Annotated in this window: 52 protein-coding genes and 2 tRNA genes; 29 read left to right on the plus strand and 25 right to left on the minus strand. The window is 71.5% G+C overall.

Annotated elements, in window-relative coordinates:
* Positions 1-85 precede the first annotated feature (85 nt).
* Together AB0I29_RS20555 and AB0I29_RS20560 are read right to left on the minus strand one after the other, a co-directional pair.
* Positions 86-2,320 carry a YhgE/Pip family protein gene (locus AB0I29_RS20555; protein ID WP_357485056.1) on the minus strand — a complete coding sequence of 745 codons (2,235 nt, stop codon included), beginning with the start codon at positions 2,318-2,320 and terminating at the stop codon, positions 86-88.
* Positions 2,320-5,055 (minus strand): MMPL family transporter, encoded by a 2,736-nt coding sequence (locus tag AB0I29_RS20560; RefSeq protein ID WP_357485059.1) that lies wholly within the window; start codon positions 5,053-5,055, stop codon positions 2,320-2,322. The genes AB0I29_RS20555 and AB0I29_RS20560 overlap by 1 nt, the downstream gene beginning before the upstream one ends.
* Before the next feature lie 105 nt (positions 5,056-5,160).
* Here AB0I29_RS20560 and AB0I29_RS20565 point away from each other — a divergent pair, with 105 nt between their 5' ends.
* Positions 5,161-5,763 carry a response regulator transcription factor gene (locus AB0I29_RS20565; protein ID WP_285100666.1) on the plus strand — a complete coding sequence of 201 codons (603 nt, stop codon included), beginning with the start codon at positions 5,161-5,163 and terminating at the stop codon, positions 5,761-5,763.
* 28 nt (positions 5,764-5,791) lie between these two features.
* Here AB0I29_RS20565 and AB0I29_RS20570 read toward each other — a convergent pair whose 3' ends face one another.
* The gene (locus AB0I29_RS20570) at positions 5,792-6,664 is read right to left on the minus strand and encodes a hypothetical protein (RefSeq protein WP_357485064.1); all 873 of its coding nucleotides are present in this window, start codon (positions 6,662-6,664) and stop codon (positions 5,792-5,794) included.
* Positions 6,665-6,855: 191 nt separating this feature from the next.
* On the opposite strand from AB0I29_RS20570, the gene AB0I29_RS20575 reads away from it, so the two are divergent.
* Together AB0I29_RS20575 and AB0I29_RS20580 are read left to right on the plus strand one after the other, a co-directional pair.
* Positions 6,856-7,365, plus strand: coding sequence for a MarR family transcriptional regulator (locus AB0I29_RS20575; RefSeq protein ID WP_357485067.1), 510 nt, complete (start codon positions 6,856-6,858; stop codon positions 7,363-7,365).
* Between the two features lie 36 nt (positions 7,366-7,401).
* A complete protein-coding gene (locus AB0I29_RS20580; RefSeq protein WP_357485072.1) occupies positions 7,402-8,424 on the plus strand; it encodes a nitronate monooxygenase in 1,023 nt (340 codons plus the stop codon).
* A gap of 118 nt (positions 8,425-8,542) precedes the next feature.
* Here AB0I29_RS20580 and AB0I29_RS20585 read toward each other — a convergent pair whose 3' ends face one another.
* A complete protein-coding gene (locus tag AB0I29_RS20585) occupies positions 8,543-8,830 on the minus strand; it encodes a hypothetical protein (RefSeq protein ID WP_357485077.1) in 288 nt (95 codons plus the stop codon).
* 120 nt (positions 8,831-8,950) lie between these two features.
* Positions 8,951-9,027: transfer RNA gene (locus tag AB0I29_RS20590), tRNA-Pro, on the minus strand.
* Between the two features lie 192 nt (positions 9,028-9,219).
* Here AB0I29_RS20590 and AB0I29_RS20595 point away from each other — a divergent pair.
* Positions 9,220-9,699 (plus strand): hypothetical protein, encoded by a 480-nt coding sequence (locus AB0I29_RS20595; RefSeq protein WP_357485081.1) that lies wholly within the window; start codon positions 9,220-9,222, stop codon positions 9,697-9,699.
* A gap of 475 nt (positions 9,700-10,174) precedes the next feature.
* On the opposite strand, the gene AB0I29_RS20600 is transcribed toward AB0I29_RS20595, so the two are convergent.
* Positions 10,175-11,191: a LacI family DNA-binding transcriptional regulator gene (locus AB0I29_RS20600; RefSeq protein WP_357485086.1), complete on the minus strand. Its 1,017-nt coding sequence runs from the start codon at positions 11,189-11,191 to the stop codon at positions 10,175-10,177.
* Between the two features lie 205 nt (positions 11,192-11,396).
* On the opposite strand from AB0I29_RS20600, the gene AB0I29_RS20605 reads away from it, so the two are divergent.
* The 4 genes from AB0I29_RS20605 (at position 11,397) to AB0I29_RS20620 (ending at position 16,563) form a co-directional block, all read left to right on the plus strand.
* On the plus strand, positions 11,397-13,328 hold the full coding sequence (locus AB0I29_RS20605; protein WP_357485092.1) for a beta-L-arabinofuranosidase domain-containing protein: 1,932 nt from the start codon (positions 11,397-11,399) through the stop codon (positions 13,326-13,328).
* 97 nt (positions 13,329-13,425) lie between these two features.
* Complete coding sequence (locus tag AB0I29_RS20610) at positions 13,426-14,739, plus strand: extracellular solute-binding protein (protein ID WP_357485097.1); 1,314 nt, start codon at positions 13,426-13,428, stop codon at positions 14,737-14,739.
* Complete coding sequence (locus AB0I29_RS20615; RefSeq protein WP_357485102.1) at positions 14,736-15,623, plus strand: sugar ABC transporter permease; 888 nt, start codon at positions 14,736-14,738, stop codon at positions 15,621-15,623. Before AB0I29_RS20610 ends, AB0I29_RS20615 begins: the two co-directional genes overlap by 4 nt.
* Before the next feature lies 1 nt (position 15,624).
* Positions 15,625-16,563, plus strand: a complete 939-nt coding sequence (locus AB0I29_RS20620) for a carbohydrate ABC transporter permease (protein ID WP_357485107.1) — start codon at positions 15,625-15,627, stop codon at positions 16,561-16,563.
* Here the strand turns inward: AB0I29_RS20620 and AB0I29_RS20625 are convergent.
* Positions 16,496-17,461 (minus strand): EamA family transporter, encoded by a 966-nt coding sequence (locus tag AB0I29_RS20625; protein ID WP_357485111.1) that lies wholly within the window; start codon positions 17,459-17,461, stop codon positions 16,496-16,498. The genes AB0I29_RS20620 and AB0I29_RS20625 overlap by 68 nt on opposite strands.
* Before the next feature lie 70 nt (positions 17,462-17,531).
* Here AB0I29_RS20625 and AB0I29_RS20630 point away from each other — a divergent pair, with 70 nt between their 5' ends.
* From AB0I29_RS20630 to AB0I29_RS20640, 3 genes are all read left to right on the plus strand, one after another.
* Positions 17,532-18,449: a LysR family transcriptional regulator gene (locus AB0I29_RS20630; RefSeq protein WP_357485116.1), complete on the plus strand. Its 918-nt coding sequence runs from the start codon at positions 17,532-17,534 to the stop codon at positions 18,447-18,449.
* A gap of 29 nt (positions 18,450-18,478) precedes the next feature.
* A complete protein-coding gene (locus AB0I29_RS20635) occupies positions 18,479-18,847 on the plus strand; it encodes a nuclear transport factor 2 family protein (RefSeq protein ID WP_357485121.1) in 369 nt (122 codons plus the stop codon).
* 120 nt (positions 18,848-18,967) lie between these two features.
* Positions 18,968-19,038 (plus strand) — tRNA-Gly (locus AB0I29_RS20640).
* Between the two features lie 970 nt (positions 19,039-20,008).
* Here AB0I29_RS20640 and AB0I29_RS20645 read toward each other — a convergent pair.
* The gene (locus tag AB0I29_RS20645) at positions 20,009-23,680 is read right to left on the minus strand and encodes a hypothetical protein (protein WP_357485125.1); all 3,672 of its coding nucleotides are present in this window, start codon (positions 23,678-23,680) and stop codon (positions 20,009-20,011) included.
* Between the two features lie 300 nt (positions 23,681-23,980).
* On the minus strand, positions 23,981-24,457 hold the full coding sequence (locus AB0I29_RS20650; protein WP_357485128.1) for a DUF6348 family protein: 477 nt from the start codon (positions 24,455-24,457) through the stop codon (positions 23,981-23,983).
* 189 nt (positions 24,458-24,646) lie between these two features.
* Between AB0I29_RS20650 and AB0I29_RS20655 the strand changes: the two genes are divergently transcribed.
* Positions 24,647-25,960 carry a glycoside hydrolase family 6 protein gene (locus AB0I29_RS20655; RefSeq protein ID WP_357485131.1) on the plus strand — a complete coding sequence of 438 codons (1,314 nt, stop codon included), beginning with the start codon at positions 24,647-24,649 and terminating at the stop codon, positions 25,958-25,960.
* A 91-nt stretch (positions 25,961-26,051) separates the two neighbouring features.
* On the plus strand, positions 26,052-26,849 hold the full coding sequence (locus tag AB0I29_RS20660) for a glycoside hydrolase family 16 protein (protein ID WP_357485134.1): 798 nt from the start codon (positions 26,052-26,054) through the stop codon (positions 26,847-26,849).
* 17 nt (positions 26,850-26,866) lie between these two features.
* Here AB0I29_RS20660 and AB0I29_RS20665 read toward each other — a convergent pair whose 3' ends face one another.
* Positions 26,867-27,889 (minus strand): LacI family DNA-binding transcriptional regulator, encoded by a 1,023-nt coding sequence (locus AB0I29_RS20665; protein WP_357485138.1) that lies wholly within the window; start codon positions 27,887-27,889, stop codon positions 26,867-26,869.
* Between the two features lie 149 nt (positions 27,890-28,038).
* Between AB0I29_RS20665 and AB0I29_RS20670 the strand changes: the two genes are divergently transcribed.
* Complete coding sequence (locus tag AB0I29_RS20670) at positions 28,039-28,290, plus strand: hypothetical protein (protein ID WP_357485142.1); 252 nt, start codon at positions 28,039-28,041, stop codon at positions 28,288-28,290.
* Positions 28,291-28,342: 52 nt separating this feature from the next.
* Here the strand turns inward: AB0I29_RS20670 and AB0I29_RS20675 are convergent, their stop codons facing one another.
* Positions 28,343-30,460, minus strand: coding sequence for a SigE family RNA polymerase sigma factor (locus AB0I29_RS20675; RefSeq protein ID WP_357485145.1), 2,118 nt, complete (start codon positions 30,458-30,460; stop codon positions 28,343-28,345).
* A gap of 67 nt (positions 30,461-30,527) precedes the next feature.
* On the minus strand, positions 30,528-31,472 hold the full coding sequence (locus tag AB0I29_RS20680; RefSeq protein ID WP_357485149.1) for a phosphotransferase: 945 nt from the start codon (positions 31,470-31,472) through the stop codon (positions 30,528-30,530).
* A gap of 136 nt (positions 31,473-31,608) precedes the next feature.
* Here AB0I29_RS20680 and AB0I29_RS20685 point away from each other — a divergent pair, with 136 nt between their 5' ends.
* The 3 genes from AB0I29_RS20685 to AB0I29_RS20695 all read left to right on the plus strand — a co-directional run bounded on the left by AB0I29_RS20685 (position 31,609) and on the right by AB0I29_RS20695 (position 34,117).
* Positions 31,609-32,598 carry a DUF1990 domain-containing protein gene (locus AB0I29_RS20685; protein WP_357485152.1) on the plus strand — a complete coding sequence of 330 codons (990 nt, stop codon included), beginning with the start codon at positions 31,609-31,611 and terminating at the stop codon, positions 32,596-32,598.
* 170 nt (positions 32,599-32,768) lie between these two features.
* Entirely contained in the window at positions 32,769-33,410 is a 642-nt protein-coding gene (locus AB0I29_RS20690; RefSeq protein ID WP_357485157.1) for a phosphatase PAP2 family protein, read from the plus strand.
* Positions 33,410-34,117, plus strand: a complete 708-nt coding sequence (locus tag AB0I29_RS20695) for a phosphatase PAP2 family protein (protein ID WP_357485161.1) — start codon at positions 33,410-33,412, stop codon at positions 34,115-34,117. Before AB0I29_RS20690 ends, AB0I29_RS20695 begins: the two co-directional genes overlap by 1 nt.
* Positions 34,118-34,124: 7 nt before the next feature.
* Here AB0I29_RS20695 and AB0I29_RS20700 read toward each other — a convergent pair whose 3' ends face one another.
* From AB0I29_RS20700 to AB0I29_RS20710, 3 genes are all read right to left on the minus strand, one after another.
* On the minus strand, positions 34,125-34,763 hold the full coding sequence (locus AB0I29_RS20700; RefSeq protein WP_357485165.1) for an Atu4866 domain-containing protein: 639 nt from the start codon (positions 34,761-34,763) through the stop codon (positions 34,125-34,127).
* A gap of 67 nt (positions 34,764-34,830) precedes the next feature.
* The gene (locus AB0I29_RS20705) at positions 34,831-36,372 is read right to left on the minus strand and encodes a Na+/H+ antiporter (protein WP_357485169.1); all 1,542 of its coding nucleotides are present in this window, start codon (positions 36,370-36,372) and stop codon (positions 34,831-34,833) included.
* A gap of 21 nt (positions 36,373-36,393) precedes the next feature.
* Positions 36,394-37,827: an amidohydrolase family protein gene (locus AB0I29_RS20710; RefSeq protein ID WP_357485173.1), complete on the minus strand. Its 1,434-nt coding sequence runs from the start codon at positions 37,825-37,827 to the stop codon at positions 36,394-36,396.
* A 273-nt stretch (positions 37,828-38,100) separates the two neighbouring features.
* Here AB0I29_RS20710 and AB0I29_RS20715 point away from each other — a divergent pair, with 273 nt between their 5' ends.
* The 5 genes from AB0I29_RS20715 (at position 38,101) to AB0I29_RS20735 (ending at position 41,368) form a co-directional block, all read left to right on the plus strand.
* Positions 38,101-38,937 carry a helix-turn-helix transcriptional regulator gene (locus AB0I29_RS20715; RefSeq protein WP_357485178.1) on the plus strand — a complete coding sequence of 279 codons (837 nt, stop codon included), beginning with the start codon at positions 38,101-38,103 and terminating at the stop codon, positions 38,935-38,937.
* A gap of 97 nt (positions 38,938-39,034) precedes the next feature.
* The gene (locus tag AB0I29_RS20720; RefSeq protein ID WP_357485182.1) at positions 39,035-39,529 is read left to right on the plus strand and encodes a hypothetical protein; all 495 of its coding nucleotides are present in this window, start codon (positions 39,035-39,037) and stop codon (positions 39,527-39,529) included.
* A gap of 153 nt (positions 39,530-39,682) precedes the next feature.
* Positions 39,683-40,459, plus strand: a complete 777-nt coding sequence (locus tag AB0I29_RS20725; protein WP_357485187.1) for an SDR family oxidoreductase — start codon at positions 39,683-39,685, stop codon at positions 40,457-40,459.
* A 9-nt stretch (positions 40,460-40,468) separates the two neighbouring features.
* Positions 40,469-41,032, plus strand: a complete 564-nt coding sequence (locus AB0I29_RS20730) for a flavin reductase family protein (protein ID WP_357485192.1) — start codon at positions 40,469-40,471, stop codon at positions 41,030-41,032.
* A gap of 93 nt (positions 41,033-41,125) precedes the next feature.
* A complete protein-coding gene (locus AB0I29_RS20735) occupies positions 41,126-41,368 on the plus strand; it encodes a hypothetical protein (RefSeq protein WP_357485197.1) in 243 nt (80 codons plus the stop codon).
* Between the two features lie 39 nt (positions 41,369-41,407).
* Here the strand turns inward: AB0I29_RS20735 and AB0I29_RS20740 are convergent, their stop codons facing one another.
* The 4 genes from AB0I29_RS20740 to AB0I29_RS20755 form a co-directional block, all read right to left on the minus strand.
* Positions 41,408-42,004 carry a histidine phosphatase family protein gene (locus AB0I29_RS20740; protein WP_357485202.1) on the minus strand — a complete coding sequence of 199 codons (597 nt, stop codon included), beginning with the start codon at positions 42,002-42,004 and terminating at the stop codon, positions 41,408-41,410.
* A gap of 10 nt (positions 42,005-42,014) precedes the next feature.
* Complete coding sequence (locus AB0I29_RS20745) at positions 42,015-42,551, minus strand: flavoprotein (RefSeq protein WP_357485207.1); 537 nt, start codon at positions 42,549-42,551, stop codon at positions 42,015-42,017.
* Positions 42,552-42,604: 53 nt separating this feature from the next.
* Positions 42,605-42,922 carry a hypothetical protein gene (locus AB0I29_RS20750; RefSeq protein ID WP_357485212.1) on the minus strand — a complete coding sequence of 106 codons (318 nt, stop codon included), beginning with the start codon at positions 42,920-42,922 and terminating at the stop codon, positions 42,605-42,607.
* Positions 42,923-43,100: 178 nt separating this feature from the next.
* The gene (locus tag AB0I29_RS20755) at positions 43,101-43,826 is read right to left on the minus strand and encodes a DUF2625 family protein (protein ID WP_285100733.1); all 726 of its coding nucleotides are present in this window, start codon (positions 43,824-43,826) and stop codon (positions 43,101-43,103) included.
* 102 nt (positions 43,827-43,928) lie between these two features.
* Here AB0I29_RS20755 and AB0I29_RS20760 point away from each other — a divergent pair, with 102 nt between their 5' ends.
* The 4 genes from AB0I29_RS20760 (at position 43,929) to AB0I29_RS20775 (ending at position 47,315) form a co-directional block, all read left to right on the plus strand.
* On the plus strand, positions 43,929-45,119 hold the full coding sequence (locus AB0I29_RS20760; RefSeq protein ID WP_357485220.1) for an MFS transporter: 1,191 nt from the start codon (positions 43,929-43,931) through the stop codon (positions 45,117-45,119).
* Between the two features lie 27 nt (positions 45,120-45,146).
* On the plus strand, positions 45,147-46,187 hold the full coding sequence (locus AB0I29_RS20765) for a MerR family transcriptional regulator (protein WP_357485224.1): 1,041 nt from the start codon (positions 45,147-45,149) through the stop codon (positions 46,185-46,187).
* A 47-nt stretch (positions 46,188-46,234) separates the two neighbouring features.
* Entirely contained in the window at positions 46,235-46,780 is a 546-nt protein-coding gene (locus tag AB0I29_RS20770; protein WP_357485228.1) for a GNAT family N-acetyltransferase, read from the plus strand.
* 88 nt (positions 46,781-46,868) lie between these two features.
* Positions 46,869-47,315 carry a hypothetical protein gene (locus AB0I29_RS20775; RefSeq protein ID WP_285100737.1) on the plus strand — a complete coding sequence of 149 codons (447 nt, stop codon included), beginning with the start codon at positions 46,869-46,871 and terminating at the stop codon, positions 47,313-47,315.
* On the opposite strand, the gene AB0I29_RS20780 is transcribed toward AB0I29_RS20775, so the two are convergent.
* The 3 genes from AB0I29_RS20780 to AB0I29_RS20790 form a co-directional block, all read right to left on the minus strand.
* The gene (locus AB0I29_RS20780) at positions 47,275-48,555 is read right to left on the minus strand and encodes an MFS transporter (protein WP_357485236.1); all 1,281 of its coding nucleotides are present in this window, start codon (positions 48,553-48,555) and stop codon (positions 47,275-47,277) included. The genes AB0I29_RS20775 and AB0I29_RS20780 overlap by 41 nt on opposite strands.
* Entirely contained in the window at positions 48,552-49,214 is a 663-nt protein-coding gene (locus AB0I29_RS20785; protein WP_357485241.1) for a helix-turn-helix domain-containing protein, read from the minus strand. Before AB0I29_RS20785 ends, AB0I29_RS20780 begins: the two co-directional genes overlap by 4 nt.
* Before the next feature lie 70 nt (positions 49,215-49,284).
* The gene (locus AB0I29_RS20790) at positions 49,285-50,160 is read right to left on the minus strand and encodes an alpha/beta hydrolase (RefSeq protein ID WP_357485246.1); all 876 of its coding nucleotides are present in this window, start codon (positions 50,158-50,160) and stop codon (positions 49,285-49,287) included.
* A 103-nt stretch (positions 50,161-50,263) separates the two neighbouring features.
* Between AB0I29_RS20790 and AB0I29_RS20795 the strand changes: the two genes are divergently transcribed.
* The 3 genes from AB0I29_RS20795 to AB0I29_RS20805 all read left to right on the plus strand — a co-directional run bounded on the left by AB0I29_RS20795 (position 50,264) and on the right by AB0I29_RS20805 (position 54,605).
* Complete coding sequence (locus tag AB0I29_RS20795) at positions 50,264-50,896, plus strand: dihydrofolate reductase family protein (RefSeq protein ID WP_357485251.1); 633 nt, start codon at positions 50,264-50,266, stop codon at positions 50,894-50,896.
* 215 nt (positions 50,897-51,111) lie between these two features.
* Positions 51,112-51,267, plus strand: coding sequence for a hypothetical protein (locus tag AB0I29_RS20800; protein ID WP_357485256.1), 156 nt, complete (start codon positions 51,112-51,114; stop codon positions 51,265-51,267).
* A gap of 92 nt (positions 51,268-51,359) precedes the next feature.
* The gene (locus AB0I29_RS20805; RefSeq protein ID WP_357485261.1) at positions 51,360-54,605 is read left to right on the plus strand and encodes a discoidin domain-containing protein; all 3,246 of its coding nucleotides are present in this window, start codon (positions 51,360-51,362) and stop codon (positions 54,603-54,605) included.
* Positions 54,606-54,699: 94 nt separating this feature from the next.
* Here the strand turns inward: AB0I29_RS20805 and AB0I29_RS20810 are convergent, their stop codons facing one another.
* The 3 genes from AB0I29_RS20810 to AB0I29_RS20820 all read right to left on the minus strand — a co-directional run bounded on the left by AB0I29_RS20810 (position 54,700) and on the right by AB0I29_RS20820 (position 56,322).
* A complete protein-coding gene (locus tag AB0I29_RS20810) occupies positions 54,700-54,891 on the minus strand; it encodes a hypothetical protein (protein WP_357485266.1) in 192 nt (63 codons plus the stop codon).
* A gap of 42 nt (positions 54,892-54,933) precedes the next feature.
* The gene (locus AB0I29_RS20815; protein WP_285100744.1) at positions 54,934-55,224 is read right to left on the minus strand and encodes a UBP-type zinc finger domain-containing protein; all 291 of its coding nucleotides are present in this window, start codon (positions 55,222-55,224) and stop codon (positions 54,934-54,936) included.
* Positions 55,225-55,296: 72 nt separating this feature from the next.
* Positions 55,297-56,322, minus strand: a complete 1,026-nt coding sequence (locus AB0I29_RS20820; RefSeq protein ID WP_357485275.1) for a LacI family DNA-binding transcriptional regulator — start codon at positions 56,320-56,322, stop codon at positions 55,297-55,299.
* Between the last annotated feature and the right edge of the window lie 87 nt (positions 56,323-56,409).

Raw genomic sequence — 56,409 nt, forward strand, 5'->3', positions numbered from 1 at the left:
GGGTTTCTTCGCTTTGAGGCGCCTCAAAGCGAAGAAACCCGGGCCTCGAAGGAGATGGCGAGACGGGCGACGGCGCCCACGCCCGTTATGCGGCGGCCGCGGCCGCCTGCTGCTCCGGGGCGTCCAGCCGCAGCCGGCGCGGCGACACGTACCGGCGGCGGTCGGTCACCACGATCGTGGCCAGCAGCCCCACGACCAACCACGCGACCAGCTCCGCGACGCCGCCGGCGAGGCCCGCGCTGTCGGTCGTCACTGCCCGCAGCGCGATGATCGCGCCGTGCGTCGGCAGCACGTCGGCGAGCGCGTACAACGGGCCGGGCAGCGTGGTCACCACGCCCGTCGCCACGGTCAGGACGGCGACCGCGAGCGACGCCAGCCGCCCCGCCGGCCCGAAGATCGCGGCCAGCGCCTGGTTGAGCGCCACGAACGTGGCCGCCGAGAGCAGCGCGACCAGCACGAAGCCCACCGCCGCCGACAGGTGCAGCCGCAGCACCGGGATCGCGACGGCCGAGATGACCAGCGCGGCGCTCGCCGCCGCGATCGACCCCGGCACCGCGGCCCGCAGCGTGAGCCTCCACGTCGGCTCCCGCGACGTCAGGATCCCGGCCGGCAGCGGGCGCGTCGCCAGGTACGTCACCAGCGCGAGGGCCCACAGCGCCAGCGCGGAGAACAGCGCGATCGACAGCACGCCGAACGGCGCGGAGGTGGTGGTCGACGTCGTCGGGTCGGACGCCACGGCCGACAGGTGGTCCTGCTCGTCGTCCGTGTACGTGGGCACCTGCCCGACGGCGTCCGACAGCCCCGAGGCGAGCTGGTGCGCGCCGTCGTCCGCGTCGTGGGCGCCGCTCGCGACCTGGTCCGCGCCCGGCACCAGGTCGTCCGCGCCCGCGGCCAGCCCGCTCGCGCCGACGGCGACCTGCTGCGCCGCCGCGTTCGTCTGCGCCACCCCGGAGTCGAGGTCCGCCGCCCCCACGGCGAGCTGCCCCGCGGCGGAGTCGACCTGCCCGGCGCCCGACGCGACGCCCTGCGCCCCCGCGTTCAGGTCGTCCGCGGCGCTCGCCGCCGAGGCGATCCCGGCCGCCAGCTCGGCGGACCGCGTGGCCAGCTCCGCGTTGCCCCGGGCCACCTGCCGCGAGCCGGTGCGCAGCGCCTGCACCGCGTCGCGCGCGGACACGACGTCGGCGCGCACCCGGGCCCTGCCGTCCTCGATCCGCTGTGCGGCGGAGTCGGCCCGGCCGGCCGCGCGCTCAAGCGCCTGGCAGAAGTCGCGGTCGGCCACCACGCTCGTGCCGCACCGCTCCGCGAGCCGGTCCAGCTCGGCGACGACGTCCCGCGTGTCGGGGAGCCGGTCCAGGCCGTCGATCGCCCGGTCGGCCACCGGGACCACCCGGTCCGCGAGCCGCTTGGTGCCGTCGGCGACCCGGTCGGCGCCGTCGGCCAGCTCCTGGGCGGCCGCGGGGAGCCGTGCCGCACGCTGCGCGGCGTCGTCCAGGCCGGAGGACAGCGCGGCCGTGCCGTCGGCGACCTGCCCGGCCCCGGCGGCGAGGTCGCCGGTGGCGCCGGCCAGCACGGACGCACCCGAGGCGAGCCCCGCCGACCCGGCCGCGAGCTGGCCTGTACCGGCGGCGAGCGTCCCGGCGCCCCCGGACAGCTCGTCGGCGCCGTCGGCGACCTGGTCCACGCCGCCGGACAGCTCGTCGGCGCCGTCGCTGAGCTGGGCGGTGCCGTCGGCGAGCTGCCCGGCACTGTCCGAGGCGTCGCCGAGCTGCTGGTGCAGCGTCGTGAAGCTGCCGTAGATGGTGCCGAGGTACGACTCCACGATCGTCTGGTTCAGAGCGTCCTGGGTGTCGTCGGCCACGCCGCCGGCCAGGTACGGGTCCGCCACCCCGGCGGCCGTGGTGGTCTGCACGTCCAGGCCGGCCTGGACGGCGTCCATCGGGTCGTCCGCGGTCGCGGCCGACATGCCCTGGGCGGAGAAGTCCTTCGGGATGGTGACGACGGCGGCGTAGGTGCCGCTGTCGAGCCCGTCGCGCGCGTCGGAGGCGTCGGTGAGCACCCAGGCGTACGCGGAGTCGTCGTCGTGGGTCAGGTTCCCGGCGAGCGTGCGGCCGAGCGGGATCTGCTGCCCGTTCACCTCGACGGGCTCGTCGTTGTTCACGACGGCGGCCCGGGCGGTCTGGTGGTCGGTGCCCGGGGACCAGAAGGCCCAGGTGAGCAGGCCCATGACGAGCAGCGGCACGGCCACGAGGGCGGTCCAGGTGCGCCAGGTCAGGGGCCGGGTCGTCAGGGAGCGGGCGGAGGCGGCGAACGACATGGTCATCACAGGACCTCTGCGGGTCGGCGGGTCATCGCGTAGAGCTGGGTGGCCTCCAGCGGGAGCAGGTCGACCACCCGGTCGGGGTCCTGGCAGGCCAGGACGAACGTGGCGGGCGATCCGCCGGAGGTCACGCGGAAGCCGAGCTGGTCACGCAGGCGGGCGCGGGCCTCGGAGCGGAGCACCAGGTCGGCGTCGTCGACCAGGATCAGCTCGATGTCGCGCGCCAGCGCCTCCGTGACCCGGCCCGCGGGGTCCCGGTCGCCGCGGCCGTCGACGACGGCGACCTTCGGCCGCAGGGCGTGCACGTGCTGCGGCAGCACCTGTCCCAGCACCTTCAGGTCGCCGCGATGCCTGGTCACCCGCCCCGCGAGCGAGAGCAGCAGCGCCGACTTGCCCACCGCGCCGGACCCGTGCAGCACCAGCACCTCGCCCCGGGGCACGTGCAGCTCGACGTCGCGGTAGACCGGGCGGCCACGGTCGTCGTCCAGGCTGAGGGCCCGCGCGCTGATCACCTCATCGCTGTCCGGCGCGGGCCAGTCTGCCAGCCGCAGCTCGTGCAGCAGCCCGTCGCCCTCAGCGTCGAACACCGGCAGCCGGCGGTCGAGCGCGGGCGGCAGGCCCCAGGCCCGGTCGCCGAGCAGCGCGAGCACGGCGGGCACGAACATCATCCGGACCACGAACGCGTCGATGAAGACGCCCACGGCCAGGGCGAACGCGATCGGCTTGATGGTCGCGCTGCCGTCCGGCACGAACGCCGCGAAGACGCCGAACATGATGAGCGCCGCCGCGACGACCACCCGGGAGGCCGAGACGAAGCCCTCCTCGATCGCCTCCTGCGCGCCGCCGTGGTGGGCGTAGTGCTCACGGATCCGCGAGACCAGGAAGACCTCGTAGTCCATCGCGAGCCCGAACAGCACGCCCATCAGGATGATCGGCAGAAAGCTGATGACGCTCCCGACGTGCGCGACGTCGAGCAGGGCGGCGCCGTGCCCCTCCTGGAACACGAGCGACGTGAGGCCGAACGCCGCCCCGATCGAGAGCAGGTAGCCCACGGTCGCCTTGACCGGCACCCAGACCGAGCGGAACACCATGGCCAGCAGCACGAGCGAGAGCCCGGCCACGAGCAGGCCGAACGGGACCAGCGCCGCACCCAGCCGGGCGGACACGTCGATGCCGACGGCGGTCAGGCCCGTGACGGCCGTCTGGGTGTCGTGCTCGGCGAGCCAGTGCGGCTCCTGGTCCCGGATCCGCTCCACCAGCGCGTCGGTGCGGGCGTCGTCCGGCGCCGTGGTGGGGACCACCGAGATGATGCCCGTGTCGCCCTTCTCGTTGGGCGTGGCCAGGGGCACCGCCGCGACGCCGGGGATGTCGCGGATCTCGTCCGCGAGGTCGTCGACCAGTCCCGACGGGTCGGTGGACTGGATGACGTCCGCCGTCACCAGCAGCGGCCCGTTGTAGCCGGCGCCGAAGTGCTCCGCCACCACGTCGTAGGTCTCGCGCGCCGGCGACCCGGGCTCCTGGCTGCCGTTGTCCGGCAGCGCGAGGCGCAGGTTCGCCGCGGGCACGGCCAGGGCGCCGAGCCCGAGCACCACGACGGCGATGGTGACGATCGGCCTGCGCGTGACGAAGCGGACCCACGGCCGGGCGACCCGAGGCTTGCGGAACCGGGGGCGGCGACGGCGTCCGGAGCGCTCTCCTCCTGCCTGGGCCCGGACCTTCGGCACCAGCCGGCGTCCGGCGAACGCCAGCAGCGCCGGCACGAGCGTCACCGCCACGCAGACCGCGACGGCCACGCCGAGCGCCGCCGCGACGCCCATGGTCGTCAGGAACGGGATGCGCGCCACCGACAGGCCGAGCAGCGCGATCAGCACCGTCAGCCCCGCGAAGAGCACCGCGGAGCCCGCCGTCGCGGTCGCACGGGCGATCGACTCCTCGACCGACAGGCCCTCGGCGAGCTGGTCGCGGTGCCGGGACAGCAGGAAGAGCGCGTAGTCGATGCCCACCGCCAGGCCGATCATCACCGCGAGCATGGGCGCGGTCGAGGAGACCGGCACGAAGAGGGTCCCCAGGTAGACCAGGGCCACGGACACACCCACGCCCACCACCGCCGTCACGAGCGGCATCACCGCCGCGACGATCGTCCGGAACATCAGCAGCAGCACCACGAGCGCGATGAGCAGACCCACGGCCTCCGTGGAGCTCAGCCCCGGCACCCGGTCCGCGAACGCGTCCCCGCCCGTGTAGACCCGGGCGCCGCTCCCGACCTCACCCGCGAGATCATCCGCGATCCCGCTCAGGTCCGTCAGCGTGCTGTCGTGGACATCGGTCGAGACGACGCTGAGCTGCACCCCGATGTTCGCCGCCAGGCCGTCGTCGGACACCGCGTCGTTGACGTCCGGGTCGAACGGGTCGGAGGCCAGCTCCACCTGCGCCACGTCCCCGATCCGGTCCACGGCGTCCGACACCGCCTGCCGCGTCGCGGCGGTATCGACCTGCTGCCCCTCCGGAACCAGCAGCACGAGCTGCGCAGAGGTGCCGCTGACCTGCGGAAAGACATGGTCGAGGTGGTCCATCGCGTCCTGCGACTCCGACCCCGGGATCGCGAAGGTGTCGTCCGTACCCTTGTTCAGGAGGGCGCTCGCGGTGCCGCACACGATGAACACCAGGAGCCACGCGAGGACGACCAGGCCGCGGTACCGGGCCACCGCACGCCCGAGCCGATAGAGGAATGACGACACGACGCACCTCCCGTGCGCCGAGACGGCGCCCTTCCATACTGGCTGCGCCGGGCACGGTCGACATGTCGAACGCCCGGGCGACGACCTGCCCCGTACCCTGACCCGATGATCCGAGTGCTGCTCGCCGACGACGAGGGGATGATCCGGTCCGCCCTGGCCGCGCTGCTCCGGCTGGAGGCGGACATCGAGGTCGTGGCCGAGTGCGCCGACGGCGCGGAGGCGGTCGCCGAGGCGGAGCGGCTGCGGCCCGACGTCTGCCTGCTGGACCTCGAGATGCCGCACCTGGACGGCGTGGAGGTGGCCCAGCGGCTGAACCGCACGCTGCCCACGCGCTGCGTGATCGTCACCCGCCATGCCCGGCCCGGCGTCCTGCGGCGCGCGCTGGCCTCGGGCGCCGTCGGCTTCCTGCCCAAGTCGCGCCCCGCCGACGAGGTCGCGGCCGTCATCCGCCGCGTCGCGGCGGGCGGCCGGTACGTGGACCCGGAGGTCGCGGCCGACGCGCTGCGCGACGAGCGGTCGCCGCTGACCGACCGCGAGCTGGACGTGCTGCGCGCCGGCCGGCACGGCGAGACCACGCGGCAGATCGCGCGCACCCTGTCGCTCGCCCCGGGCACGGTCCGCAACCACGTCTCCGCCGTGCTGGGCAAGCTCGCCGTCGACACCCGTCAGCAGGCGGTGCTGGTGGCGGAGGAGCGCGGCTGGATCTGACCCGCCTTCGCGCTCCGGCGAGGCGGGCTCACTCGTACGGCTCGCCGAGCGGCACGGTGCCCGCAGACTCCGCGACCTCGGCCGGCACGGTCCCGACCTCGACGAGCTCCTCGCGGCCGCCCCCGCCCGAGACCCCGAGCACGAGGACCGGCCCGACGCCGGGGGCGTAGAGCTTGTACTCGAGCACGTCGGGCTCGATGGTGATCGTGTCCTTGGTCAGCAGCGCGCGGTCGTAGTGCCCCGCCGGGACCTCGGCCTGCTCGTCCAGGCTGAGCACCTCGCCGTTGTCCTCGGCCTCGCCCCGGTAGAACTCCTGCCGGTACGCCATCCCGACGGCGGGATCGGCCGGCACGATCACGCCGGGAAGGGCGCCGTCGAGCCCCGCCTCGAACGAGCCCTCCGTGGTGGCGACCCGGCCGTCCTCGAACTCGGCCGTGTCCTCGCCGAGGTACCAGATCGTGCCGTCGGGGTCCTGCGCGTACCAGTCGAAGGTGTCCTCGACCACCTCGCCGCGCCGCGTCACGGTGTCCCGCACGACGCGCGCCGTGGCGCCGTCGGCGATCTCCTTGGTCTCGCTGGTGACCGTCACCACCACGCGCAGCTCCTGGCCCTCCTCGTCGGTCTCGCGGTAGACCCACTGCGTGCCGGGCACCATGGGCCAGTACTCGTTGTCGATCTCGGTGGTCAGGTCCGCCGGGTCCAGGTCGGCCGGCTCGTCCGACTGCGGCAGCCCCGCGCCCGCCGGGGCGGACCGGGACCCCATCCCGCCGTGCGGCGGGCCGCCGTCGTGCCCGCGGTCGAACATGCCGCAGCCCGCCACCAGGACGACGACGCCGGCCGCCACCGACACCGTCAGGAGCCGGCGCGCGACGCCCGCCCCTCGGTCTCCTTCCCTACGCACCCGTACCCGCATGGCGCTCCCGCCCCCTCGCGACGTACCTGCCCGCTTCCCCCCTCGACCATAGTCACACCGAGGCGCCAGCCGTGGTACTTTTTCGCTAGCCAGGCTACCTTCAAGAGTGGCGAGTGATAGCAGGAAGGGGATCCTCCGTGGTTCCTGAACCCGAGCCGACCCAGCCACCCGCTCCGTCCATGCTGGATCCCCGGGTGCTCGACCCGCAGGAGGAGATCGTGCAGCGTGCGGGCCTCGACGACCGCGACGTCGACCAGGTGGTCCGCGTGCTGGAGGGACTGCGTGACTGGCGGGAGACGGAGCGCCGGATGAGCGAGGCGTCGCGCCGCTACATGAAGCTCGGCGAGACCGACATGCGCACCCTGCGGTTCGTCATCGCGGCCCACCACCGCGGCGAGACCGCGACCCCGGGTGCGATCGCCGCGCACCTGGGCATCACGTCGGCGTCGACCACCAAGATGCTCGACCGGCTGGCCGACGCCGGCCACGTGCGCCGGCTCCCCCACCCGACGGACCGCCGCAGCCTCGCGGTCGAGGTCACCGAGGAGACCCGGCGGATCGCCCTGCGCAGCGTCGGCCGCAGCCACGCCCACCGGTTCGAGGCGGTCGCCCGGCTCAAGCCGGAGGAGCGGGAGGTGGTCCTGCGGTTCCTCGACGACCTCGCGGGCACCGGGGAGCCCGCCGAGTAGGGTGCCTCTCGCGGAACCGCCGAACGGAGCACGACTGTGACGACCCCGAACCTGCTGGGCAGCGACCTGCCGATCGTGGCGGCCCCGATGGCCGGCGGCGCGACGACGACCGCGCTGGCCGCGGCGGCCACGCGAGCCGGTGCGTTCGCCTTCCTGCCGGGCGGGTACCTCACGCCCGAACGGCTCGCGGCCGACATCGCTGCCGCACGCGCGTGGGACAGCCCGTTCGGGGTCAACCTCTTCGTCCCCGGGACGGAGAGCCTGGACCGGGCGGCGTTCGCGGCCTACGCCCGGCGGCTGGCCCCGGAGGCGGACGCCCTGGGCGTCGAGCTCTCCGCCGATCCCGTGGACGACGACGACCGGTGGCCGGACAAGCTCGCCCTGCTGCTCGACGACCCGGTGCCGGTCGTGTCGTTCACGTTCGGCCTGCCCGGTCCGGCGGACATCCGTGCCCTGCGCCGGGCGGGCACCGTGGTGCTCGCCTCGGTGACCACCGCCGACGAGGCCGCGGCCGCTCGCGACGGCGGCGTGGACGGGCTCGTGGTCCAGGGCCCGGCCGCCGGCGGGCACAGCGCCACGTGGGACCCGGCCCGGCGGGTGGCCGACGCGCCGACGGCGTCGGTGGTCCGCGCCGTCGCGGCCGCCGTCGACCTGCCGCTGGTGGCGGCGGGCGGCGTGGGCGGGCCCGAGGCCGTGCGGGAGCTGCTGACGGCCGGGGCGCAGGCCGTCGCCGTCGGCACGCTGCTGCTGCGCACCGACGAGTCCGGCGCGTCGGCGACCTACCGGGACGCGCTGGCGGCGTCCGACCGCGGAACCGTGGTGACCAGGTCGTTCACCGGCCGGCCGGCGCGCGCGGTGCGCAACGGGTTCGTCGACCGGCACGACGCCGTCGCGCCCGTGGGCTACCCGGCGATCCACCACCTCACGCGCGACCTGCGCCGCCGGGCGGCGGCCGCCGGGGACGCCGAACGGCTCCACCTGTGGGCGGGCACGGGCTACCGGCACGCGACGACGGGCCCGGCCGCCGAGGTCGTCCGGGGGCTGGCCGCAGGTCTCTGATCGCGCGGCGTTGTACAGCGGCCCGGGCTTGGCGAACGAAGAACGGCCGGACCCACCCATGCGTAGGTCCGGCCGTTTGTGGTGGGGGTGACACGTGGCGCTGCGGCCATCGAAACCGTCAGCCCGCCCGGTCCGTGGGCTCCTGACCGGAATGGCGCGCGGCCTTGAGGTCTCTCGCGGCTAGTGCAAGGCCGAGCCCGGTACCTGCAATCAGGCACACCGCCCAGACGACGAGCATTCCCTCGTCCAGAACTCGCTCGAAAGCAACGGCTATCGTGCTCGCGTGGAATAGGATCCCGAGCCACCTGCCCGCAGGCTTGCCCCAACCCCAGAAGCGCCCGCTCAAGGCGCTCCCGATGATGCCAAAGGCGCCGAAGAACGCAACCATGCAGAGCACGATCTGCACTGCCACTCCGTGCCACCGCCTCACCAGTAGTAATTGACGCAGGCTGACCAAGAGCGGGCGCGAATCGGACCTGGTGGGGAACACGGTGGGGAGCGAACTACTCCCCCACCGTGTTCTCGCTGGTCGGGGTGACAGGATTTGAACCTGCGACCCTCTGCTCCCAAAGCAGATGCGCTACCAAGCTGCGCTACACCCCGTGGGTCCGCGACGGCCCGAAGTCTCCCGGGCCGGACCGGGAGACTCCCGGTAGGACGTGCCCGAGTGTATCCGATCGGCGCCTCCGACGGCCGGGTGTTTCGGGGCCGCAAGCAGCGAAGTAATCCTTTGAAGTTCCCCCGGCGCGCCTGCCATCGTCGATACGACACCACACGTATCGGGAGGGACCGAGCATGCTCCGGCAGCGGACGACGTCGCTCACCCTCCCACGGGTGCTCGGGCTCGCGCTCCTGGTCGCCGCCGCACTCCCGGTCGGCCTCGCGGCCTGCGCCGGGAACGGCGCCGTCCCGCCGCCGGAGGTCACGCCGCGCTCGCTCGTCGTCGAGAGTTTTCCCGCCGAAGCGGCCGAGGAGTCGCCACCGGGGCCGCCGATCGAGGGCATGACCAACGCGATCGTCGACGCCACGGTCCGGCCCGCGCGCCTCACGGTGACGATGTGGGGCACCCCCGGCTGCATGCCGTACCCGGTGTCGGTCACCTGGTACGACCCCTGGACGGTGCACGTCACCACCGCGCCCAGCGACGAGACCAGGTGCGCGCCGGACCACCTGGCGGTGAGCCAGGTCGTGGTGCTGCCGGTCGACCACCCCGCCGACGAGGTGCGGACCGTCCGGGTCGACGACGCGTCGGTCGCCTTCGCCTTCCGGCAGTAGCCGCTCCCACCGACTGCGCGAGACCTACCCCTCGCGCAGCGCGGGGCGCCCCTCCGTCCAGACGATCTCGGCGCCCGCCAGCAGGTTGGTACGCCCTCCGGTGTCGTTGCCCTGGAAGGTCGCGCCAGGCGTCGCCGCCGATTCCGCTGTCGAGCGCCGCCTCCGCCACCCCCACGAGCTGCCTTGGCTCTCCTGAGGCCCGGCATCCCGGACCATCCCGGGTCCGAGCGGGATCTACAGCACTGGAATCCGGAGACAAGGCCGTCGAGACGCGGCCTGCCCCAACTCAGCCCTGGGGGCACCTCCTCTTTGAGACCCGACTTTCTCCGCTTTGCGGGCCTCGAAAAGTGAGAAACCCCGGGCCTCGAAGAAGAGGAGACGGCCGCAGCGACGCCGGCGGGCCCACAAACTGGGGTGCGGCAGGCCGCGCGACGCCGGCAGCGGCGGCGACAGCGACGACCGTCGAGACGCCGCCCTACCCGTCACCCAGCGTCGACGCCCGCGCCACCAGCCGCGGCGTCAGCCGCTCCACGCCGCATGCCGGCTCGCCCTCGATCGCCGCGATCAGCAGCTCCGCCGCGCGCTGGCCCAGGCGTTCGAGCTGCATGTCCACGGTGGTCAGCGGCGGGCGGCTGGCCAGCGACATGACCTCCCAGTCGTCGTACCCGGTCACCGCGACATCGGCGGGCACCCGCACGCCGAGCTCCCGCAGCCGGTCGCACCCACCCCGGGCGAGCTGGTCGGAGGCGAACACGATCCCGTCCACGGGCAGCCCGGAACCCACGGCACCACCCAGGACCAGGTCGACGGCGCGCCGTCCCCACTGCTCCGACCAGTCGCCGTACAGCGGCGTGCCCACCAGCTCCAGGCCGCGCGCCGCCAGCTCCGTCGCGAGCGTCTCGTACCGCACCAGGGACGCCGCCTGCTCGGCGCGCCCGCCCACGTAGGCGATCCGACGGCGCCCGAGCCCGGCCAGGTGCTCGACGAGGAGCCGCATCCCGGCGGCGTCGTCGGGCACCACCGAGGCGTCGTCGGGGTCGGACGACGGCGCGAACGCGTAGACCACCGGCATCGGCACCCGGATGGGCTCGCGGGGCTCGGTGGTGCGGCCGGTCACGATGATCCCGTCGACCCGCCGGGCCACGAGCGCGCGCACGTGGTGCTGCTCGCGTACCGGGTCGTGGCGGGCCGTCGCCAGCAGCGCCGACAGCTCCCCGCCCACCAGCGCGTTCTCCGCGCCGAGCACCACCGGCAGCGAGAACCGGCCCGCGGAGTCGGTGCTCAGCAGACCCACGGTGAAGCTGCGCCGGGCCGAGAGCGAGCGTGCGGTCGCGTCGGGCACGAAGCCGAGCCGCTCGGCCGCCTCCCGCACGCGCGCGCGGGTGCTCTCCCGCAGCGAGCCGGTGTCGTTCAGCGCCTTCGACACCGTGCTCGGCGAGACGCCCGCGAGCGCGGCCACGTCCGTGATCCGTACGACCGCTCCCCGGTCCATCCGCACCGCCCCTTCTCCGACAGGTTTCCTTCCGGGTTTTCCGCCACATCGGCGGGGCAAACGCGGAACGCAGCGCCATCGTACCTCCCACCCCAGTTCAGAGCCCAGTTTGCAGCAAGTTTCGCCCAGACCTTTGACGCTGGTGGTGCGGGTCCCTACGATCAGGAAATCGGATTCCTAGTTTCCGTCCCGGAGGAGAGCATCGATGACGACACCGACGCCCAGCGGTACGACGAGCGGCCCGGCCGCCCCCACGAGCGACGCCCGGGTGCTGCTCCGCCCCCTCGCCCCCGGACACGTCACCGTGGACGGCGGGCTGTGGCGCCGCACCGCCGACGTCAACCGTGCCGCCGCCATCCCCGGCGGGCTCGAACAGCTCGCCAAGGCCGGCAACCTGCGCAACCTGGAGATCGCCGCGGGCGTGGCGGACGGCGAGGCGATCGGCCCGATCTTCGCCGACTCCGACGTGCACAAGTGGCTCGAGGCCGCCGCCTGGGAGTACGCCCGCGAACCCGACGAGCAGCTCCTGGCCGACCAGCTCCACGTCACGAGCCTGCTCGCGGCCGCCCAGGCCGACGACGGCTACCTCGACTCCGTGCCCGCCCTGCGGAACGTGCCGCGCTACAGCGACCTGCCGTGGAGCCACGAGCTGTACTGCGCGGGGCACCTGTTCCAGGCCGCCGTCGCCCAGGTGCGCGGCACCGGCCACCGGGAGCTGCTCGACGTCGCCATCAGGCTCGCCGACCACCTCGTGGCCACGTTCGGCGACGGGCCGGGCCAGCTCCGCGAGGTCGACGGCCACCCCGTGATCGAGATGGCCCTGGTCGAGCTCTACCGCGAGACCGGCACGCGCGCCTACCTGGACCTGGCGAGCTGGTTCGTCGAGGCCCGCGGCACCGGCATCATCGAGGCGCACGGCAAGCGGCCCACCTACTTCTCCGACCGGGTGAAGGTCCGCGAGGCCACCACGGTGGAGGGCCACGCCGTCCGCGCCGTCTACCTGGGGGCCGGCGCGGCCGACGTCGCGGTCGAGACCGGCGACGCCGAGCTGCTCGCCGCCCTCGACACCCAGTACCGCGCCATGGAGCGCGGCAAGCAGTACCTGACCGGCGGCCTCGGGGCGCGCTGGGAGGGCGAGTCGTTCGGCGACCCGTACGAGCTGCCGACCGACCGCGGGTACGCCGAGACGTGCGCGGCGATCGGCGGCGTGCAGTGGGCGTGGCGCATGCTGCTCGCCACCGGCGAGGCCCGCTACGCCGACCAGATCGAGCGCATGCTGCTCAACGGGTTCCTCGCCGGGGTCTCCCTGAGCGGCACCGAGTACTTCTACGTGAACCCGTTGCAGCTGCGCAGCGACGCGCACGCCGAGGACGACCGAGGCCCCGCGCACGGCCGCCGCGGCTGGTTCGACTGCGCGTGCTGCCCGCCCAACATCATGCGCACCGTCTCCAGCCTCACCGGCTACCTCGCGACGGCGGACGGGCCGGGCCTCCAGCTCCACCAGTACGCGCCGGGCACCGTCACCGCCCCGCTCGACGGCGGCACGCTGCGCCTGCGCGTCGAGACCCGCTACCCGGACGAGGGCAGCATCGCGCTGCACGTCGAGGAGGCGCCCGACGGCGAGGTGTCCCTCGCCCTGCGCGTCCCCGCCTGGGCCGACGGCGCCACCCTCGACGGCGCACCCGTGACCGCGGGCACCTACGCCCGCGTGACCCGCCGGTTCGCCGCGGGCGACACCGTGCTGCTCGATCTGCCGATGGCGCCCCGGCTCACCACGGCCGACCCGCGAGTGGACGCCGTGCGCGGCAGCGTCGCCATCGAGCGCGGACCTCTGGTCTACGCCCTGGAGCAGCCCGACCAGGAGCCCGGCGCCGTGGTCGACGACCTGCGCATCGACGTCTCCGGCGCGCTGTCCGACGAGTTCCGCCCGGAGCTCCTGGGTGGCGTCACCATCGTGCGAGCGCGCGGCGCCGTCGTCCCCGGGCCCGACGCCGACGCGACGTCGCCGTACGGACCGGCCACCGCGCCGTCGGCGGCGTCGGAACCCGTGCGCGACGTGACCCTGACCGCCATCCCCTACTACGCGTGGGCCAACCGCGGCCCGCAGCCCATGCGGGTCTGGGTCCCGACCCGCTGACCCCACGTCCCAGGGGGCCGGGCCGGTCCCGGCCCCCTGGGCAAGCACGATCCCAGCACGTCTCACCCTGCGTAACGACGCGTAAGGAAGGAGAGCGATGGAGCTCACCAGACGCCAGCTGCTCACCCTCGCGGGCTCGGCCACGGTCGCCGCCGCGCTGGCCGGCTGCGGCGGCACCCTGCGGCCGCCGGACGTCGAGGCCGCCGGCTTCGGCGAGAACGCGACAGGCACGCTCAACCTGTGGTGCCGGTCCGACACGGTCAACGGCACCCAGGCCGTCGTCGACGCGTTCCACCAGGCCCAGGACCGGATCCGCGTGCAGGTCACGCCCATCCAGAACGGGCAGTACGTGACCAAGCTCGCCACGGCGATCCGTGGCGGGCGGGTGCCCGACGTCATCGACATCGACGACATCTACTCGACCCTGTTCGCCTACCGCGGCGCGTTCACCGACCTCACCCCGCTCATCGAGGACCTGGGCATCGGCGACGCGCTGAGCCCGGGTCACCTCGCTCTGAGCACCAAGGACGGCAGGCACTACGGCCTGCCGTTCATCGGGGACTTCTCGGTGCTGTTCTGCAACACCGAGCTGTTCGAGCGCGCGGGCCTGTCCGTCGAGGAGCACACGCGGGACTTCACGGGCATCCTGGAGGCGGCCCGCGCGATCACCGCCCTGGACGACGACGTCTATGGCTGGTCGTTCCCCGGCAACGCGTCGGGCGCGCTCGGCTTCACGGTGCAGCCGCACGTCTGGGCCACCGACCGCGACCTCATCGCCGGCGACGTCGGCGACCAGCGCGGCGACGTCGTCGGCAACGGCGCGCTGCGCCGCACGCTGGAGCTCGAACGCACGCTGTGGGCGGAGCAGCTCGTGCCGCCGGGCAGCTTCTCCGACGACGCCTCGCGCTGGTCGGCCGACTACACCGCCGGCCGCCTGGGGATGTTCCCCGCGGGGTTCGGCGTGGTGGTGCCCAACGCCGACCAGGCGCTCCTGGACCGCACCGAGGTGGTGCTGCTGCCCGGACCCGACGGCGGCCGCGCCTTCTTCGACGGCGGGGACAACCTCTGCATGCTCAACGGCGCGCGGAACCCCTCCGCCGCCTGGGAGTTCATGAGGTTCGCCGTGGCCGTGGAGCAGCAGACCCGGATGCCGGAGGGCTTCTACTCCCCCGTGCGGTCCGACGTCGTCACGCCTCAGTTCGCGCGGGAGAACCCGTTCGTGCTGCCGCCGCTGGAGTCGCTCGACCGGGGCTACGCGCCCACCACGCTCGCCTACAACCTGATCTACAACCAGCAGGACGGACCGTGGTTGCGCATGTTCCGCTCTGCCGTCTTCGACGGGGAGGTCGATGCCGCCATGCAGGAGGCCCAGACCACGTACGACCGCATCCTGCGGCAGGCGCAGGCATGAGCGCCCGCAGGTACGGGACCCTCACGCACCCGCACCGCACGGGGCTCGCGCTCGTCACGCCGGCGGTCGCGCTGGTGGTGGTGTTCGTGTTCGTGCCGCTGGTCGTGGCGGTCTACATCTCGCTGACCAACTTCCCGCTCATCGGGCCGTACCGGTTCATCGGGCTCGACAACTACGCCTCGGTGCTCACGGACCCGACGTTCTGGAGCGCGCTGGGCTACACGCTGCTCTACACGGCGATCGTCACGCTGCCGATCCTGCTGCTCGGGTACGGGCTGGCCGTGCTGGTGCGGTCCAACCGGCGGGGCGCCACGCTGCTGCGCACCATCTTCTTCGTGCCGTTCGTCATCGGCCTGACGACGCTCAGCTTCCTCATGCTGCTGGAGGCGCAGCCGAACAGCGGGCTGGTCAACGTGGCGCTGCGCTTCCTCGGGATCACGGACGGGACGACGGCGTGGCTCGTCGACAGCCCGCTCGCCACCGGGCTGCTGTGCGTCATGGTGATCTGGGGCGTGTCGGGGCTGACGATGGTGCTCCTCATGTCGGGCATGCAGGGCATCCCGCGCGAGGTCTACGAGTCGGCGGAGATCGACGGCGCCTCGTGGTGGCAGCGCGAGCTGCAGATCACCGTGCCGATGCTGCGCCGGACCATCGCGATGACCGTGATCCTGTCGGTCATCGGCTCGTTCCTGGCGTTCACGCAGTTCTACATCCTGACCCAGGGCGGGCCGGGATCCGAGACCACGACGATCGTCATGGCCATCTACCGGCGGGCGTTCGTGCAGCTCCAGCTCGGCGCGGCGACGGCGATGTCGCTCGTGCTGGTCGTCATCACCGGTCTGGTCACCGCGGCCCAGTTCTGGCTGCTGCGGGAGAGGAGCTGACATGGCTACCGTCACCGAGTCCCCGGCGCCGCGGCGCGCTGCCGCCGCCGTCCGCCGTCCTTCTGGTTCCGGCGCTCCCGGGCCGGGCTCCCGCCCGTCCGGGCCCGAGCGGGACACCCGGGTCAAGCGGACGCTCTACGTCGTGGGCGGCACGCTGGCCGCGCTGGTCTTCCTGGTGCCGCTCGTGGTCGCGTTCGTGCGGGCCGGTCAGCCGGGCGACGTGATCGTCGCCGCCCCCGACGACCGGTTCTTCGACCTGTCCTGGGTCAACTTCCAGGCCGTGATCGACCAGCCGGAGGTCTGGCGCGGCATCCTCAACTCGGCGATCGTGTCCGTCTCGACGGCGGTGCTCACGGCGGTGCTCGCCACCCTCGCCGGGTACGGGTTCGCGCGGTTCCCCTTCCGGGGCCGCACGGTGCTGTTCGGGCTGGTGCTGGTCACGCTGATGATCCCGTTCCAGGCGATCCTCACCCCGCTCTACCTGCAGATGAACGTCATGGGGCTCACGGACAGCCTGCTCGGGCTCGTGCTGTTCTACACGACGGTGAACCTGCCGTTCGGCATCTTCGTCATGCGCAACACGTTCGCCGCCGTCCCGGCGGAGCTCGAGGACTCCGCCCACGTGGACGGCGCGGGGACCCTCCGGATCCTCGTGTCGGTGCTGCGGCCGCTGGTCGTGCCCGGGACGGCGACTGCGGCGCTGTACGCGTTCCTCGCGTCGTGGACGGAGTTCCTCGGGGCGCTGACGTTCCTGACCGACTCGAGCCTCTACACGCTGCCCGTCTCGCTGGTGAACCTGCAGCAGGGGGCGTACGGGCAGGTCAACTTCGGTCTGCTGGCGGCAGGGTCGGTCATCGCGATGATCCCGTGCGTCATCTTGTACGTGGCGCTCCAGCGGTACTACGTGGCCGGGCTGGCGTCGGGGTCGGTGAAGGGCTGACCAGCTCTGGGGTGCGGGGCTCTGGGATGCGCGGCGGCGCGGTCCGGCGTCGCGCACCCCACAGCACTCCGGCGATCACGAGCGCCGCGCCCACCGCCGTCCACATCCCGATCGCCTCGCCGAGCATCAGCGCCGACGCCGTCAGGCCCACCACGGGCACCAGCATGGAGAACGGCGCGACGACGCCGGCGGGATGCCGGGCCATGAGCCAGGTCCAGATGCCGGAGCCGGCCAGCGTGCCGATCAGCACCGTGTAGGCGAGGCCCAGGAGTGCGGGGAGCATCTGGGGACCCGGGACGAACGCCTTGCTGATGGCCTCCGGCCCCTCGATGACCAGCGACAGCGCCAGCATCGGGATCGGCGGCACCACGGACATCCACAGGGTCAGGTGCAGCGGGTTGGGCGCCTTGGCGCGGGCGCTGGACACGTTGCCGATCGCCCATCCGAAGCCGCCGGCCAGCACCAGCAGGAACGGCCCGAACGCCGCGGCCGCCGCCTGGGACCAGCCCACGACGGCGAGCCCGAGGGTCGCGACGGAGAGGCCCACGACCTGCCGCGCGGACACCCGGTCCCGGAACGCCACCGCGCCCAGCAGCACCGTGAACGGCGCCGACGACTGCAGCACCAGCGACGCGAGGCCCGTCGGCATGCCCACGGCCATGCCCCAGTAGAGGAACAGGAACTGGAGGGTGCCGAACCCGATCCCGTAGCCCAGCAGCCACCGCACCGGCACCTTCGGGCGCGGCACCAGCAGGATCGTGGGGACGGCGATGACCGCGAACCGCAGCGCCGCGAGCAGGAACGGCGGGAACTGTTCCAGCGACGCGTGGATCGCGATGAAGTTGAGTCCCCACATCACCGCGACGGACACGGCGAGCAGGCGGTGGGAGATCGGCATGACCCGAGCCTCGCGCTCGTGGTCCTGAAGGACAAGCGAAATGTTCTACGCATCCTTGTAGGCTGGCTACATGAATGACCTGTCGCGCGTGGATCCGCGTCACCTCGATCTGCTGCGCGAGCTCGCCGACCGCGGAACGGTCACGGCCGTGGCCCAGGCGACCCACCGGACGCCGTCGGCCGTGTCGCAGCAGCTCCGCACCGCACAACGCGAGCTGAAGGGCGTCCCGCTCGTCGAGCCGCACGGCCGGGGCCTCCGCCTCACGGAGGCGGGCCGCCTCCTGGCCGACGGCGGTCGTGAGCTCTCCCGGACCGTCGCCCAGGTGCAGGCGCGGTGGGACGAGTTCATGGGTTCGGCGTCGGGCACGGTGCGCGTGGCGACGCTGCCGAGCGCGGCGACGGTGCTGCTGCCGGGTGTGCTGGAGCGGCTCGCCTCGACGGGGGTGAAGCTGGAGTGCACCGACCTGGACATCGCCGAGTCGGAGTACTCCGGGATGGTCGCGGACCACGACATCGTCATCGGCCACAGCTTCACCGGGCCCGTGCCGGACGGCGCCTCGCACCTGGTGACCGAGCCTCTCCTGCGCGAGCCGCTGGACATCGCGCTGCGGGCGGGCCATCCGCTTGCCGCGAAGTCGCAGGTCACCGCGCGGGATCTGGTCGCGTACGAGTGGTACGGCGTGCCGCTCGGGTATCCCTTCGACGGGCTGCGCATCGCCGTCGAGACGACGGCGGGCCGGCCCGTCCGGGTGGCGCAGCGGCTGCGGGACAACCGGCTCATCGAGGCGCTCGTGGCGGCGAGCGACCGGGTGGCGGTGCTGCCTCGGTACTCGACGGCGCCTGGTGCTGGGCTGATGCTGCGACCGGTGCACGGGATGGACGCGGCCCGGTGGATCGTGGCGATCCTGCGGCCCGATCATGCGGAGCGGCTGGCCGTGCGGACGGCACTGGAGGCGTTCCGGGCAGTCGGGCTTGAGGTGGTGGGGTGATGGTGTGGGATGCTGCGTCGATGTCAGCGATGTCAGCACATGAGGTCATGGAGCGGCTCGCGGAGGTCATCGACGGGCACCGGTGGGACGACCTGCCGACCCTGCTCGATCCGGCCTTCGCCTGCCATTACGTGCACACGGGCGAGACCTACGACGCCGACGCGTGGGTGCGGCTCAACGCGGAGTACCCGGGCTTCCAGAATCTCCGGCTCGAGGACTGCGTGGCGGAGGGCGAGCGTGCGGTCGGCCGTGCGCACGTGACGGGTGTGGCCGACGGCGTGGTGCAGCACTTCGAGGTGGCGACGTTCATCACCGTGCGGGACGGCCTCATCGTGGAGATGACGGAGGTTTGGACCGACGTCGGCCAGGAGGCGCCGGAGGGGACGCGGCCTTCCTGAGGCGGCTCGCGAGCCGGCCGCGACGTGCGCCACACCGGGGCGCCGCCACGCGGGCGGAGCCGCTGGCAGGGCGTGAGGTTTGCTAAGGTAACGCCCGCACCGTGCTTCGAGCGCGGGCTTGCGGGCGTAGCTCAATGGTAGAGCCTTAGTCTTCCAAACTAATTACGCGGGTTCGATTCCCGTCGCCCGCTCAGAGTGCGGAAGCCCAGGTCAGAGACTGTTTCTGACCTGGGCTTCGTGCATTCTGGAGGGCTGGAAGCGGTGTTGGCTGGCCCTAAATGGCCCTAAGTCGCTCGCAGCAGGGCCACGAGCCGGAGTCCCCGTGCCCGCTTCACCCGATCCACAGGGCACTCCCTCCAGGGAGCCGCGCACACCTCGAAGCATGACCAAGCGTCCCCGCCGCAGCACCCGTCGCGCCCACCGCAACCATCCGGCGGCACAGATCGAGCCGCTGGCAAGCCAGGTACACCTGGTCCGACGGCGTGCGTCGTCCGACCGGCACGTTCGAGTCCGATGTGGAACACCTGGGCTGAACGGGAGTGGGGCAACTACCACTGCCCTGTACTCCTCCGTCGGGCAAGGCAACAGGAAGCACTTGGCGGGGGCAGACCTACCTATAATTCACCGCTATCGAACGAGAGCCGAAGATGAATACTCAGGCTTTGCCGACGTGCGCCGTTGACGATCCTGGTCTCGGCAGCCCGGGCCGCCGAGACGGTCGGAATACCGCGCTAACGACTTCTCGAACTATACCGGCTGCGGTTAGCACACCAGCAACCGGTTGGAGCCGAGCGAACTGAACAGGCACCAGAAAACCGGCCTCTAATGGCGAACACGGCGACCCGCATGCCGGCCACTGCCCGGGACATCCGCTGGCACCGAGAGTCACCAGAGCTGCCGGGAAAAGTTGCTTTACTGGATGCCCCGCTTCTTTACGCCCAAGGGACCAGCGTGCCGCACCGATGAAGGACCGGTCGCGTTCGAAGTTCCTCTGGTCGGCTGATTTCCGCTCCCATTGAATCTTGGCCTTGTGACTAGGTCGCCGTTGATCCGCAGGAGCCACGAGCCCCACAGAGACCGGCACCATGCACCCCTTCCCCCAGGCACGTGGCATCGAGGGCGACGAAGGATACGCTCATGCCACAGCCTAGACAACGGCTGTCACAACACAAACTTCCATTCCTCTCGCTCAACTACATTCCTTACCGGCTCAGGAGAGTATGCGCGCATAACGATATCAATGCACGTTTCGATCACCTCAGACTGCAAATGCGCACCGTCTTGCAGGAGCATTGCCGCAGTCTCTGCCGAAAGTTTGTCGCGAAACACAGCGGTAGGTTCGACGTTCCGATCAGAGGCGCCGCGGGGCCGTGAATTCACTAGATCGAGCCAATCACGGACCCTTTGGACGTCGTCCCATTCCACGTCGGCACGGACCTTGTGATACCAATCCTCTACAGCATGCCACTCCGCCAACCGTTCACTTGAAGATGGATCGAGGCGCAGAAATTCACCAGGGTCCACTCCGAGACAGCCGCCAACCAGAACCGCAGCATCCCCACAAAAGACATGAGCAGGTGCAATGTCGGCCGCTTCCATGTTCCCCTCGCGGAACCGATGCATATCGCCCCAGAACTGATCAAATTCAGCCGCGGAAAGGTCCTTAACCACCGCATCCACGTCGTCCGCAAGTTCAATAAGTATCTCAATCTTGCCCGCAGTAAGGGCTAAAAGCAAAGCGAAACGGCGCCGGAGTGGATCGTCCGCAAAGCGGAATTCTGATCTCCACCATTCTATTTCGGGTCCTTCATCCGAGAAACCGTCGCGTGCGACCGCGGCGAGTTCTAATCCTGGCTTGCCGAGTTCCGTATCAAACCATTCGAACCTAGCCAAGTCACGTGCACACTGAATAGCGGTCAAGTAGGGTAGCCAGCGGCCCGGAAACGCCTCCGAAATCGCCGCCGCGCCAATCACCATCCAGCGTTCGCGAGGAAGCTCATCAGCGTCTACCCATCGGCGAGCTACTGCCCGCGCAAATGCGTTTAGCACGGAGTCACCACTGTCAACATCATCGGGCGTAACCCAATCGGAAATCTTGGAGACTACGGCCTGGGACAGCGTTCGGTAGCGATACCCTTCCGTCCACCCAGCAACAGTTTCAAAGAACTCAAGCCATGAATCCGGTCGATACTTGACAACACCGACCCCGTTGTCCAGTATTTCATTGACGTATAGTTCCAACAGATCGGCCGGGAGCCCGAGGTCACCAGACCGAACTCTCATCATCCAGCCGACACGGCGACTGAGTTCTTCTTCGCCGGGACTGTCAGAACTAACTAATTCGATCACGCTCTCAAGAACCTCGGGATCATCTGGCATCCCAACCAGAGAGAGCAGCCACAGCCAATCCGTGCGGTCCCGACCGCGGCTGCTCTCAGCGCGCTCTATTAGCACCTTCAAGACGCCTGGATGCCCGATCCTACGCAAGATATTTGCAAGCGGCCAGAAATGTATCGGGCTCGGAGCGTCGTCGATCAGTGCAACAAGAGAAGCACCCACCACCTCACCCGCAACGTCGGAGAACATGTGCGCCGGCCCCGCGTAGACTCCGGTCCGGTGCGCTAGGTGCGCTCCAATCCAATCGTAGGCGAGCGCGGCGACTTCTTCCTGGTAGCTGCGTCTATTCCTAAATATGCGATCAGCAAGGACCATCTGCCCGACCGCCCTAGCTTGGATTCTGGCCGCAGGGCTGCCTTCGACAAGCAGGTCCTTGAGACCAAACGAGATCCCCGCTAGTTCTCCCGGTTCATACATCCCCACAAGGAATCGGGCGACGTTAAGCCACCGCGGGTTAGCAGTAACCGTGACGAATCGGCGAACCAGATCACCGCTTGGTTCCGGATCCCAGGATTCCCTCACCGGCTTCGTACGATGGAGATGCCTTGCGCATAAGAACTCCTGCAATGGCAGCACTTCGAATTCATACCGCTCCTGCAGGCGTGCAACCAATACGTACATGCGCTCACTGCCAGTAAAAATCACAGGCACCAACTCACCTGGCTCGTTGCGCTCTGCAAGAAATAATGCAGCCTTCTCTTGCAGGTCGGACAGGGTAAGACTACCGTTATCTAGTTCGACCTCGGCTGCAAGTTGCATATCCCATGCCAACCCGCTGAGAAAGTCCACAAGGATATCTCGGTGCTCGGCCACGACTTTCGATTTGTTACCCTCTCGAACCATTACTTGTTCTAGATACTTCTCATAGAGGTCAGTGCGGCCATCCGGCAGCATCGTCCCGTTCATGTCAATGAGACTGAGAATAATTGTCAATTGCATAGGGCTACGAACGAGGTCTTTTATGTGCGGCTGCTCGAGTTTCTCATCGAGAAGAAGGGTGAATTCTCTGCGGCCATCACCGAACTTCTTCCTAGCATCCATCCAGCGCTTCGCAAGTTGGTCAATGTGCACAGCGCTTAGTGGCTGGAGTTCAAGCGTAAGAAACTCATGCTGAGTAAAGTCTGCGGTTGCACCAAAAATTGATGGGCGGGAAGTGGCAACCACCTGAATATCGCCATTCTCGGGGCAACGAGCAAGGCCTTCGGCAATCGCGTCCACTACTTGCTGACGGCTTTTTAGGTCTGCCACCTCGTCGAGTCCATCGAGGAACAGGAGCACAGGCAGTGAGCGCAGCATCCATGAGACATCATCGGTGCTGAATGAATTGCCACCCGTCGAGTGTTCGACGAATTTCGCTAGGAATGTCTCCATACTGCGCACCGAAGCCGGCGGCGTGCCAAACAACGTCCCATCCGCGAGAAAAGCGCCCATCTGAGTCAGGTCGACTCGGACAGGGAGGCGAAGCCCACTATGCCCGCTCGGCGGAAGAGGGGAAGCTCCAGATGCCGCAAACGTTTTGAGCCAGCCGGTTCGGTGCTCCTGACAGACATACTGTGCGAGCGTGGACTTGCCTTGGCCTGGCGCACCATGAAGCAGAATGCGGGTCACACCCGCCTGCACCTCCGGGAACATCAGCAAGGCGCCTGCATCTACCACTACTGGGGGTTTCTGCGCCTTGCTGAATCCATCACGGATCGCCACACGATCGTGCGCCCGTGCAACCTCAGTGTCTGCGAGTGCAGTGACAGCTTTGCGGAGACAGTAACCTCGCCGATCATTCTCTGAGTCCAAAATTTCCCGCGGTATGCCCAATGGAATGTCCACGAATATGGACCCTAGATCACTGTCGAGTTGCACATCCTGGACTTGCTGTAGTTTGACTTTCCGGTCCTGTTGCTGCTGATGTTGCACGAACCGCCGCAAGGTGTCTATCCGACGATTAGCCTCTGCGTCAAATATTCCGGATATTAGGGCACTAAGACCATCTGTAAACTTGAGCATCGCAGGATACTGCAATGCTAGAGCGGTCATCGTTTCCAAGCGTCTGCTAACGTCATCACGCCACAGGACTTCCGTCGGCACAGTTATGTGGTCATCGATCCATGTCTTCACCCGATCCACTGAGCCGCGGTCCAAATGCGCCGTGCCACGAGCATTGGTCACCATGATGTACTGCTTCGCGCCCCTCGAGATCAGATTCTCGATCTTCGGCAGTTCGCCCTCGAGCGCTGTGATCATCCAATCTGCGCTCGACTCCTCATCGCGCCTCTTGAACTTCACTTGAAGGACAGTGCTGCTCGACGACGAGTAGCCGTCCCTGCCGCCATCAGGCTGCCCAATTGGATAGCACTGAAGGTCGGGGTAGCGGTGCAGCATCATGGACTGCGCTAGGTACTGAAACTGATCTGGCGTCAAGTTCTCGTACAAGTAGTCCACGGGTGGCCCATCCTTCGTCGCCGGCACTCTCGCGCGATATAGGGCTAGACGGTAGGTGTGGCGCGGCTCTGTGTCATCCCCCATGCGTAGTTCACCTGCAAGATCACCCGCAGTGCACCCCTCAGGACGACGCTCCGGGACCGACTTCCTCAATGCATTTTGCTCGATTCGGCCCGTTCGGCTGAAGGCGGTTCCGGCCCTGGACTGATGGAATGGTCGATAGCTGGGCGTGCCACTACAACCCGCGGGCCGGGGGCACCTCGGTTCACGGTCCGCGCGTCCTCGCTGGCGTGCCGCTCGCTACCGGCCTTGCGGGTTGGCCACCATCCAGTCGCGCACAGCGAGGTCTGTCGCTCCGTAGCCCCACCCCAGAGTGTTCCCACCGATGGTGTGCCAGCCCGGGACGCCGAACGGGTCGTCGTGGGGGAAGTGGCCGGCGGCCTCGCCCCGCCGCTCGAACAGCTCGAAGACAGCCGCGCCGGTCGTCTGCAACCACTGGAAGATCGCATGCCGGACGGCATCGGACGGGTCCTTCGCGACTCCCGTCACGCAGTCCACGATCGCGGTCTCCTTGCGTCGGTCGACGTTCAGGATGAACTCCAGGTCCAGGTGCGACGGTGTCCCGGAGTCATCAGGCCGGATCGCGACGGCCGTCGAACCCGGGCCGCGAACGAAACCGGGCTCGGTGACCGTCCAGTCACCCTCCCGGGCCTCGCGGAGCGCCATGGCAAGCAGCTCGGTCTTGGCTGCTAGCGAGATCTCTGGATCAGTGGTCACGGCCGGAACGGTAGCGAGTCCGCACGTCGCCGAGCCAGTCGGCCCGGCAACCCTTGACACGCTCCCCCACCTCCCAACACCATGGTCAAACTGGGAGCGCTTCCACAATATTCCAGTTCTGTGCACGTCCCATGCAGCACCGCGACGAACACGCAATGACGCGTTCGCAGAGACCTTGGGAGAACCCTCATGAAACGACTGCGCCGGCTCCTGGCCGCGCTCACCGCGTGCGCGCTCGGCACCGCCCTGTTCGGCGGCACCGCCCTCCTCTACGGAGGCGCCACCCCAGCCTGGGCAGCCAACGACGTCCTCGGCCCCGGCACCAAGCTCTACGACAACCCCCAGAGCTCCACGAAGGAGGCGGCGCACGCCCTGCGCGGGCAAGCGAAGCGGGACGCGCTCCTGCTCAGCACGATCCCCAGCTCCACCTGGTTCACGGACGGCAGCCCCGCCGAGGTAAGGAAGGACGTCCACAAGCTGGTCAAGCGCACCGGCACCAAGGTCCCCGTGCTGGTCGCGTACAACATCCCGTTCCGCGACTGTGCGCTCTACTCGGCCGGCGGCGCCCGCGATGTCGAGGAGTACAAGGCGTGGATCGACGGCTTCGCTTCCGGTATCGGCCGCGAGGAGGTCGCCGTCGTCCTCGAACCGGACGGGCTCGGCGTCATCCCCTGGTACACGACGCTGGACGGGCAGCTCGAGAACTGCCGGCCGCCGGAGTACGACCCCGAGACCAGCGGCAGGGACGCCGCGGCGGAGCGCTTCGAGATGCTCAACTACGCGGTCGACCGCCTGCAGGAGCTGCCGAACGCCGTCGTGTACCTGGACGGCACGGGCGCGTCCTGGCTCAACGTCGGTGAGTCCGCCGACCGGCTCGTCAAGGCCGGCGTCGAGCGCGCGGACGGGTTCTTCCTGAACGTGTCCAACTACGAGTTCACCGAGAACAGCGTCGCCTACGGCACCTGGATCTCCCAGTGCATCGCCTACGTCACGCAGGTCTCGCCCGGCGACTACGCCAGTTGCGGCAACCAGTACTGGAGCGGCGGCCCGGCGAACGACTGGACCGGCGTGACCCTGTCCAACCAGGGCGTCTGGAGCCCGACGGCGGCAGACCCGGCCCTGAACACCGCGGGCATCGACTCGCGCTACGAGCTGGTGCTGGGCGACGTCGAGCCCACCACGCACTTCGTCGTCGACACCAGCCGCAACGGCCGGGGCGCCTGGGCCGCGCCCGCGGGGGTCTATCCCGACGCCGAGACGTGGTGCAACCCGCCCGACCGCGGACTGGGCCTGCGGCCCACGACCGACACCGGCAACGAGCTCGTCGACGCCCTGCTGTGGATCAAGATTCCCGGCGAGTCCGACGGCGAGTGCTTCCGCGGCCTCGGCGGACCGGAGGACCCCGAGCGCGGCATGGTCGACCCGCCCGCCGGCCAGTGGTTCCCCGAGCAGGCACGAGAGCTCATCGAGCTCGCCCAGCCGCCGCTCGGCGCCCACCGCTGACGGCGTCCGCGACCGACGGCGTCCGCCACCGACGGCACCCCGGCCACCACCAGCCAGGCACCACCCACCACGAGTACCAACGGAGGCACGCATGCGATCAACGACGACACAGCACCGCTCCCCCTCCCGCCGCCGGCTCCTGGGCCTGGCCCCGGCCCTGGCCCTCGGCCTGCTGCTCGGCCTCTCGGCGACACCGGGTCTGACACCCCCTGCCGCCGCGGTCGGCGGCAGCTTCACCGACAACCTCGACACCTACAACACCGGGCGCTGGCACAAGGCCGACGGGTGGACCAACGGCGGCATGTTCAACGCGGGCTGGCGGGCCGACCACGTCTGGCACAACGGCGGCGTCCTGGGCCTGAACCTGGACAACGCCTCCTGCCCGGGCGGCTGCTCCGGCAGGCCGTACGCCTCCGGGGAGTACCGCAGCAACGAGCTGTACTCCTACGGGCGCTTCGAGGTACGGATGAAGGCGGCGTCCGGGTCGGGCATCGTCACGTCGTTCTTCACCTACACCGGGCCGGGCGACGGCCAGCCGTGGGACGAGATCGACGTGGAGATCCTCGGCAAGAACACCCGGCAGATGCAGACCAACTACTTCACCAACGGCGTCGGCGGCCACGAGGCGGTCATCGACCTCGGCTTCGACGCCGCGGCCGGGTACCACGACTACGCGATCGAGTGGTGGAACGGCGGCACGATCAACTGGTTCGTCGACGGGCGCCTCGTCCACCAGGAGAACGGCTCGCGCGGGCCGCTCCCGACGCGTCCGCAGCGCATCATGATGAACCTGTGGCCGGGTACCGGCGTCGACGGCTGGCTCGGGCCGTTCAACTACACCGGCCAGCGGACGGCGACCTACGAGTGGGTGAAGTACACGCAGTACTGACCTCGCCCGGCGCGGGGTCAGACCCCGCCGGGCGCCGAACCCCGCACGACCAGGCGTGTCGGCAGGATGACCGGGGTCGGCGACTCCCCACCGATCAGGCGCACCAGCATCGTGGCCATCTCCTGGCCGAGGCCACGGATCGGCTGGCTGACGGTGGTGAGCGCCGGCTCCGTGTGGCGCGCGATCTCCAGGTCGTCGAAGCCGACCACCGCGACGTCGTCGGGAACGCGGCGTCCCTGCGCCTTCAGGGTGCGCACGGCGCCGGCCGCCATGTTGTCGGAGGCGGCGAAGACGCCGTCGATGTCGGGGTGGACGGCGAGCAGCCGCGCCATCGCCTGGGCACCGCCCTCGAAGCTGAAGTCGGCGTGCTCGACCATGTCCGAACCACGTCCAGCCACCGCCATGGCGTCGACGAACCCGTCGTACCGGGCGACGGAGGCCTGCAGATCCATCGGACCGGTGATGGTGGCGATGCGGGTGCGCCCGGACCCGAGCAGGTGCTCGGTGGCGAGGCGGGCGCCGCCCCGGTTGTCGACGTCGACGTACCACCGGGCCTCGCCGCGCAACGGCCGGCCACCGAGCACGACCGGCAGCTCGCTCGCCGCCACGAGCCGGTTCAGCGGGTCGTCCCCGCGCAGGGCCATGAGCATCAACCCGTCGGAGCGCCGGGACCGCAGCAGCCGGTCGAGCCGGGCCTGACCGCGCTCCGACGACGCGAGCATCAGTGTCAGGTCCAGCTCCGACCGGTCCAGGGCCCCCGCCACGCCGACGAGCACCTGCGAGAAGAAGGGGTCGCCGAACAGCGCCGGGTCGTCGTCGGAGACGGCGAAGACCACCGACCCGCCCGTGCTCGTCGCCAGGGCGCGGGCCGTCGCGTTCGGGACGTAGCCGAGCTCGGTCGCCGCCCGGGCGACCGCCTCCCGCTTGGCCGGACTCACGTTGCGGGCGTTGTTCATGGCCCGGGACGCCACCGAACGCGACACCCCGGCCCGCTGCGCGACCTCGTCGAGGGTGGGCAGCTTGAGCACGCGGTCGGGCATGCGGCTCAGCCTAGTGCGGGACGTCGCGGCGTCGGCCCGGACGCAACGGGACTTTGGTCCCTGGCGGGGCGGCCGTCACCCGGCGACGCTGGACCAGTGCTCACCGCGACCACGGTGGGGAAGAGACCACCGACCGACGGGACCGAGGCATGAACCGTGCGTGGAAGGCCGCGATGGAGCTGCTCGACGCCGGCGGCATCCGGCGCGACGACCCGGCCACCGCTTTCGACGTCGCGCGCTCCACGCCGACGGGTCCATGGCCGGAGGGCCCCGGGTACCTCGTGCCCGGCGGGGACTACGCGGTCCGTCGGATCATCGAGGAGCTGGCGCGCGCGAGGTCGTTGGCCGATCAGCTGGCCAGCCGGCTGGCGCGAGCTGCCACGCCGTCCTCGTCCGCCTAGCTCTGGGAAGCCGCCAGGCACACGGCGAACTGCCGATCGTCCACGGCCGCCGTCACCACGACGTCCGCACGTACACCACGGTCTGGTGCAGGTCCATGTAGCTCCACGAGTCCTGGTCCTGGAAGCTCTTCATCTCAGCACTGTCGTGCTCGGTCCACACGACCCGCTGCCCACCGCCGGCGACGTCCAGCCACGCGTCCCCGTCACCGTCCGGTCCGGGACCGAGCATGGTCAGGGCCGGCACGGCGACGCCCTCCCTGGGCTGGACCCGCAGGAAGTAGATGTTCTCGCCGTCGGCCCAGAGGACGCCGTCGTCGAACGCGCTGACCGTCCACGCGGCGTCCTCCCGGACAACGGTGGCCTCGCGCGAGTCCGTGTCGACCGCCACGATCCAGGCGCCTGACTCGAACAGCAGCGTGTCTCCGGACAGGTACGCGTAGTGGTTCCACGCCGTGTTCTGGTCGAGCCGCACGAGGTCGCGTAGTCCGGATCCGGCCGAGAGCAGCCCGATCGTGCTGGGCCCGTCAGCCGGGTTGCGTGACACGACCACACCGTCGTCGCTGTCGGAGACTGCGCACACGTCCGTGACTGCGTCCCGAACGATGTCGGCCTGGGGTGCCTCCAGGTCGACCAGGTCGACGCGCCCGTCGCACCGGTCCGGGTCGGCGGGAGTTTCGTTGGTGATGTACAGGATCGCCAGCGTTCGCCCGCCTGTTGCGATCCTCCAGAGGTGCCGGTCAGGGTCCGGCTCGTAGGTCGCGATCGTGCGGACCTCACCATCAGGCCCCTGCGCCTTCACCACGGCGGTCCTGTCCTCGAGGAACCCCTCGGCCCACGCAACGTGCGTGTTGGTAAGGACGGGGCTGCCGACCCCGGAGTAGCTGCGCTGCTCCCTGTCGGAGCCGGGCGCGCCGGTGGTGAGCTGCCAGTGCTCCAGCACGGACTCACCGTCCTCCCCGACGACCGGCCGGGCCAGCGCGGTGATCGGCTCGGAGCCGGGTCCGACGTCGGGCTGGGCCAGGGACGCGATCAGCGTCCCGTCGCGACGAACCGCGAACGGGACGTTGGGGTCGATCCCGATGCTGGAGCCGACCATGACCTCCGGAGGGCTTCCGAGCTCCACCCAGTGGTCGGTGATGTAGTCGACGCACTCGATCGCCGGGCGGGCGTCCTCGGCGTCGAGCGCCTGGACGATCGTGTAGTCGCCGGTCGGGGCGTCCGCGGGAACGGGGATGGTCCGGGTTGCGTCCGGCGTCGCGAGATCCTGCCCGGTGCAGTCGACGGCGGGGGCAGCCATCTCCGGGATGTCGATGTCGCCCAGCCCGACGGCGGCGTCCTGCCCGACCACCGCGTCGTCGCCCCGGACCGCGTCGTCGTCCTCGACGGGGGTGTCGTCACGACGGGTGTCGGAGGTGTCAGGGCGCAGGTCGAACGTCTCCACCAGCCAGCGGTGAGCCGGGTCCGCGACGACGTCCAGGACCGGTAGCCCCACCGGGCCGAGCGCGACCAGCGCGATGAACGCGCACACCACCACCGCCGCGCCGGTGAGCGCACCGTTGCGGCGGGCCCGACGTGCCGCCGCGGCCTTGCTGCGGGTCAGCGTCTCGCGGCCGTCGAAGACCGGCTCGTCCGCGGTCTCCGGGGCAGCGGTGGTCAGGAGCGAGCGAAGCCGTTCGAGTCCGCGGGAGCTCGCGGCCTTGACGGTACCGACCGAGCGCCCGATCTCGCGGGCTACCTGCTCCTCCGGCAGGTCGAGGACGTGTCGCAGAACCACGACCCGTCGCTGCTGCGGCGAGAGCGCCCCCAGCGCCCGGGCGAGCTCGTCCCGGAGCGCAACGTGCGCGGCGTGGTCGTCCGCGTGAGCCGCCGGAAGGTTGTCGTCACCCGGGATGTCGGTCAGCCGCGTCCGTCGCCACGCATCGGTCCGGAGGTTGACCAGCACCTTCCGCGCGTACGCACGCGGGACGCCGTCCCGGGCCTTGTCCCAGTGCCGGTAGACACGTTCGAAGGTGCCCTGGACCAGATCCTCGGCCAGGGCCCGCTCGCCGACCAGGAAGAACGCCGTCCTGAACAGGTACGGGCCGTCCGACTCCACGAACGCGACGAACTCCTCGTCCCGCGTGCGGCCGGCCACACGGACCTCGACCGGCTCTCCCGAAAGTGTCTCCATGCCCTCATCCACGCGCCGGACCCCTCGCAGGTTGAGACGGTACCTGGACCCGGATCGGCGTTTCGATCTAGCGCGCGTTCAGCTCGTCGAGGGCGCGATGGCCCCGCCTGACCACCCCTGGAACGGCATCGTGGCGCCCGTGACGGATGGGGATCTCGAGCATGTGCAGGATGTGTGCCGCGGCGAGCATCGCCGCCCCCTCCCAGCCGACCAGGTCGAGGATCCTCGTCCACAGACGCCCTCGGACGCCGTCCAGCAGCGGGTCCTGGAAGGTGTACCACCCGAGTGCGGTGAGATCGATCGCCCGCGTGCCGCTACCTGCGTTCCCGATGTCCACGACCGCCACCACCGCTCCGTCACGGACCAGGATGTTGCTGGGGGTCGCGAGATCGGCATGGACCATGTCAGGTGCTTCTCGTGGTGGCGGGACGTCGGCACACACGAGTCGCAGCCGCTCGATCAAGGCCGACACCTCGGAGGAATATCCCGAGAGCCTGGCAATGGACTCGCGAAGAAGCGACTGCTCCGGCGGCTCGTCGAGATCCGGCCCGGCTACATCCGATTCCTGGCCGGTGGCGACCCGCCAGGCGTACGACCAGTGGTCGTACGGCTCGGAGGCCTGGCCGGCCTGGAGCTCGATGATCTCCATCAGCTGCTCGACGAGGGACGGGGTCAGCTCTGGCGCGGGAGCGGCGTCGACGAAGTCCGTCAGGTGCCAGACATGCGTGGCTGTGGCCCCCACCCCGAGCCATGCCGGGGTGGGATAACCGCGCCCACGCATGTGCTCGACCACTCTCTGGGCTCGCAACGTCTCGTCCAGGTGGCCGGGGTGTGCGCGGGGCACCGCTTTGAGCACCGCATCTGCCCTTCCGGCCAGCTGGACGCGTACCGCACCCCCGTTGACGCCTCCAGGTAGGCGCCCGAGAAGGGTGACCTCTGTCCCGAGCACGTTGGCGACGTCGTCCAGGACCTCGCGCTCGTCGGTCAGGGCCCGGTGACGCGAAGGACTCATCCGGCCAGTATGCCGCGAGCCTCACCAGGCAGAGGGGTGACCCCGGCCCGGGCCACGCTCGCCGCGTACGTCGACGGTTTCGACTGGGCGGGACAGCGACTCCGCGCTGCGATCGCAGTGCGGAAGGATGTGCGACGTGGGCAGAACTGCAGAGAAGGACGGCGCACGCTGGCTCGGCGTGAACGACGGCGTTGCACGAGCGACGGTTGAGGTCGCGATCCGAAGCGCCCTGACAGCTCAGCGCGACCGGTTGGCGCTCCTCCAGGTCGACATCGCCTCCGACGACGACTGGCCCGCGGACCTTCGCGCAACCGTCCGGCTTGCCGAACGCCGTCTCTTGGCGAACCCGCGCAGCGACATCTCACTCACGCTCGACCCACGCGTCGATCAGGACTTCGAGATCGCTCTGGCGCTCGCGCCGTTCAGCATCTGCTGTACGGGGATCGGCACCGACGGGAAGTTCATCTGGGACGCGAACGACACCGGCACGAGCGCGGCCTTTGCCCTCACCGCTGCCGAGGAGCTCGCGGTGAGAACCGCCATCGCCGGTGCGGGCGGCGACCCTGATGACCTTGTCGGTCTCGTCGAGCACCACCTCAGCCGACGCACCCGCAACTACTCCGTCGTGGGCGCCACAGCACCCGCCACAAAGCAGTGGCATCCACCCGCCGGATGGCGGGCATACGAGCACACCGTCCAGATCGGCTCCGGGGATGAGCTCTGGGACGCGGCTTCGGCGGCAGTCCTCTCCTGGGGCATCAAGACCCGCAGCGGCTTCGCCGTCGACCCGCCGCTTGAACCGGGGCAGTCGGCTCGTCCAGGCGAGCGTTACTGGCTTATCGCCCGAATCGGCGTCATCCGTGTGCGAGAGCCCGTCGAGATCATCACGACGGTCTCGACCGACAACCGCGCCGCACTCGCCTACGGAACCCTGGAAGGTCACCCGGTCTCCGGGGAGGAAGCGTTCATCGTCCACCAGGACGACGACGGGACCGTGAGCCTGACGCTGCGTTCCCTCACGCGTGCCGGCCGGGGTGTTTGGCGCGGTGCCTTTCCGGTGATCCTGGTTGCTCAGCGCATCTATCGGCGCCGGTACCTGCGTGTGCTCCTGCCAGGTGAACAATGACGGTGCCACACCAGACGCCTCCGCCGCATGCGTCACGACGCGCCAGTGGAGACGCCCTGTGGCAGCGTGTCGACATGAGGCCCGCACCGCACCGCACTCCCGGGCGCGGTCCGCAGACCGCCGGGGCAGCGCGATCGACCGCATGTCGCGCACGCCGCCTCGTACGCGCCGTGCTGACCGGTGTCGCGACCGGCGTCGCCGTCGTCGTCATCGCCCTTCTCGTGCGCGAACAGTGGCCCCCGCTCGTCCAGCTCGACCAGCGGGCCGTGACCGCCGGAACAGCGTTCTCCGCAGCGCACCCCGAGCTGCTGCGCGCGCTCGTCGTCTGGCAGTGGGTCTTCCTCGCGGCGCACCTGCTCATACCCGTCGTCGCGATCTGCCTCGTCTACTGGTGGCGCACCGGCAACGCCACGCGCACATGGTGGGCGGTCTCGACGATCCTTGCGGCCTGGGGGCTGTCCAACCTGCTGAAGGAGCTCGTGCGACGCACGCGACCGGTGCTGGACCAGCCGGTGGAGAGCGCGGGCGGCTTCTCGTTCCCGTCGGGGCACGCCGCGAACACGGCGGCGATGACCACGGCACTGGTGGTGCTCGTGTGGCCGTCGCTCAGGTCGCGGGTCGTGCGGGTCGCTGCGGTGGCGGGGGCGGCGGTGCTCACTGCCGCCACAGCGGTCGACCGGGTCATGCTCGGCGTCCACTACCCCTCCGACGTGCTGGCCGGCGTTCTCTTCGGGGTCGGTTTCGTGCTGGCGTCGTACCTCGCCTACCGGCACTGGTCGACGCCGCGCCGCGAGCACGGTACGGCGTCCTGATGCTCGACCTCGATCGGTGGGCGGACGACCCGTCGGCACCTGGAGGGCGCGAGGTGCGGCGCGACCTCGGCCTTCGTGTCGGGGTCCCGGCAGCGGTGTGGTGGGCCGTCGTCGTCGGGCTCGGGCTCCTGCTCACCGGCCCGCTGGCAGGGCTCAGAGAGCGGGAGACCGCGGTCAGCGAGTGGTTCGTCCAGCAGCGCACGGCGGCCCTCGACACCCTCACCGAGGTGTGGAGCGTGTTGGGGACCACCGAGACGATCATAGGGATCTGCCTCGTCGTGTCCGGCGTCGTCTGGTGGCGTACCCGGCAGTGGTGGTACGCGGTGGTCCCGGCGATCGCGGTCGCCGTCCAGGCGGCGGTCTTCATGCTGGCGGCGCTCGTCGTGAGCGCCGAACGCCCCGAGGTGGAGCAGCTCGACCCGGCACCGCCTACCTCAAGCTTCCCGAGCGGCCACTCCGGCGCCTCGATGGCGCTCTACGTCTCTTTGGCGCTGATGGCCCAGCGGATCGGGAACGCGTGGTTGCGCGTGAGCGTGACCGTCGTGCTGTTCGTGCTGCCCCTGCTCGTCGTCTGCTCCCGGCTGTACCGGGGGATGCACTATCCGAGCGACGTCGTCGTCGGGGTGCTCAACGGCCTCGTGTGCGTCGTGCTCGGGTGGTACTGGCTGCGGCGGACGCCCGGTCGTGTCGAGCCGGGCGCCGCCTGAACACCCGTCACCGCCGGGTCATCACGAACCCCGCGTGGTGCAGCGTGCCGTCCAGCAGCTCGCCGAAGGCCCAGAACCCCGAGTCGTCGAGGTACGTGATCCGGTCGTCGCGAACCCAGTAGCGACCCGTGTAGGCGTCTGGCCGCCCGTTCCGGGTCTCCGAGTAGCGTCCGTCGGCTGTCAGGTGCTGCTCCAGCCCCCGGCCCGGGTCCACCCACGTGCCGACCCACGTCTCCCCGACGGCCGGGTCTGCCAGGTCCACGCCCGCGGGGCGCGTCGGTCGTCCGTCGTGCGCCTCCAGGTGGCCGGACACGTACACCGCGGCCAGGTCCGCGGGATGGACCACGAGCATGCGACGGATCTGCGACTCGCCGACGGCACGGCGTACCAGGGCGAATGTGGCGCGGTTGCCGGGCACCAGGTCGTAGCTACCCCGCTGCGATGCGGGGCGTTGTGCCACGGCGCTGTCCACCATGAGCGGGACCGCGTACGCGCCCCTCGCGTCGACCACCTCGGTGTCGTCGTCCGGCGGCTCTGCGGCGAGGACACCCGCCGAGACGTACAGGGCGTCACGAGCGGGTGTGCTCGGCGTCCTCATGACGGTCGCACCGGTCAGCACGAACGGTCCGTCGATCTGCTCGGTCACTTGTCGCTCCATTCCTTGAGATGTCGTCGGATGCGGGTGGGCCGCACCCGTCTGGTGCGTGGGTCGGTCACGGGGCCTGCGTCACGTGCGACACGTGCACGGCCTCGGCGTCCAGGGCGCTCTCCTCCGCGCGCAGGACGTCGTCGTCCAGGGTTCCCTCGGCCCGGATCCGACCGAGCTCGTCCCGTTTGACGTCGAGCACGGCGGTGCGCAGCGCGCGCGCAGCAGAGGGATCGTCGGTCTCCTGCTCCGGGAGATACGACTCCTCGGCGATTCCGCTGGCGGCGCGCGGGGCAGGGAACTGCTCCAGCAGCGCCGGGAGCTCGCGCTGGACCCGGGCTGCGATCCGTTGCCGCACGAGCTCCGCCTCGCGGGCCCCCTCGTGGTCGGCGGGCAGCCGGACGGCCCGGGTGACGAGAGGGAGGGTCGGGCCGAGCAGCACGAGGGTCAGCGTGACGGTGACGGCGGTGATGAAGACGATCGCGTCGCGCTGCTCGATCGGCTCGCCCGAGGCGGTCGCGACCGGGACGGTGAGCGCGGCGGCCAGCGAGATCGCGCCGCGCATACCTGCCCAGGCGATGGGTAGCCGCTCGCGGGGGCTGATGCGCAGGGAACGCTGGGCGGCACGGCGGTCGAGGGCCCGCACGACGTACGGCACCGTGTAGAACCAGGCGAGGCGGACGACGATGACGGTCAGTGCCACCAGGACCGCGATCACCGTCGCGTCCCGTAGACCGGTGGAGGACAGGCCGCCCACGACGCCGGGGATCTGGGTGCCGATGAGGACGAACAGGGCGCCGTTGAGGAGGAACGCCGTCACCTCCCAGAACGCGTACGACTGGCGGCGGGCCTGCGCCTCGATGTGGCGTGGTGCGATACGGCTCGTGAGCAGCCCGCACGTGACGACCGCCAGCACCCCGGAGACATGGAGGAGCTCGGCCGGCAGGAATGCCAGCATCGGGGTGGCGACGCTCAGACCGCTGTGCAGGATCGGCTCGCCCAGCCGGCGCCGTAGCGGGACGAGCAGGTAGGCGACGGCGGCGCCGATCGCGATGCCGCCCCCGAAGGACTCCGCCAGGCGCAGCGCGGTGCCGCCGACGGACAGCGGCTGCCCCTCGACGAGGAACTCCAGGGTGACCGCCAGCAGGACGAGGGCCGTGCCGTCGTTCAGGAGGCTCTCGGTGCGCAGCACGGTGAGCGTGCGACGCGGCAGCGAGCCGGAGACGGCGGAGACCGCTACCGCGTCGGTCGGGGCGAGGACCGCACCGAGCACGAGCCCGATGGGCCAGGGCAGTCCCAGCAGGTGGGCGACGGCCGCGACCGCCGCGGCCGTGGCGATGACCAGGAGGGTCGCCTGGAGCGTGATGGCCCGCAGGTTGCTGCGGATCAGGTGGACCGAGGAGTTCAGGGCCTCCCAGTACAGCAGTGCCGGGAGGAACAGGAACAGCACGACGTGGGGTGACAGCTCGGCGTCGCCCAGCGGGGTGAGGCCGATCAGCACGCCGACGGCGAGCAGGACGACGGGTTCGCTCAGGCGAAACCGGCGGGAGAGCCAGGCGCCGGCGAGCACGGCCACCACCACGGCGGCCACGAGTTCAAGGGTGTGCATCGAAGTCGCTCTACCGTTCGCTCACGGCCGGCCGGGCACGGAGAGTGCCGCCGCGGCCTCGCCGGCCCGTGCGAGGATCCCCGCGCGGGACGCGTGCACGCTGCGCCGCAGCTCGCCGAGGTCCACGTCGACGAGCTCGCCGTCCCACTTGCGCGCGCGTCCGCCGACGAACACGGCCCGGACGTTGCGCGGGTCGCTGCCGAGCACGAGGGTGCCGACGGCGTCGTTGAGGGGCATGTTGTTGACCGCCTCGGCGTCGACCAGGATCAGGTCGGCCTGCTTGCCGGGCGTGACGGAGCCGGTCACGTGGTCGAGCCCGTTGGTCCGGGCGCCCTGGAGCGTCGCGAGGTCGAGCACGTCGCGCGCGGTGATGCGCCGCACCTCGTCGGTGGTGCCGTAGGCGGCGTTGACCGCCCGCATCCGCTGGATCGCGAGCAGCGCGCGCATCTGGGTGAACATGTCGCTCGCGAGGGCGACCTCGACGTCGATGCTCAGCCCCGGGCGGATCCCGACCGCCAGCGCCTCGTCGACGGCGGGGATCGCGGTCTCCAGGCCGATCTGCGCCTCGGATGTCGGAGCGAGCGCGACGGTCGCCCCGGCGTCGCCCATGGCCTGCCACGCCTCCGTCGTCAGACCCGTGGCGTGGATCAGCGTGGTGCTCGGGCCGAGGATGCCCTGGCGCGCCCACTCCAGCACCGCGCGGGAGGAGGGCTCGCCGAAGACGGCGTCGACGCTCACGCCGATGCCGAGCTCCCGCGCGACCCCTGCGAGCCGGGGACCGTACGCGATCTCGGGCCCGGCGATCTCGTCCGTCGCGAGCGCCGCGACGCGCAGGGTGAGCAGCTGGTCGTCGCTCGCGAAATAGGTGGAGCGCAGCCGGGTCAGATCGGCCGGCCACTGGTGGTCCCAGTCGCCGAAGTGCGGGCCCATCGACGCGTGCACCCCGCGGATCCCCGAGTCGGCCAGCGCCGCGATGGCACGGTCGGAGTGCTCCGCGGAGCGGGAGTTGTGCGCGAAGTCGAGCATGCAGGTGATCCCGCTGTCCAGCGCGGTGAGGGCGGCCAGGCGGGTGCCCGTGTACACGTCCTCCGGGTCGAGCACCGGGGCGACGCCGCTGAGCGTCGACACGACGTACTCACCGAGGTCGTTCACGTCGGGGATGCTGCGCCGGAGCGTCGCCTCCCAGGCGTGCCGGTGCGTGTCCACCAGGCCGGGCGCCACGATCGACCCTTCCGCGTCGATGACCAGGGCGCCGTCCTCCGCGCCCTGGGCGGAGAGGTCCGGCCCCACCGACGCGATCCGGCTGCCCTCGATCAGCACGTCACCTCGGGGCAGGTCGGGCACCGCCGGATCCATCGTGACGACGTACGCGCCCTTCACGAGGATCCGGCGGCGGTCGTCGAAGGCGCTGCGCAGGACGTGGTTCGAGACGGCGTCGGCGGGCAGGGAGTTCATGGGGGCTTCCTTCCGGTCGGGTGGACTGCCCCCATGCTCGGCGGGTCTCCCGATGCCGAACCAGGCCGCCGCGCACCTAGGAAGCGCACGGCGACCCATCGCCCGGCGGTGCCGGGACTCCTCGATCCGTGCTGACCGCGACCGAACCAGGTGGTAACGGTTCGGCAACAGGAGCGCGTTAGGATCGTCTCGCAGTCAGGTACCACCGTGCGACACCCTCCATGCGGAGGTTCACAGAACGCCGCGACCGTCGCCCGTCCGATGGGAGCGAACGTGAGCGAGCTGGGCGATTTCCTCCGGGCCAAGCGGGCTGCGGCCTCCGTCGAGGCGCTGCCCTTCCCCTCCTCGGGACGACGACGCGTCCCGGGCCTCCGCCGGGACGAGGTCGCCCTGCTCGCCGGGGTGAGCGTGGACTACTACACGCGGCTCGAGCAGGGGCGGGAGACGAACCCGTCGGCACAGGTGCTGGACGCCCTCGCCCACTCCCTGGACCTCACCGTCCACGAGCGGCGCTACGCCTACGGGCTCGCGCAGATCGCGTGGGTCCCGGAGCTCGCCGAGGCCCCGGAGCCGGTCGACGCCACCCTCACGCGCCTGATGGAGCGCTGGCCCGGAGCAGCGTGCTTCGTGCTCGACCCGCTGCTCGACATCGTGGCGATGAACCGGCTCGCGACCGCCATGTTCGAGCCGTTCTCCACGACGCGGAACCTGGTCGAGATGGTCTTCCTCGACCCCGAGGGCCACGCCTTCTACGCCGACTGGGAACGCGCGGCCACCGGATGCGTGGCCAACCTGCGGGCCACCTCCGGCCTCTACGCCGGCACAGCGCGCCGCAAGGAGCTCCTGGACCGGCTCACCACCGGCAGCGCGTACTTCTCCGAGCTGTGGGCCGCGCACGAGGTGGAGCCCAAGACCCACGACCAGAAGACGCTCCGGCACCCGGCCGTCGGTGAGTTCGTGATCGACTTCGACGCCTTCGAGGTCTCCGCCCTGCCCGGGCACCAGCTCGTCGTCTACCGCGCCGAGCCGGCGAGCGCCGGCGAGCGGGCGTTCCACGAGCTGGCCGCGCTGCCGGCGACCGCGACGCAGGACGGCCTGGTCACCGGCTGAGCACGCGCCGGGCGCACCGCGTGCCCCCGTGCACCCGCGTGCGCCAGGCAGGAGCAGGGCCAGGCTCGTCCGGCGTGGCGCGGCTAGCGTGCCGACCGTGCATGCCCCGAACGCCCGACCGGTCCTGCCGCTCCCGGAGCACGAACCGGCCGTCGTCCTGGACGGCGGCCTGCTCGTCGTCGACGCGAACCGGCGGTGGCGGTCCCTCCATCTCCCCTTCGCCAGCCGATCCGACGTCGGCCGCATGGTGTTCCGCGACCCGGCGGCCGCGACGTTCTTCGTGAACCGCCGGCACGAGGAGTACGACGTGGTGGCGGCGCTGCTCGACGGGATCGGCACGGAGCGCACCCGGGAGGCAGCACAGGCCGCCGTCCGTGACCTCAGGGAGGAGAGCCCGCGCTTCGACGCCCTGTGGGGCGGTCTGCGCGTGCGCCAGCGGCTGGTGGACACCTACGTGGTGCGCCACCCCGACCTCGGCGAGCTGACCTTCGACCGCCGGACGGCACGGCACGACGGCCTCCTGCTGCGTGTCGCCACGCCTCGTCCGGCGACGTCGCGCCTGCTGCCGCTGCTCGATCACCTGCCCGGCTGAACGCCGTATCGGCGGCCGACAGGTACCGCTCGTCCGCGCACCCTGGCTGCGGCACTGCTAGGAAACTGGCGGCCTGGTTCGCCGTGGGCCCGGGCGTGAATCTGGATGTGCCCCCGAACGAGGGGCGGTAGCACCAGACAAGGAGTCATCACCATGAGCGGAATCATCATCCCCGGGGCCCTCGACGGACGCGTGGCGGTCATCACGGGCGCATCCAGCGGCATCGGCGAGGCCACCGCGGAGACGTTCGCCGCACTCGGTGCGAAGGTTGCCCTGCTCGCCCGGCGAGGCGACCGGCTCGACGCCGTCGTGGCACGGATCCAGGAGAAGGGCGGCACGGCGATCGCGGTGCCGACCGACGTCACCGACCGCGCACAGGTCCTGGCCGCCGCCGAGCGGGTCCGGGACGAGCTCGGCGGGGCGGACCTCGTGTTCGCGAACGCCGGCGTCCAGCTCATCGCCTCGATCAGCGACCTGAAGGTCGAGGACTGGGACGCCCAGATCGACCTGAACATCAAGGGCGTCATGAACACGATCCAGGCGTTCCTGCCTGACCTGGAGACCGCTGCGGCGGCCGGCCGGACGGCAGACCTCGTGACCACCTCGTCCATCGCCGCGACGCGGATCCTGGAGAAGTTCCAGGTCTACTCGGGCACCAAGGCCTACGTCAGCCACATCACCCGCCTGCTGCGCACGGAGCTCGGCCGCAAGAACATCCGCGTGTCGACCGTCGAGCCCGGCATGGTCGACACCGAGCTGCCCGACCACGTGACCGACCCCGACGCGAGCGGCCTCATGGCCGACCTGATCGAGCAGATCGACGTGCTGCAGTCCCAGGACGTCGCCGAGACCGTCGCGTTCGTGGCGGGCCTGCCGAAGCACGTGAACCTCACCGAGATCACGATCCTGCCCACGCAGCAGATCATCTGAGGCCTCGTCATGGACGACCGATTCACGCCGTATCCGCTGGACAAGGTCCATCGCCTGTTCGAGCCCGGGCCCGTCGTGCTGGTCTCGACCTTCGACGGGCACCGCGCGAACCTGATGACCAACGGGTTCAACATGCCGGTACGGCACTCCGCGACGATCGCTCTCGTCGTCGGGCCGTGGGACCACTCGTACGAGGCGCTCCGGGACACCGGTGAGTGCGTCATCGGCATCCCCGGCCGCGACATCCTCGAGACGGTCGTCGACATCGGCAACGTGTCGGGCACCGACGTCGACAAGTGGGACCGCTTCGGCCTGACCCCGGCGCCCGCGGCCACGGTCCGGGCTCCGCTCGTCACGGAGTGCTTCGCCAACGTCGAGTGCACCGTGGCCGACGACCGCCTCGTGGACGACCACGACCTGTGGCTGCTGCGGGTCGAGCGGGCGTGGATCGATCCGGCCGTCCCCGTGGGCGCCGAGGTCCACCACCGCGGCGACGGCACGTTCTCGACCAACGGCGAGCTGATCGACCTGCGGGCGCGCATGACCAAGTGGGAGGCGCTCACCCGCGACTGACAGGCCGCGCTGACCAGCGGCCCTGACCAGCCGCACAGACCGGGCCCGGGAACACAGGTTCCCGGGCCCGTCGTGCGCTGAGCGCCGATCGGAATGAGGCCCGCGCCCCGTGGTGCCACAGCGGGAACCGGGAGGATCGCCCGACTCCTTGAGGCACTCCCGGGGCTTGAGTACGCGGATATCGCGATCCGCCCGTTCCAGGTCGAGTTCGACCAGGTCTCCTTCGGCCTGGTGATCGAGCAGCACGGCGACGACGAGACCGAGGACAACTGGGCGGAGCTCTACCCGGACCAGCTCGGATTCTCCGAGCCATGGGACGGCATCTACGACACGTGACACCGTGACCGCCGGCCGGAGCAACGCGACGACGAAGGCTCAAGCCGGCCAAGCCGTGCAGCTCCACTTCCCGTCCCACTCGACGAGGAACGGCTCAGCATGAGCCAGCGGCGCTCCCCACACCGACGGCCCGAGCCCGCACAGCCCGCCCAGCGCGAGAGTCAGGCTGCCGACGTGGCCGACGACGGCGACCGTCGCGCCGGAGTGCCGTTCGGCAATGCGCTGGAAAGCGGTCGTCGTCCGGGCGAGGACCTCGTGTCCGCTCTCGCCGTCGGCGACCCGCTCGTCGAGGTCGCCGTCGACAACCCAGGAGCGGAGTACCTGCCCGGTTCGTGCCCGGACAGCCGGGTCGCCGCTGCCCTCGTACCGCCCGATACCCATCTCGACCAGCCCGGGCACAACCAAGACCGGGAGGTCGCGTTCAGCGGCCAACGGTCGCGCCGTCTCGTACGCCCGGACGGCGGTGCTGGCGTACACACCCCGGATGGGCTCGTCGGCCAGAGTTCCCGCGACTCGGAGGGACTGCTCGTGTCCGCGCTCGGTCAGTGGCGCGTTCGGTAGCGCGCCCGCGAGCGCCGCGGTGACGTTCTCGGACTCGGCGTGCCGCAGACACCAGACTCTGACCTGCGCGCTCACGCCGCGGTTCCTAGGATCCAGGCGGTCGAGCCACCGTCGTGAGGATCTCGTCCCACGGAAAGTCGTCCGCCGCCCCATCGCCCGGCTCGTGCGGCTCGCTCGGGCCGATCACCACGTTCACGCCCCACTCCTTGAGGGTGGTCAGACTCCCCTGATAGGTCGGGTGGGCGGCGAACCTGATGTTGGTATACGGCGCCACGGTGATCGGGACGCCCCGGCCGACCTGTTCGGCCAGGCGGGTCAGGACGTAGGTATCCGCGATACCCAGCGCCCACTTGGTGATCGTGTTGTAGGTCGCCGGCGCCACGACCACGACGTCCGGATCGGGCAGCGAGTAGCCGACCGCCGTGTGGAAGTCCGTCCGCACCGGGCGTCCCGTGGCCTCCGCGATCTGCCGCATCGTCTCGGGAAAGGTGCTCAGCGCCTGCTCGGTGGCCAGGACGTGCACGTCCCAGCCCTGCTCGGCGGCCAGCGGCAGGAGCCGGGACGGCACCTGCCGGGTCGCTCCGGCAGCCGTCACCACGACGTACAGCACGCCCAGACTCATGGCGCGAGGCTACTGGGTCCGCGGCCGGGCCGGACCAGCCATACGCCGACCGCTCAACCGGCGCGTTCGAGCAGTCTGTCCCTGAAACCGCGTGCCCGGGCGACGACCAGCCAGCACACGATCGGACCCGCGGCCGACATGAGCCACGCGAACATCCAGGTCTTGTCGTCGGGGTAGTAGACGTTTTCGCCACCAGGTGCGACGACGACGGGGTACACCGTCACTCCTGTCGCCCGCGGCCGGTCGCCGCCGCCCAAGCTCCAGAGACTCGCGTCGGCGATCTCGTAGGTTCCGTCGTAGGACCGGAACTCACCGTCGTTCCAGGTGCAGCGCCTGAAGCACTCGGGACCGGACGTGGTGAACTCGCCCATGATCCCACCGTGCGTCGCCCGCCAACTGTCGATCGTCATGGAGGCGCCGGCGGCGACGAGCGCGAACGCCAGGGCGACCCCGAGCACCCATGCCGGTCCCACGATCAGCCAGAGGGTCAGGTGTCGACGGAACCGAGACGGCGGCATGACCAGGGACCTTATCGGTACCCGACAACAGTCAGCCGAACGTCCCCAGCTCCCCCAGGTCGACGTCGTCGATCTGCGCAGCGGTAGACCGTGCCATCCCGACCAGCTCGGACATCGGCACCACCGCCCGGCTCGTGGCGCCAAGATCCTCGTGCGCCTCCTTCGACCACAGCGGCGGGTAGAAGTTCAACCCGCTGTCCCCGCTCAGGCCGCGGGTCTCGGCGTCCCAGCCGTCCCACCGCAGGCCCTCCGTGAAGTCGGCCAGCCCGCCGTCGAGCACCCACGTGAGCCACGCCGCGTAGCCCGCCTCCAGCGGCTCCCACTGGAGCGTGTCGGGAGCGAGATAGGTCATCTCGCCAGGACTTCCCGGCCTCCCGACCGATCCGGGGTGCGGCCCGTTGAGCACGTACGTCCCGCCGAGCACGTCGTGCGCGACGACGAGCCCGTGCGCCGCGTACCAGGACGCCTCAGGCACGAGGGGGAACTCGTTCACCGCGGCCAGCCCGGGCAGGGCGCCGACGTCGTCCGGGCTCCCGTACACCCGCAGCCACCCGTGGTCGATCAGCAGCCCGCCGGTATGCACGACGACAGCACCGAGAAACGACCCCGTCGTCACCTGGAGCTGTTCGAGCGTGCGCCGGCTGGTCGCGTCGTCAGGGGCCAGGACCTCGGCGGTCACCGCCGCCTCCTCGACGAGCCTCTGCAGCTCGGGCCAGGCAGGACGCTGCGTCGCGGTCAGGTTCTCGAACAGTCGCACACTCGATCCTAGTCCGGCACGGGCAGCACCCTGAGCGCAGGCACGCGCCCGAGAAGACCGCCCGTTGACCCTCGACCCGCTCGATCCCCCAGGCTCCCGGCCATGCCCGTCAAGCTCCCCCATTCCTGGCTCGCCTTCCTCGCCGCGAGCACCCTCAGCCAGCTCGGCAGCTCGGTCCTCTGGTTCGCCCTGGGCTGGGCCGCGGCGTCGCACGGCGGCCAGGTGGCCGCGCTCGTCCTGACGGCGTCCGGCCTGCCGCGGCTGCTCCTGGTGCTGGTGGGCGGCTCGGTCGCGGACCGGGTCGGCGCCCGACGCCTGCTCCTGTGCACCGAGTCCGTCATGGTCGCGGTCTGCCTCGCCCTCGCCGTCGCGCTCCGCTCCACCGGCCCGACGCCGTGGCTCCTCGCCGCCGCCGGCCTCGCCTCCGGCGTGGTCTCGGCGTTCTCCCTGCCCGCCCTCGGCTCGATGCCGCGCCGCCTCGTGGACGACGCCGCGCTCCCCCACGCGATGGCCCTGCGCCAGGGCCTGAGCCAAGCCGTGCTGCTCGCCGGCGCCCCGCTCGGCGGCGTCCTGGTCGCCACCGTGGGTCTGCCCGCGATCGCGGTCGCCGACGCCGCCGGCTTCGCCGTCGTCCTGCTCGTCCTCGCGGCGATCCGGCCCGCGCGCGGCGTCGGCCCCTCCACGGAGCCGTTCTGGCGCTCCCTGTCCGACGGCGCCCGTGTGGTCGCCCGGACGCGGGGCCTCGCGGCGGCGCTCGGGCTGACGGGCGCCGTGGCCGCCGTCGTGCTGCCGGTGTCGTCGCTGCTCGTGCCCCTGCTCGGGCAGGCGTCCGGGTGGGGCGCCGGAGCGACGGGGGTCGTGGTCGCCGCGCAGGCGGCGGGGTCGATCGGCGCGGCGCTCGTCGTGGCCCGGACCGGGACGGCGCGGCGGACCGGGCGGGCCGTGGCGCTGGGGCTGGCCGCGACGGCGGGCGGCGTGGCGTTGCTCGCCTCCGGGAGCGCGCCGGCTCTGGTGGCCGGCGCGGCCGTCGTCGTCGGGGCGGGGACGGGCGTCGCCGTCGCGCACCTGGGGCCGTTCGTGCTGGGCAGCGCACCCCGCACCCACCTGGCGCGGGTCCAGGCGTGGACGGCGCTGGTGCAGCTCGCGCCGGTGGTGGTGTCCAACAATCTGCTCGGCGCGCTCGCCGAGCGAGTCTCCCCCGGCGTCGCACTGGGCTGCTGCGCAGCCGCCCTCGGGCTGTGCGCGCTGGCGGCCACCCGGCTGCTCGCGCGTCGTGACCCGGCTGGACCCTGAAGTGGGTCGAGGGTCGATGCTGTACCCGTGCACCCCGCAACGATGCTGACCGTCGGCGCGTTCTCGCGCGCCTCGGGCCTCCCCGTCAGCGCCCTGCGCTACTACGACGCCGCAGGCCTGCTCCGTCCCGCGCACGTGGACTCCGCCACCGGCTACCGCTGGTACGCGCCGGACCAGGTGGAACGCGGCAGGCTGGTCGCCCGGATGCGCCAGACGGGCATGCCGGTCGCCGACATCTGCCGCGTCATCACGAGCGACCCCGTCACGGCCCGCCGGGTCGTCGACGCGCACCAGCGCCGCCTGGAGGCCGAGCTCGCCACGGCGTCCGCCCACCTCGCCGACGTACGCGAGCTGCTGGCGGCGACCACCAGCCTCACGGTCGACGACGCCGCGCTGCGCGCCGCGCTCCGCGCCGTCCGGCACGCCGTGAGCGAGGACGCCGGCTGGCCGGCGCTGCGCGGCGTCCTGTTCGACGTCGACGACGCCGGCCTCCGGCTCGTCGCCACCGACCGCCACCGCATGGCCGTCGCCGGAGTGCCGGTGGCAGACGTGTCGGGCCCGGCGGCGCGCGTCATCGTGCCGGTCGCGGTCGTGGACGCCTTCCTGGACCGCGCGGAGACGTCGCGGGTCGACGTGTCCCTGGCCGCGCACCAGATCGCGCTCGGCGGCCTGGACGGCGCGCCGATCGATGCGCTGTACCCCGACTACCAGGCACTTCTCGCGGCGCACGGGTCCTGGCCGGGGGACGCGCGGCCGGTCGCGGTCGGTGTGACCGTGCCTGCGCCGGACCTCCTGGAGCGGGTCCTGCGGTCCGACGTCGGGAGCGAGGCGGACGGCCGACGGCGGGGCGACCTGGTGCTGATCAGCCTCGACCCCGCGGAGGTCCGCGTCGGTGAGGCGCCGGGCACCGTCGCCTTCGACCGGGCGTTTCTCGCCGACGCCGTCCGTTCGTTCGGCGACGCCGACCTGCTGCTGACGGTCGGCGAGCGCGACGCGATGCGCCTCGCGGCGGTACACGGTCCGGACGCCGTCGTCCTCCTCATGCCGGTACGGCGCGACGCTGCCTGAAGCCCTGAACCGTGGGCCCGGGAACCCACCCTCGCTAGTCTGCGCAGATGGCAGACCTCGGACCCATCACCTGGCCACCCGCCCCCATCAGGACCGAGCGGCTCCTGCTCCGGGAGCCCACCGCCACGGACCGCGCGGCAGTCATCGAGCTGAGCGCCTCCCCCGAGGTAGGCGCGTACATCGGCGGGGCTCAGCCGCGTGACGAGCTCGAGCGGACCATCCCCGCGGTGCCGAGGGCGCACCCGGGCCAGTTCGTCGTCGACCTCGACGGAGCGATGATCGGGCTGGTCCAGCTCGACCGGCGCAACGGGGACTATCTGGTCGGCCCGGCCGTCGGGAAGGTCGAGCTGGGCTACCTGTTCCTCCCGGAGGCATGGGGGCAGGGGTACGCCGCCGAGGCCTGCGCGGCGGCACTCGACTGGTTCGCCGGCGCGGTCCCGGACGAGCCGGTCGTGCTGGTCACGCAGTCCGCCAACGAACGCTCGATGCGCCTCGCGGCGCGGCTGGGGTTCGTCGAGGAGGGCCGGTTCGAGGCGTGGGACGCCGAGCAGTGGTTCGGCGTGCGGCCGGCGTCGGCGTCCGGACGGGTCTGAGGTTCACCAGGAACGGGTGAGGGTACGGGGGCCACCACGGCGCTGAGATGAGGAGACTCACCGCAGGTGCCCTCGGCAAGGAGCCAACATGTCCGGCAAGTACGCCCCCGGATCCGACCCGTACCCCGGGCTGACCCCGGTCGCCGGCTACGGCCCGCCGACGTCGGTGGCGGTCACCTCGTCGGGCTTCGCAGGGACGATGCTCGTCCTGGCGGCCCTGTTCCAGATCCTCCAGGGGATCGCGGCCCTGGCGGCGGACACGTCGGCCATGGTCAGCGTCGAGTACATCTACGAGCTCGACGTGACGACCTGGGGCTGGATCCACATCAGCGTGGGCGCCGCCGCGTTCGCCGCGGGCCTCGGCGTTCTGCGCAAGCAGACCTGGGCGTACGTCGCAGGGCTCGCCCTCGCGATCCTGGCGAGCATCGTGAACTTCGCCTTCCTGCCCTACTACCCCCTCTGGAGCGCGGTCATCATCGCCCTCACCCTGGCGGTCATCTGGGCACTGATCTTCCTTCTCGGCCGGCGGAGCTGAGCAGCCGGAACGACGGCACCACGAACGGCGTCAGCGCCAGCACCGCGTACGCCACCCCCACGGCCCAGAGCGTGGGCACCAGCCCGACCCCGTCGACGAGCACGCCCGCCACCAGCGGCCCGAGCGGCAGCCCCAGCCACGCCAGCGACTTCACCGCGCCCAGCACCCTGGGCAGCATCTCCGTCGGGATGCGCTCGTACTGCACCGCGCCCAGCACGGGATTGATGCCACCCATCGCGAGCCCGCAGAGCACCACCACCGCCAGCACGGGCACCACCTCGTCACTCACCGCGAGCGCGAGGAACCACGGCGCGCCGCCGAGCAGGAACCCGAAGGAGTACAGCGCCCAGCGGTTCACCCGCGGCGCCACCCACGCCCCGACCAGGCTCCCCGCCAGGGCGCCCAGGGAGAACCCGCCGGCCACGGTGCCGACGGCGGCCACCGGTAGCTCGTGCTCCCGCACCCAGGACGGGAGATAGACGCTGGCCAGCCCGGCGTTCAGCAGGTTGCCGACGGCGACCATCACGACCACCCCCAGCAGCACCCGGTCGCGCGCGAGGAAGGCGAGGCCGGCGCCGAGTCGGCGCAGGTAGGGGTCCGCGACGTCGTCCCCCGCCGCCGGTGCGCCCACGGTGCGCGGGACGCACAGCGCGACCAGCATCGCGGCGACGAAGAACGCTCCCCCGCTCACGATCAGGACCGTCGGCGGGGAGATCACGGTCAGGAGGACGGCGGCGATCGGCGCGCCGACGAGCTGGCCGCCCTGGCTGGCCGAGGCGTGCAGCCCGGCCGCCCGTTCGAGCGGCACTCCGGCCAGGCGGGCGACGGCGGGGACGAGCGGCGCGCTGCCGCAGTCGGCCACGCCCCGGAACGCGCCGGCACATGCGATGACCACGAGCAACGCCCCGAACCCGAGGTGCCCGTTGACGTACAGCACGGGGACGACGAGCAGCGCCACGCCGGCGGCCAGGTTGGCCGTCCAGCTCGACCGTCGCGGCCCGAACCGCTCCACCGCAGGACCGGCGGTGGCCTGCATCAGCACGTACGGCGCCATCTCGGCCGTCACGACGAGCCCCGTCTGGGCCGCGCTCCCCGTGGTGGTGAGCACGAACCACGGGATCGCGATGGCCGACACGGCCGTGCAGGTCACGGAGACGACGTAGGCCGCCAGCACCGCGGCCAGCGGAAGCCGACGGCGCGCCGCCGCGATCTCGGCCGTCGTCGGCTCGGCGGCCGTCACGCGGGTGCCCCCGTGCCGCCCTCGTCGTCGTCCGGCAGGAGCTGGTACTGGAAGACCGCCCGGTGTCGCTCCGGCCCGTCCGTGTCCGGGCCTCCCGGGCCGCGGGCGCGGCCCGACTGGTCCCGGCGGAACGCGGCGACGGCCTCGACCACGCGCGCCGTGAGCTCGCGGGCCTCGGCGTACGTGAGCGACAGGTCGATGTAGCCGAGCTGCCAGGGCAGCTCACGGACCTCCTCGCCCCGCTCGGGCAGACCGTTCACGTAGCCCAGCACCCGCTCGTGCCCCACCTGGGCGACCATGCGCAGGTACCGCGCCGCCGTCTCGAGCTGCTCGGCGTCGCCCTGCTGGTCGGGCACGCGCAACGTGAAGGTGACGTTCTCGTGCGCGGCCCGCCACCAGCGGTCGCGCCGGTTGCCGAGCTCCTCGTCCTCGACCACGAGCCCGGCGTCCGCGAGCGTGCGCAGGTGGTAGCTCGTCACGCCGCTGGAGTGGCCCACCCGCTGCGCCAGGCCCGACGCCGTGGCGGGTCCGTCCTCGCGCAGCAGCCGGAGCAGGGCGAACCGGATCGGGTGCGCAAGCGCCTGCACGTTGTGCGGGGTCAGCGTCGCGTAACGCTCCGGGTCGAACCAAGGCGGTGGCCAGCCCTCTTGCTCGGTCATGCGACCACGCTACGACCGCAAAGGCTTTTTGCAAAGCACATTTGCAATTGAATCGTTCGGCGGGTCCGGCTCAGTCCACCGGGTGTACCTGCTGCCCGACGGCGCTCCGCAGCGCCGCCCGGAACTCCCCCGGCCGCTCCAGCCAGGGGTGATGTCCGGCCCCGGGGATGATGGTCACCGCGCACCCCAGCTCGGCGCCCAACGAGCGCAGGAGCGCGGCGGGGCGCGGGTCGCCGGCGCCGCCGATGATCGCCGAACCGGAGGGCAGCACCGCGCACAGCCGGTCGATCGCGTGCTCCAGCGGGTCGACGCGTTTGTCGGCGTTGAGCTGGGCGTTCATCACCCAGTTGATCGGCCGCATCGCGCGAACGGACGCCAGCGCCCACGTCCAGGCGTTGTCCTGGTCGGCGTGGTCGGTGAACCACGACAGCGCCAGGTACTCGACCTCCTCGTCGTCGCTGCGCGAGGCGAGCGCCTCGAGGCGGTCGAGCCGTTCCTGCTGGGCGGGCGAGCGACGCGCCCGTTCCGCGACGCGGGTCGGCTCGCGCCACGGCCCCACGAAGGGCCCGCAGAGGTAGACCACTCCGGCGACGCGCTCCGGGTGCGCCAGCGCGAAGAAGCTCACCAGGTCGGTCCCGTAGGAGTGCCCCACCAGGATCATCCGGTCGTGGCCCCACGCGTCCATCAGGTTCTCGAGGTCCCGCACGTGGCGGGCCACGGTGTGCCGACCGCTCCACCCGGACCCTCCGGTGCCGCGCTGGTCGTAGCGGTACACCCGGGTCAGGTCGTCGATCAGGGCGGAGACGGGTTCGAGGTAGTCCGGGAGCCCCGGCCCGCCGTGGACCAGCACGACCGGGGGCCGGCCCGCGCCCGCCACCTCCGCGGGGCCGGACTGCCAGGTGCGCAGCCGGACGCCGTCGTCCACCTCGACCCAGACCACCGTCATAGTGCCGCACCCTACGGCGACCGGCCGGCGGGTGGGCCGATGAGTCCGTCCGCTCCCCCAGGTCTACCCGGTGAGGCAGAGACCACTCATCAGGGAGCACACCATGGGCATCATCCAGATCGAGCTGTTCGCCACCCTCGACCTCGTCGCGCAGGCGCCCGGCGGACCCGAGGAGGACCCGGAGGGGTTCCCGTTCGGCGGCTGGCAGGCCCCGCTGCTCGACGACGTCACCGGCACCCAGGTCGACTCGGCCTACGAGGGCACCGACGCCCTGCTGCTCGGCCGGCGCACCTACGACATCTTCGCCGCCTACTGGCCGCAGCACGAGGGCGACCAGGACTTCGAGATCGCCGAGCTCTTCAACCGCGTGCCCAAGTACGTGGCCTCCCGCGGCACGCCCGACCTCGCGTGGGCCGGCTCCACGCAGCTCGGCCCGGACCTGCCCGCCGCGGTGCGCGAGATCCGGGACCGCCACGAGAACATCAAGGTGGTCGGCAGCCTGGACCTGGTACAGACCCTGCTGCGCGAGAAGCTCTTCGACCGACTCGACCTGTGGGTGCACCCCATCCTGCTCGGCGTCGGCAAGAAGGTGTTCGACGGCGGCGCGGTGCCCTCCAACCTCACCCTCCTCGAACCGCCGGCGACCAGCCCGAACGGCACGGTGCACCTGCTCTACGGTCTCGCCGAGGGCACCCCGGGCACGGGCGACATGGGCGCCCCCGACCGCGGGGTCTGACGCCCCGAGCAGCACCCGCAGCCGCCGAACGTAGGGTTGATCGCCTCATCAGCGCTCATGAGCCGACGAACCCTGCGTTCGACGCCGGCGGCGCACACCGTGCCGAACGGTTCGCGGCCGCGCTCACCGACGTCGAGCAGCTGCTCACCGCCCGGATCGAGGAGCTCGCCTCCGCCGTCGCGGCCAACCTGCTGGCCCGCCGGGAGCTGCTGGCGATGCCGGCCGGGTTCGAGGCCCAGCCCGACACCGCCGCGCGGTACGGGATGGTCAACACCCATCGCCAGGAGGAGTGGCCGACGTCGGCCCGCCTGACCGCGCTGGTGGAGGCGAAGCTGCGCGCCGCGGGCGTGCCCGTGCCGCACGGGCGCTGATGGGAGTTATCAGGGCATGGATCCCCGCACGTCCCGTGCGGTAATCTCCGGGGAGCAGGTACATGACAGCGCTGTCAGCACGGGAGGAACCCATGGCCACCCACCGCATCCGATCCGGCGCGGGGGCGCCGTTCCGCCGAGCGGTCGCGGGGCTCGCCGTCGTCGGCCTGGCCCTGCCGATCGCCACCCTCGCGATCACCCCGGCCCAGGCCGCCGGCCCCCGGACGGGACCGCCCGCGGCCGCACAGGCCGCGTACGGCGCCCCCGACGAGACCGCCGCGAACTACTACGCGGCGCTTCTGCGGCACACGCGCTGGGTCGAGACGGTCTGGGACGAGTCGGCGGGCGTCTACCAGGCCACGGACATGAACTTCGCGGTGGTGCTGGGCAACGCGGTGCTGCTCACGCACGGCGAGTACGACGCCGACCTGGCCGGCGTCCCCGAGGGCATCCTCCGCGAGCACACGCTCGCGACCATCGAGCACTACGCCGCGACCAACCGCCTCGTGGACCCGGCGGGCACCTGGGGTCGTCAGCTCTTCTGGGACTCGACGTTCCAGTCCTACTTCCTGGCCGCCGGCACCCTGCTCTGGGACGAGCTCGACGCCGCGACGCAGGCCAACCTGACCACCATCGCGACCGGCCAGTCCCGGTACACGGCGGACCTCGACTTCACGGACGACCCCCTGTCGGGCGGCTGGACCACCGAGTGGCCCGCAGGCAAGTACCGCGGCGACACCGCACAGGAGGAGGTCGGCGTCTACACGCAGGCCCTCGCGCCCGGGCTGGCGTGGGCGCCCGAGGATCCCGACGCCGGCCGCTGGGCCGAGCAGCTCGCCGACTGGGGCCGCAACGCCGCAGGTCAGCCGACCGCCGACCGCAACAACCCGGCGGTCGTCGCGGGCAAGCCGGTCTCGTCCAACACGATGCACAACATCCACGACACGTACATCGTGGAGAACCACGAGTCGTTCGGGCCGCACTACCAGTCCGACTCGTGGCGCTCGGGGGCCCGCAACGCGATCCACTTCCTGCTGCGCGACGAGCCGCTGCCGGAGATCCTCACGCGGCAGCCGAACTCGGCCGAGCTGTGGGAGTCCATCAAGCTGGTCATGTCCGACCAGGGCGAGCCGTTCATGCCCATGGTCCGCGACCGCGAGTTCCTCTACGGGCGCGACGTGATCCCGATGGCGTTCCTCGCGCAGGTGCTGCGCGACCCCGACGCGGCGCGCGCCGAGGTGAACCTCGCCGCGGCGCTGGAGGACTACCAGGCGTACGCGCCGGTGGACCGCCTCACCAAGTTCTCGGGCGAGCCCAAGTACGAGCCGGAGGCCCGCGCCGAGATCGCGATCTCCTACCTGCTGCACGTCGAGGCCGCGGAGTCCGCAGGGGGTCCCGTGGAGCCGACGCCGCAGGAGGTCTTCTTCGAGCGGCTGTCCGGCGTGCGCGACTTCGGCGCGGTGCCCGGCCTCACGGTGCAGCAGACGCCGCAGTCATGGGCGGGCGCCGTGAGCCGCAAGGGCTTCGTCAAGTTCCCCTGGGTGCCGGGGCACGACTCGTGGCTGTTCCACGCCTCGGGCTCGTCGACGTTCCTCTACCCGGACTCGAACGCGACCGTGGCCGAGCGCCACGTGACCACGTACACGCAGCCGCGCGACGGCTTCGAGGGCACGTCCTCGGTGTTCCGGATCCGCGACGGGTACGCGGGCCAGGCCACGCTCCCGACGGGCGCGGCGGTGTACGCGTCCTCGGGCGCGGGGCCGGACGACGCGAGCCTGTCGGTACGCAACCTCGCCATGGGCGGCTACGCCGGGCTGGACGGGTCGCGTACCTATACGACGGCGGAGGGCGCCACCACCGTCGCCGAACCGGAGCCGGACCCGGCGGACGCCAACGTCGCCCGCCTCGACACGCTGAACCTCGTGCCCGCGGGGGCGTCCGAGCCCGCCCCGGTCACCGCGCGGTACGTGCGGATGCAGGGTGTGCAGGGCCACCCGCAGTACGGCTACTCGCTCTATCACCTGCGCGCGTTCTCCCCCGCCGGGGACGACGTCGCGGCCGGGCGCCCCGCGACGGCGTCGAGCGCCGACACGGGCCGGGCCGCGAGCGCCGTCACCGACGGCAGCGGGACGACCCGCTGGGCGGTGTCCCGTGCGGACCGGACGCGCCCCGACTCGTGGGTCCAGGTGGACCTGGGCGCGCCCACGCAGGTGGCGCGGGTGCAGCTCGGGTGGGAGTCCGCGGCGGGCGAGCGGTACCGGGTGCAGGCGTCGCTGGACGGTGTGACCTGGCACGACGCGGCGTCGTTCGACGCCTCCGAGCCGCTGCTGTCGAGCGCGGGCCCGTGGCTGAACGTCGAGGGTTCGGCCGGGTTCGTCGTCCGCGGCAGCGGGGCGCCGATCACGGTGTCGCGGGCGGACGCCACGCGGCACGTGGTCCGGCTGGCGGACGGTGCGGCCGGGCCGCGGCTGGTGGAGATGGTGCCGGGCGACGCCGCGGCGACGTCGGCCCAGGCGGCCCGGCCCGTCCCGGTGGCGGACGCCGACGGGGTGCGCGTGAGCCTGGTCGACGGCTATCTGGTCGCGTTCAACCTGACGGGCGCGGACGTGACGACGACGGTCACGGTGCCGCACGGGAGCAGCCCCCGCGGCACGGACGGTGCCGTGCCCGTGTTCGCGGGCGAGCAGACGATCAGCGCGGACTCGTCGGCCCTGGGGCTGGCGATCCCCGCCGGCGATGCCGTGGTGCTCGCCCCGCGCGCGACCGTGGCCGGGCCCCGCGGGCGCACGCCGGAGGGCATCACCGTGGACGTCACGGACGCCCGCACCGTCACGCTGACCGGCCGGGGTCCGGTGACGGTGCGGCACGCGGAGACCGGGGCGACGCGCCCGGCGGCCGCGACGCCGCGGGGCACCACGGTGCGCTTCGCGGACGGCACGCCGTTCCCCGTGGCCGACCTGGCGCTGAGCACGCTCACGTTCCCGGCGTCGGTGCTGCCCGAGGGTATGACGTCGCCGTCGAACGCCGTGGACGGCGACCGCGGCACGGCGTGGGTGCCGGGGCGGGACGGGCGCATGGTGACCGACCTGGGCGCACCGCGGGAGATCGGCACGGTGGTGGCCGAGTGGGCGCGCCGCCGGACGCCGTCCGCGGTCGTCTCGGTGAGCGACGACGGGCTCACGTTCACCGACGTCGGCACGCTGCGGGCCGGCCGGGCTGAGGCCACCCTCGACGTCGGCCGCACGGCCCGCTACGTGGCGATCACGACGTCGTGGCGCCCGGGCGACCCCGGCCTGACGGCCCTGAAGGTGCTGCCCCCGGCAGCAGCAGAGAACTGACCGGCGTTCAGCAGGCTCCTGGGTACCGTATGGCGGCGCACACGGTACCCAGGAGCCTGCTGAACCCACCTCAGGAACGAGGGCGCCGGGCCGCTCAGCCCGAGCGGCCCCTGCGCACGGCACCGACGATCAGCACGATCCCGACCACGGCGAGGATCGGCCCGACGATCGCCCACAGCGTCACGCCCGTCATCGGGCTGCCGGCGAGGTAGCCGAGCCCCTGCACGGTGAACACGCAGCCGATGGCGACGAGCACCAGGCCGGCCACGATCAGGCCAGATCTCATCGTTGCCTCCGAGGACGGGGACCGGTCACCCCGACCGTACCGTCAGTACTTGTGGGTGCCCAGGGTGGACGACGAGATCATCGCGTCGTCGGCGTAGCAGTAGCCCCAGCCCTCGCCCGGCTCGACGGAGCGCATGAGCACGTGCCCCGACTCCTTGTAGTGGGCGGTCGCGTGCTTGGCCGGGGAGGAGTCGCAGCAGCCCACCTGCCCGCACACCAAACAGCTGCGCAGGTGCACCCAGGTGCCGCCGAGGGCGAGGCACTCGGGACAGCCCTCCCTGTTCTCGGGTTCGAGGACCGCGACCTGGTCCAGATGCGTGCACTCGTCGGTCATCGTTCGATCCTCACGTCGCTCCGGCAGGTCTCCCGCCGCGGCCGGTACCACCCGCGGCGGATGGCACAGAGTCTAGGCCGGGAACGACGCCGCGGGCGGGCCGCCGGTGGTGCTCTCCCGCGCCGTGATCCGGTGGGGCACCACCACGTGCTCGGCCGGCGCGTCCGGCTCGGCGATGCGCCGCATCACCAGGCGCACCGCCTCGGCCGCGAGCCGGGGCAGGTCAGGCGTCACGGTGGTCAGCGACGGCACGGAGAACTGGCCGTCCTCGATGCCGTCGAAGCCGGCGACGGCCACGTCGTCGGGCACCCGTAGCCCGCCGTCGTGCAGGGCGCGCAGCGCGCCCAGGGCCATCAGGTCGTTGAAGCAGAACACGGCGTCGAAGTCGACGCCGCGGGAGAGCAGCTGCGCCACGGCGTCGGCGCCGCTGGCCCGGTGGTAGTCGGTGCACTCGACCACGAGGTCCGGGTCCACGGCCACGCCCGCCTCGGCGAGCGCCGCCAGGTAGCCCTCGCCGCGCAGCCGCCCGGTCCCGTCGCCGCTCTGCAGGCCGATCCCCGCGATCCGACGCCGGCCCAGGTCCAGGAGGTGCCGCGTGACGTCCCGGGCCGCAGCCACGTTGTCCACGCCCACGTGGTCCACGCCCGCCGGCTCGCCGTACTCCCCCAGCAGCACGAGCGGCGTGCCGTCCCGCCGCTCGACGACCTCCGCGGCCGGGGTGACGAGCGGGCTGAAGAAGACGCCGTCGACCAGGTGGCTGGGCAGGCCGTCGAGCACCGCGCGCTCCCCCGCCAGGTCGCCCGACGTCTCCTCGATGAGCACCGACTGGCCCACCGCCCGCGCCGCCGCCGCGAGCTCGGAGGCCAGGCCCGCGAAGTAGGGCGACGTGAGCTCCGGCAGCGCGATCGCCAGGAACCCGGCCCGCCCGTGGCGCAGGCTGCGGGCCGACGTGTTGGGGCGGTACCGCAGCTCCGCGATGGCCGTCTGGACCCGCTCCCTGGTTTCCGGCCGCACGTTCGGGTGCCCGTTGATCACGTTCGACACCGTCTTGAACGAGACCCCGGCGCGTTCCGCCACGTCGCGCAACGTCACCCTCACTGATAGCCCCTGACCTGGCCGCGAACTCGATCCGCCCGCGCCCTGCGGGCCCGGCGGAGCAGCGCTCCGTGCGGGTCGGGACACTGC

The sequence above is a fragment of the Promicromonospora sp. NPDC050262 genome, assembly GCF_040655935.1.
Taxonomy (GTDB): Bacteria; Actinomycetota; Actinomycetes; order Actinomycetales; family Cellulomonadaceae; genus Promicromonospora.

Coding starts and splice junctions, on each gene's coding strand:
- AB0I29_RS20630 (WP_357485116.1), top strand. CDS start 17,532: ATGAATGACCTGTCGCGCGTGGATCCGCGTCACCTCGATCTGCTGCGC.
- AB0I29_RS20555 (WP_357485056.1), bottom strand. CDS start 2,320: ATGACCATGTCGTTCGCCGCCTCCGCCCGCTCCCTGACGACCCGGCCC.
- AB0I29_RS20705 (WP_357485169.1), bottom strand. CDS start 36,372: ATGCACACCCTTGAACTCGTGGCCGCCGTGGTGGTGGCCGTGCTCGCC.
- AB0I29_RS20680 (WP_357485149.1), bottom strand. CDS start 31,472: ATGAGTCCTTCGCGTCACCGGGCCCTGACCGACGAGCGCGAGGTCCTG.
- AB0I29_RS20675 (WP_357485145.1), bottom strand. CDS start 30,460: ATGGAGACACTTTCGGGAGAGCCGGTCGAGGTCCGTGTGGCCGGCCGC.
- AB0I29_RS20815 (WP_285100744.1), bottom strand. CDS start 55,224: ATGACCGACGAGTGCACGCATCTGGACCAGGTCGCGGTCCTCGAACCC.
- AB0I29_RS20710 (WP_357485173.1), bottom strand. CDS start 37,827: ATGAACTCCCTGCCCGCCGACGCCGTCTCGAACCACGTCCTGCGCAGC.
- AB0I29_RS20620 (WP_357485107.1), top strand. CDS start 15,625: ATGGCTACCGTCACCGAGTCCCCGGCGCCGCGGCGCGCTGCCGCCGCC.
- AB0I29_RS20790 (WP_357485246.1), bottom strand. CDS start 50,160: ATGACGGTGGTCTGGGTCGAGGTGGACGACGGCGTCCGGCTGCGCACC.
- AB0I29_RS20610 (WP_357485097.1), top strand. CDS start 13,426: ATGGAGCTCACCAGACGCCAGCTGCTCACCCTCGCGGGCTCGGCCACG.
- AB0I29_RS20575 (WP_357485067.1), top strand. CDS start 6,856: ATGCTGGATCCCCGGGTGCTCGACCCGCAGGAGGAGATCGTGCAGCGT.
- AB0I29_RS20775 (WP_285100737.1), top strand. CDS start 46,869: ATGTCCGGCAAGTACGCCCCCGGATCCGACCCGTACCCCGGGCTGACC.
- AB0I29_RS20600 (WP_357485086.1), bottom strand. CDS start 11,191: ATGGACCGGGGAGCGGTCGTACGGATCACGGACGTGGCCGCGCTCGCG.
- AB0I29_RS20795 (WP_357485251.1), top strand. CDS start 50,264: ATGGGCATCATCCAGATCGAGCTGTTCGCCACCCTCGACCTCGTCGCG.
- AB0I29_RS20730 (WP_357485192.1), top strand. CDS start 40,469: ATGGACGACCGATTCACGCCGTATCCGCTGGACAAGGTCCATCGCCTG.
- AB0I29_RS20605 (WP_357485092.1), top strand. CDS start 11,397: ATGACGACACCGACGCCCAGCGGTACGACGAGCGGCCCGGCCGCCCCC.
- AB0I29_RS20660 (WP_357485134.1), top strand. CDS start 26,052: ATGCGATCAACGACGACACAGCACCGCTCCCCCTCCCGCCGCCGGCTC.
- AB0I29_RS20565 (WP_285100666.1), top strand. CDS start 5,161: ATGATCCGAGTGCTGCTCGCCGACGACGAGGGGATGATCCGGTCCGCC.
- AB0I29_RS20810 (WP_357485266.1), bottom strand. CDS start 54,891: ATGAGATCTGGCCTGATCGTGGCCGGCCTGGTGCTCGTCGCCATCGGC.
- AB0I29_RS20805 (WP_357485261.1), top strand. CDS start 51,360: ATGGCCACCCACCGCATCCGATCCGGCGCGGGGGCGCCGTTCCGCCGA.
- AB0I29_RS20635 (WP_357485121.1), top strand. CDS start 18,479: ATGTCAGCACATGAGGTCATGGAGCGGCTCGCGGAGGTCATCGACGGG.
- AB0I29_RS20770 (WP_357485228.1), top strand. CDS start 46,235: ATGGCAGACCTCGGACCCATCACCTGGCCACCCGCCCCCATCAGGACC.
- AB0I29_RS20745 (WP_357485207.1), bottom strand. CDS start 42,551: ATGAGTCTGGGCGTGCTGTACGTCGTGGTGACGGCTGCCGGAGCGACC.
- AB0I29_RS20670 (WP_357485142.1), top strand. CDS start 28,039: ATGAACCGTGCGTGGAAGGCCGCGATGGAGCTGCTCGACGCCGGCGGC.
- AB0I29_RS20760 (WP_357485220.1), top strand. CDS start 43,929: ATGCCCGTCAAGCTCCCCCATTCCTGGCTCGCCTTCCTCGCCGCGAGC.
- AB0I29_RS20735 (WP_357485197.1), top strand. CDS start 41,126: ATGAGGCCCGCGCCCCGTGGTGCCACAGCGGGAACCGGGAGGATCGCC.
- AB0I29_RS20785 (WP_357485241.1), bottom strand. CDS start 49,214: ATGACCGAGCAAGAGGGCTGGCCACCGCCTTGGTTCGACCCGGAGCGT.
- AB0I29_RS20750 (WP_357485212.1), bottom strand. CDS start 42,922: ATGGGCGAGTTCACCACGTCCGGTCCCGAGTGCTTCAGGCGCTGCACC.
- AB0I29_RS20800 (WP_357485256.1), top strand. CDS start 51,112: ATGCCGGCCGGGTTCGAGGCCCAGCCCGACACCGCCGCGCGGTACGGG.
- AB0I29_RS20725 (WP_357485187.1), top strand. CDS start 39,683: ATGAGCGGAATCATCATCCCCGGGGCCCTCGACGGACGCGTGGCGGTC.
- AB0I29_RS20615 (WP_357485102.1), top strand. CDS start 14,736: ATGAGCGCCCGCAGGTACGGGACCCTCACGCACCCGCACCGCACGGGG.
- AB0I29_RS20665 (WP_357485138.1), bottom strand. CDS start 27,889: ATGCCCGACCGCGTGCTCAAGCTGCCCACCCTCGACGAGGTCGCGCAG.
- AB0I29_RS20595 (WP_357485081.1), top strand. CDS start 9,220: ATGCTCCGGCAGCGGACGACGTCGCTCACCCTCCCACGGGTGCTCGGG.
- AB0I29_RS20625 (WP_357485111.1), bottom strand. CDS start 17,461: ATGCCGATCTCCCACCGCCTGCTCGCCGTGTCCGTCGCGGTGATGTGG.
- AB0I29_RS20695 (WP_357485161.1), top strand. CDS start 33,410: ATGCTCGACCTCGATCGGTGGGCGGACGACCCGTCGGCACCTGGAGGG.
- AB0I29_RS20655 (WP_357485131.1), top strand. CDS start 24,647: ATGAAACGACTGCGCCGGCTCCTGGCCGCGCTCACCGCGTGCGCGCTC.